Origin of the sequence: Sphingopyxis sp. MG, from assembly GCF_002953155.1 — a bacterium.
Taxonomy (GTDB): Bacteria; Pseudomonadota; Alphaproteobacteria; order Sphingomonadales; family Sphingomonadaceae; genus Sphingopyxis; species Sphingopyxis granuli.
In genome coordinates this window covers 1-54187 of sequence record NZ_CP026382.1, presented here as the reverse complement: position 1 = coordinate 54187, position 54187 = coordinate 1, and the positions used below count along the sequence as shown (strand labels likewise).

Genomic DNA, 54187 nt, shown 5'->3' with positions numbered 1-54187 from the left:
CCGGTGAGCAGAAGTCCGTTCGCTCGCGTGTCGAGCCGCGTCATGATTTCCAGCATTTCGGTCCTGGTCATCGGGGCCTGTCCGTTCTGGTTGTCGGCGCGGTCATTGAAGCAGCGCGCCGTGATCTGCAAAAACGACCGTTTCTGACGATCCGCCAGTCCTGCTCGGCCAGCAACGCCTTTCTGCGGCGCGGTGTTTATCAAAACTGTTATAGAAAGCATCTTCGCAAAAGGCTATGGGTTCGACGAGTTTAGAGAAGGTCGGATGTCCATGCGGGTCGGCTATGCCAGGGTCAGCACAAGCGATCAGTCGCCCGAGCTTCAGCTTGAGGCTCTTCGTCGCGCCGGCTGCGAAAGGATCTTCACCGAAAAGGCGTCGGGCGCGCGCGACGATCGTCCGGAGCTGGCCCGCATCCTGAGCGACGTCCTTCGCGCCGGCGACACGCTCGTGGTCTGGAAGCTCGATCGGCTCGCCCGCTCGCTCAAGAAGCTGATCGCGACGGCCGAGGAACTGGAACGCGGGAAGATGGGCCTCGTGTCGCTGACCGAGAGCATCGACACGACCACGCCTGGCGGGATGCTGACCTTCCACGTCTTCGGCGCCATCGCCCAGTTCGAGCGTGCGTTGATCCGCGAGCGCACGACCGCCGGGTTGATCGAAGCGCGCCGGCAGGGCCGCAAGGGCGGTCGCCCGCCTGCGATGCGCGCAAGCGATGTGACGGCCGCGCGCGCGATGATGCGCGAGGGATCTCTGCCGGTGCGCGACATCGCCAAACGGATGGGCGTGTCGGTCGCCACCCTCTACCGCTACACCGGCAAACGTGGCGGGATCGAGGTGGTGCAGGAACCCGTCGCGGCACATGGCTGACAGCAGGAAGCGACCGCCCGGTGAGGCATTGGTCGATCTTCGCCGTCGATTGTCGCTCCTGTCTCCACGCGATCCTGGTCGCACCGAGATCATCGCCCGCGCGGCCGATGCCTATGGCATCTCGGTATGGACGATGTATCGGGCGCTGCGTGAGCTGAACCGGCCAAAGTCGGTTCGCCGTGCCGATCATGGCACTACGCGGATCGCGCCGCAGGCGGAGATGGAGCGCTACGCCGAGATCGTCGCGGCGCTGAAGATCAGGACGACGAACAAGAAGGGTCGGCACGTATCGACTGCGCGGGCCATCGAGTTTCTGGAGACCGATGGCGTCGAGACGCCCGATGGTCTGGTCAAGGTCGCACCCGGCCTCCTCAAGCGCGCGACCATCGATCGGCTGCTGCGCGCGTCGGGCCTCGATTATGGCCGCGTCGTTAGGCCGAGCGCGGCCGTGCGCTTCCAGGCCCGGCGCGCGAACGAGTTGTGGCATTTCGACATGAGCCCCTCTGACCTCAAACAGGTCGAGGCCCCGCTGTGGATCGAGCAGGGGCGCGGCAAGCCGACTCTGATGCTGTTCTCCGCCGTCGATGACTGCTCGGGCGTGGTGTATCAGGAATATCGCTGCGTCTATGGCGAGGACGCGGAATCCGCGCTGCGCTTCCTGTTCAATGCCTTTGCCGCCAAGCCCGAACCGGAGCTGCCGTTTCAGGGGCTTCCGGTCACGATCTATATGGACAATGGGCCGGTCAGCCGGTCGCGCGTGTTCCAGTCGGTGATGACCAGCCTTGGCATCCGCGCCCTCACGCACATGCCGCCCAAATCCGATGATCGTCACACCGCAGCCCGCGCCAAGGGCAAGGTCGAGCGGCCGTTCCGCACCATCAAGGAGGTGCATGAAACGCTCTACCACTTCCATAAGCCCAGGGATGAGGAGGAGGCCAATCTGTGGATCAGGCGCGCGCTCGTCACCTACAATAATGGCGACCACCGCTCCGAGCCGCACGCGCGCATCGAGCATTGGCTGCGGCATCTGCCCGCAGAGGGCGTGCGCGCCATGTGCTCCTGGGAACGGTTTTGCGCCTTCGCGCGCGAGCCGGAACGGCGCACGGTCGCCGGCGATGCGACCGTCTCGGTCGAAGGCGCCTCCTACGAAGTCGAACCTGAACTCGCCGGCGAGACAGTCACGCTGCTGTGGGGCCTGTTCGACCAACAGCTCTTCGTCGAGCATGACGGCAAGCGATATGGTCCCTTCGAGCCGTCGCGGGGCGCGGTGCCACTCTATCGCTACCGCAAATATCAGAAGAGCCGGGCCGAGGAACGTCTCGACAAGGTGGTGCGCCTCGCCGATCAGCTCGGCCTGCCACGCGCGACCGTGACGGGCGGCGATCGCCCCTTGCCGTCGCTTCCGCCATCCACCGCCAGCCTGATCGTTCGTCAGACGCCGTTCCCGGACCCTGTGGTCGAGACGGCGTTCCCGACCGGACTGTCGGCGCGCCAGGCCATCGCCGAGCAGATCAGGCGACCGCTCGGGTCGCTGCCCGAGCCTGATCGCGTTTTCATAGACACCCTGTTGGGTGAAACGCTCGACAAGACCATCATCGCCGGTCGTATTCGCGAGCGGTTCCAGGCGCGACGGGGGACAAGCTGATGCTCGCCGATGTTCAATCCAGCTATGGGCTGGCCCGGCCATTCCAGGGCGCCGGCAATTTCGAGACCGAGCATCAGCGCACCATCGTGCGCGAGATCTGTGCGGCGGTGCAGACCGGCAGACTGGTCGTCGTCTCGGGTCTTGTGGGATCGGGAAAGACCCACCTGTTGCGGCGTATCGAGGATGAACTGACCAGGGCCGGCAAGGTCGCCGTCGCCAAGTCGCTCGCGGTGGACAAGCGGCGCACGTCGCTTCCCTCGCTGATCGAGGCGCTGTTCTACGATCTGTCCCCCGGCGATCGCGCCCAGGTAAAGATCCCCAAGCAGGCCGAGCGGCGCGAGCGCGACCTTCGCGATCTCATGAAGAAGGGCAAGCGCCCGGTCGTGCTCGTCGTCGATGAGGCGCACGATCTCCACCACAAGACGCTGACCGGCCTCAAACGGCTCATGGAAGTGGTGGCGGACGCCGGCGTGCTGCTGTCGGTTCTGCTGGTCGGGCATCCCCGGTTGCGCAACGAACTGCGCCGCCCGCAGATGGAGGAGATCGGCTATCGCACCACGTCGTTCGACTATGAGGGCATTGGCGCCGATCGCCGAGACTATGTGTCGTGGCTGCTCGGGGCTTGCGCGGATGAAGGGGTCAAGGTCGCCGACCTGATGGAGGACGATGCGATCGACCTGATCGCCGATCGGCTGCGGACGCCGCTCCAGATCGAGATGCACCTGACCCTCGCGTTCGAACACGGCTTCCGGGTCGATGCCAGGCCCGTCACCGTCGAGATTGTCGAACAGGTGCTGTCGCGCGCGATCGACGATCTGGAGCCCACGTTGACGCGCAACGGCTACGACGCCAACGCGCTCGCCAGCCAGCTCAATGCCCGGCCTTCCGATGTCCGCGCATTTCTCGCTGGCACGCTTGACGCCGAACGCACGCAGGAGTTGACCGAACAACTGCGCGCCGCCGGGGTGCCATTGTAGCTTGTGCTTGTGTCGGAACCAGTCACAGGTAAGGCTCGCCGCCCTTTGTTATGGGAGTATCTGCATGAATATCGGTGAACTTGTTAAAGGTGTTGCTGCGGCGACGAGCACGAGCGAAGCCAGCGCCAAGGCGGCGATCACGGCGGTGTTCGACCAGATCGCCGACGCGGCCGCCAAGGGCGAAGAGGTGTCGATCCCCGGCTTCGGCAAGTTCGCCGTCAAGGATCGTCCCGAGCGCCAGGGCCGCAATCCGGCGACTGGCGAGGCGATGACGATCGCGGCGTCTAAAAAAGTGGCGTTCACCGCCGCCAAGGGGCTGAAGGACAAGCTCTGAGCCCAGCGCGCCGGCGAAGTTCCTCGCCGGCGCTGCCTCCTGGGAGCCGTCTCGCTTCATTGGCAGGTAATGTGAGCACGACGCTTCGTTTGCGAGCAGCGCCCGATAAGGGCGAGCACATTGGCAGCTAATTTGAGCAGCAATGCCCGGCCATTGTCAGATAATCCGAGCAGAAATCCGCTCCGTTGGCGAGCAGAGGATGCTACGTTGGCAAGCGCCTACACCTACCTGGCCCAGTCGGCCCGAAGCTGCGATTTTGGCCAGGTTGAAGAACGAACACTGAACGCTTGATTGATTCTACCAGGACCGTTGCTGACCACCGACCTCGTAGATATCGGCTTCCATGGAGCAATTGTAGCTCTCTGCGATGTTGAACATCTCGGAGAGGAGGCTTTGGATTTCCTCATCAAGGGAAATGCCATCCGGATCGGGGTCATAGGCGACGGTCAGTTTGTAATCACAATTGCCGTTTTTTACCATGGCGTAGTCGCGTTCCAGCATCGCCTCAATCCGCTCCCGAGCGGGTTTTCTACCTCTTCCACGCTTGTTGAAGTTCTCGATAATCAGATGCAGGGCGATGCTGGCAGTGGGCGGCTTTTCCGGCAGTTTGGTCTGTGACGGAATAATGTCGAGCGCCCGATAGACGGTCATTCGTGAGACCTTCAGGTCGCGGGCAACGCGGGCCTTGCTGGCGCCGGCGGCAAGGCGACGGCGGATTTCATCGTCATCGACGTTCTTCTTCCGGCCTTTGTAAACGCCTTCGGCGCGCGCCGCTTCGATCCCGGCGCGCTGACGATCCTTGATGAACTTCAGCTCCATATCGGCGACCATGCCGAGTATGGTGATGACCATTCGCCCCATGTCGCCCGCCGTCGTCACCTCTGGCTCAAGGATGCGCAGCGAAGCTCCCTTTTCATCAAGCTCATGCACCAGGTTCAGGACATCGCGCGTGGAGCGGCCGAGCCGGTCGAGCCGCAGCACGACCAGCTCGTCGCCGGTGTGCATAAACTGCATGATCGTTTCCAGTTCCGTGCGCCCGCTCCGCGAGGCCCCCGATCCGGTCTCGGAACGGATAATTTCGCAACCTGCATTCTTGAGGCGGCCAATCTGGATATCCAGATCCTGGTCCGTGGTGCTGACGCGGGCATATCCGATACGAGCCAAGTGCAAAATCCGTCACATTAGGGTGGCTCTTGCAGTGTATCGTCACATTGAGCGCAAACCCACCCTTTTGTGACAGACGAATGGTGTCACTCGGCCCTATCACTCTGGGGTGTACCCAAATGTTATAGGCCGATCAGCCGCCTCACGCTGCAAGCCGTCCAAAATCAATCCGGTCGTTCAGGTCGAGGTCGAAGCGGCCATAAGGGTTCACATGACTGTAGATCAACGGCGTGAGACCACGATAATCTTCCGGCGTCATCCGCCCCGCCCACTTCGGCTCAACCAGTACGGTCTGAAGCATGCGGGTGTTCACATACACCAGCGACGCTTGCAGGAGGTGTAGCGCCAGAACGGAGATTTCCTGCTCATGGATGCGGTTGGTGGCGATCTCGCCGCCCTTGCCGAAGAACACGAAACCATTAGCGCCGTTCCAGTTCTCAACCACATTCAGCCCTTCGTGGATCTCGCGGCGGAATGCCTCCTGACGCAAATACCGGCATAGGAAGATTGTTTTGACCGCGCGGCCGAGTTCACTCAGCGCCTTGTAGGTCGGGTGCATCACTTCGGCTCTGGCAAACCGGAGCAGGATCGCTTCCGGATCGGCGGTGCGCGATTGCATGGCAGCGGCATATTTGACCATTTCGTCATATTGTTGCTCGATCTCGTCCCAGTCGATCGGGCTGGAGAGGATCGGCAGTAAATTGGAAAGCCGCGTGCGCATGCCGGCTTGGGGAAGGGCCAGTTTCTGGCGTGCCACTGCTTTCAGCCGCGGGGCAAGCTCAAATCCAAGGAGTCGGCAGAACGCAAAGCCGACTGCGCTCTGGCCGTGGCTATCGACGTACTGGCGCTGGATTTCCATGTCGGTGCAATGGCGTAGCACGCCTTCGATCATGGAGGCGACCTCCGAGGAAGAGCACCGCTTGAGCTGGGAATAAACGCAGGTCGCGCGCTTCTCCACATGCCAGTAGATCATGACGCCACGGCCGCCATAGCGGGCGTGCCATTCCGTCATCAGGTTGCGGTCCCACGCGCCGAACTTCGTTGAATCGGACGCGCATGCCGTGCCCGCATCTCCCCATACTGCGGCATTGCGGATTGCCAGTGTCGCGTTTGCTACCCGCGCGCACGCCTCCCTCAGCGCTGGCGCGTGGATGAAACGGCGATGGACATGCAGCAATTCCTCGTAACTGACATCGGGTGTTGCGCCAGCGACCCGCTTGAGCCCGGCGTTCGTGCCCAAGCCATAGAGACACAGCAAAAGACGCTGAGCCAAGGCTGCTTTCGACAGGGTAACCCGCGAGGCCGACGTTTCGAAAGCATCCATCAATCCCGTGTCCAGAGCAGCCTCTTTCAACACGTCCAGCAGTCCGGTCATCGGCCAGCGCTGACCGATCTCGCTTTTGATCGAAGCGAGACCCTTCGGTTCGGGCAAGGGCTTGAACGGTGTAATCGATATCCGGTTGTCGCCGCGCCACAGGAGCCGGACCTTGTCGTTTTGTGGAATATTGGCATTGAGGAGCAACAGTTCCCGTTCAAGCTCCTCCCGGATCGAGGCGCAAAACGCCTGCGCATCTGGCGTCAGGCTGAGGCCGGAATAGTACGCATCTCGCCTGATCTCGAAGTCCTTGGGAAGATCGTCATCGGGATTGCGATAGCGATCCGCCCCGACCACCCAGATTTCTTTGGAGCGGATGCGGTCGCGCAGTTGCGTCAGGACGCAAAGCTCATAGCTGATCCGGTTTACCCGCCCATCGTCATCAATGACGGAACTGCGCCATCGCGCTGGAATCACCTCATCGATCGGAACATCCTGCAATGGCACGAAGCGGCATCCGCCATCCACCTTGCTCCTGATCCAGTCGAGGGCCGCCAGGACCGGCCGCCACACCGCGTTGTTCGACCGGAACTCAAGTACGGAAAGCAGGCTTGGCAGCATGCGCCGGTAATGATTGGCCCAGGAACCACGCATCACCTTGTAGATGCGCCGGTCCAGAGCGCCCTTCGCATGGCTCTCCTTGACGATCGCCGCCAGCTTGGCCTTACCGGCGATCGGGAAAATGACATCGCAGATGCGCCCCGATGGTTCATTGATCGAGGCGCTGGCGATCTCGACCAGCAGGCGCTCCTTTCCATAGACCCGCTCGATGTCTTTCGCGATATCGCCCACCACCTTGCGTTTCGAGCGCGTTCCGATCTTGTGAACGGTTTCGATCAGCAGGTCGATCATCGCGTCAGTGAGTTGCGCCTCCCGCGACATTAGATAAATCGCATAAAGGCCGAGCTGTCGCGCCGGCGCATGCCGGCGCATCTCCGAGGCCTTTTCACCGGCAACGCGGCGAACAATCTGATCGACCCATGGCTTGCCCGTAGCCGTCAGGAGATCATGGGGAAGATCAAGTCTCTGGATAAAGGCGAGTTTCTCGGTCACGTCGAGAATGTTGTCGAGCGTTGCCTGTCCGGCGTCACCCTTCATCCTGTTGAATCCGGTCGAGCTGTCCGGATCGGCAAGCGAGGCTTCCAATAACGCCACCGCATCTGACGAAAGCCGATCACTGGCTCCGATCAGCCAGGTGTCCAGATAATCTTGCCGTTGTGAGCGAACGACACGTTCAAGCTCCTTGCGCGACGGCCCATAAATACGCCGGTCCCGGCACCACAGGAAAACATGCTCAAGCATGGCATTGATCGACTGGCCGCCCGGGCACAGCTCGCCAGCAATCCATTCCGTCAATTGCGCGCGATCCACCCGCTTCATGCGGTGATATCCAAGATGGATCAGGATCTCCGCACAATGCCGTCGTGCTGTCCGACTGGAAAAGTCATAACCGGCTATCTCGCCAGCCTCGACACCGAGTTGCTCGGCCAGATACGAGAGGCCATCGGTAGGGATTGAGCCGGGATCGATCGCGAAAAACCCCAGGGAAGCGAAGAATTTCAGCTGCGCGGCGAGGCCAAGGCGCGTCAGGGCCGGCTTCGAATTTACAAAATCAATATCGGCAAAGCTCAGGCTCCATCGTCCGATCAAATCCCCGCCCGGAATACTCCGATCCATCAACCCACTCCCTATGATGGAGCGAACTGTCCTCTTCTATGATTTCCATCGTCAATACCGAATGCCACGTTCCCAAAACGTTCTCCGACTTGGCCAAAATCGCAGCTTGGGGCCGACTGGGCCTATTACGACCGCGATCTTGAATTTGGCAGCGCCGAACCGTGGAATCCCGATGCCACAACCCGCGTGCTCACCATTCTCCTAACCAGTGAATATTGAGGGAGGCCATCATGACCAAATCGCCCCCGGTTATCGAGCTTAGCTGGCGTGATGAGAATTATGGTTCCGTCTGCGCCGTCGCCGCTTTCCGCAACTATGCGGGCACACTGGATTGGAGCGACCGCACCCACCAGCGGTTTCGCGGATGCCTGAAACGTGCAGGCTTCGCGTTCCATTGGGGGCGATGCAGCTATATCGCCACCAGCGGCACCCGCGAAGAGAGGCAGCACGCCCTTTGTGACGAGCTGGCCCGCGCAGGATTCCAGATCGACAGCGGCGACGTGAGGGCAGAGGCATGAACCGCGAACGCCGCAAGCAGATCGCCGCCGCCCGCGTGCTGATCGACAAGGGCAAAGCCCTGTTGGATGAGGCGCGCGACATGCTTGAAACCGTCAAGGATGACGAACAGGCCGCCCGCGAGAATCTACCACCCAGCCTTGAGGACAGCGAACGTGCGCAGGCGATGGACGCCGCAGTTTCCGAACTGGAAAGCGCGATTTCAGCCCTTGAAGACTTCGACGCCGACGAGATCGGCACAAACCTCGACACCGCCAGCGAATAGGAAGGATTGACCATGCAACCCATGCGCCACCTAGATCGAGACACGCGCCGCGCCCGCCTTCTGGCGGCGCGCACGCGCCCCGTCGGCGGCATCAACCGGCGCGGCATCTTCACCGGCCATTGGGACGGCGGCGATGTTGTGCGCCAGTTTCGCGGCGACAACGGATCATGGATCGGCCTTGCCGCCTACAAGGCGAAAGAAGAGCCGGAGCCGCAGCCATGAAAATCAGCAACACGGCGAGCGCCGTTCGCGTCACCCTCTCGCCTACCGAGATCAGCGATTTGCAATTTGTGATCGAGGCGGCCGAGCGCGCGGGGCATTATATGCCCGCGCGCGTCCCCAACATCATGGCGGCGCTGACGCGCAGCGCCGACGATGTTCGGATGAAACAGGCGATGAAGCGGGCGGAAAAAGATCGCGTAACGCGGATCGAGCAGGACCGGCGCGCGCGCGAACGCCAATTCATGCTAGGCGACCGATACAGCGTCATGGCGAGCCGCGCCGACTACGCCGATGCGTCTTCCGATCCGGACGCGCGCCAATGGGTTGACCTAGTGTTTCATGAAATCATGCAGAGGCCGCTTCCCGATCAATACGAACTCCGGCGCGACGTGTGGCGTGTCCACGTTGTCCAACTGGACGGCGGCACGCTCGGCGCTGTTGTAGGCGGCGATTGCACTCAAACCGCCGACCCCGCCGAAATTGCTTCCGTAGCGGAGCAGCTGATCGCCCGCTTCGAGGGCAGAGCTTGACGCGCGTGGAGCGGTGGCAGCTGCCACCGCTCCAGAGAGATCTAGAATTTGGTGATGAGAGGCAGCAGCGCCGCCGCTTGGCTTCCCAGGACCGGCACCCAATAATTCGCGGCGCGGTAATCAGGGCCGTGATCGACCGCCATCACCCCAAAGACATATCCGATCATCGGCAGCGTCCACAGCAGACGCCCGCCCAGGTCCACGCCCATCAACACCAGCGCAACGCCGAGCACGGCCCAAAGCGGAATCAGTCGTTCCATGATTTCGCGATGACGGACTATTCGCCATGCGCTTTCCCGGTCATCGGCGCTAACCTGCGATACGAGGCCCATAGCTTCCCCTTTTCATCAACGGTCGCCGGCGATCATCCAATGGCTTCACGAAAATGTGAAGAGCGTTTCGCGCGCAGTGTCGTCAATCCGTTGTATAGCCTTCATCGAGCGAGGGCGAAGGACTGTGACAGCGGCCTTTCGCAAATCCTCTCGCTCAAAGGAGGTGATGTGATTTGACAGCATATGAAGCAGCTCAATTGACGATCGCAGCCGTCGCGCTCGTGATTGCAATTGTGAAGCTGGGGAAGTCCGATAAGGGCTGATCCAGCGGGGCGGGTGGTCTGACAGGGCCGCCCGCCCTAAAAGTTTGAACCCGCCGTGTGACAGCACGGCGGGTTCAGGTAGGTGCGTGAAATGAATCAGCACACGAAGCATTGCCTATATAGCCCTTTTCCCTTGCCAATCCAATAACCGGCGTGCGCGCGGCGCGTTCCCCTCCTGTTCCGTTTGGCGCATAAGCGCCCAATGGCCGCGAACTACAACCGCCCCAAGCCCATTGATCCTATCTGGTATCGGCAAGGCTGCTATCTGCGCATCCAGTGCGCTTGCGGTCGCCGCGTCGTCGCCCCGCTGGGCGACTTCGCCCGCTCACGCCGCATTTCTTTCGATACCCGCATATACGAACTCATCGCGCGGCTTCGGTGCAGCCAGTGCCGCCGCAAACCTTATGCGGACGTGTCGCGCAACCGCTCGGGCAATTAAACTGACGGAGGATCCGATTACTCGGATGCTTCCGGCGCTATCCGTTGGGCATGTCGCCGGCGACATGCCGCAGCGCCCGCTAGGTCGCCGCTATGCTATGACCTGGCGGGCGCTTTTCCTAGATTGAGGCGGCAATGCCGCCGCGCCCGCTGTTCGACTTCGGGGCCTGTTCCTGCCCCCTGCCGCAAGGGCTGGACCGTCTCGGCCGCTATGCGGCCTCGCTTGGCGATCAGGCGGGTTTCCCCGCCCTTCCTTCGCTTCGCTCCGTGCAGGACGGGTGATTCCCCTCCCCCCTGATCGGCCCTGATTTGCGGCATTCCCCGGCCCTGCTCGCCGCTGGGCAGAATTCGATGACCCGTCATCGCCTTCGGCTCCATTCTAGGCAGGGAAAACAGCACATGACCGACATTCCGCTGGCCACAATTCTTCGGATCAACGCCGCCCGCACCATCCCGCTCACTCGCTATGAGGAAGAGGGCAATTTCGACCGCTTTGGCTACATCAAAGACCTTGCCGAAAATCATGGCGCTGACCTTCCCGCTGTCATCGAGATTGCCGACCTACTAGGGCCGGAGGAAGATTTTGACGGCCTTGTGACCACCATCGAGGACGCCGCCGAGGGCTTCGGCTTTGGTGCTCTTATTGTCGGGGGGGCGTGAACATGGGCCAGGAGCTTATGACGCCCGCGCAGATCGCGGATATTTGCGACGGCCGAGACAAGGCCATAGCCCTTTGGCTCAGCCTCTATGACACCTACCATGCAACCCGCGACGAGGCGGCCCGCCTGGCCGAACTCGACGAGGTCCGCACCCGCATCGACGCGATGCGCCAGGGGCTGGCCGCGCTCGATCCCGCACTCGCCTTCATCGGCCGCCAGAAGGGTATGTTCTCGACCCTGCCGCTCGCCCCCGATCAGGTGAAGGCGATGCGCGAGGATCACGCCATCTACATGGCCGGTTCCGGCCGCATCAACATTGCGGGCCTCACCCCCGCCAAGCTTGCCCCGCTCGCCGCCGCCTTCGCGGCGGTTCGCTGACCGCATCTCACGGAGTTTCCCGATGGCCACCGCCGCGATCAAGACCCCCCTCCGCAACGCGCCCGACGACAATGTCGACTGGAAGCGCGTCGCTTATCTCGTCCATCTGTCGCGCGCGCTCGACAAGATGGAGGAAACCCGCCTCGTCCCCGAGAAGGAGGTGCTCTACCAGTTCTCCGCACGCGGCCATGACATGGGGCAGATCTTGCTCGGTTGCCGGCTCGACAATCCGCAGGACGCAAGTTGCGGCTATTATCGTTCGCGCCCGCTGCTGCTGGCGCTCGGTGTCGACGTCGCCGACGCGCTCGGCTCGGCGATGGGCCGCGCGGGTGGTTATTCGGACGGCCGCGACATCGGCGTGGTGTTCAATTTCCCCAATCCCAACGGCGCCTCGGCCCTGCCGATGTGCGGCGGCGTCGGCGCGCAGTACACGCCGACCGCCGGCTGGGCGCAGGCGATCGAGTATTACCGCACCGTCGTGAAGGACCCGGCCTATGACAAGGCGCTGGCCGTCGTGCTCGGCGGCGACGGATCGGTCGCGTCTAACGGCTTCTGGGCCGCGCTGACGATCGCGACGACGCAGAAGCTGCCGATGCTGTTCTACATCGAGGATAACGGCTTCGGCATCTCGGTCCCGTCGACCTTCCAGACGCCGGGCGGCAACATCGCCGCCAATCTGGCGAGCTGGAAGGGCCTGAAGATCTTCTCCGGCGACGGCACCGATCCGGCCGAGGCTGCGCGCCTCGTCGACGAGGCGACCGCCTATGTTCGCGACGAACGCGCGCCGGCGATGCTGCGCCTGACCGTGCCGCGCCTTCAGGGCCACAGCTTCCAGGACACCCAGACCTACAAGTCGCCCGAGTTCGTCGAGTCCGAATGGGCCCGCGATCCGCTGCCGAAGCTGAAGTCCTACCTCGTCCCCGCCGTGCTGAGCGACGCCGAGTGGGACAAGCTGGAACAGGACGCACAGGGTGCCGCCGAGGCCGCCTGTGTCGAGGCCAAGGCGCGCCCCGTCTCGTTGCCCGAAAGCGTGATGAAGAACGTCTTCTTCGAAGGCGAGATGCAGACCGAAGGCGGCATGGCGCTGCACGGCTATGTCGCGCCGGCCGCGACCGAGGAAGGCAGGCGCGCGCCGCCTTTGGGGCGCGCGCGTGATCGAAGCAATGGCCGAGCAGATCGACGCCGCCGCGCCGCTGATCGTTCTCGCAGGCCGCAACTATCGCGATCCCCTTTGGCCGCAGATCGAACGGCGCGCATCGGTTCCGATGGAGGGGCTTGGAATCGGTCAGCAGCTCGCTTGGTTGAGCGACAACTGAGAGCGAGAATTGTCGCGGTCCATGCGCAACTTCGCACGATGCGCTTGGGGGCATCTGTTTGTCGCGCCGCCCTTTCAATCTATCCAACGCCATTTGGCGTTGTGAGTTTGAGGATTATAGGCCCAGCAACGGCCCAAGCCCCCCGGTAGGGCCGCCCACTCTCGGCAAGCGCAAATGGCGTAGTTTGCGCTTGCCGGGAGACCAGTTGCCCTCTCTATATGGCAAGGTGACTGCCCTCTCACCGACAGCGCCCTTGTGGACCCAAGATCAGGCCATCGCCTATGAGGCGGCCCTTGAGGCCATCAACGACGTTATCGCCGGTTACAGTGAGCAGATCGCGCTCGAGCATGGTTGCGTAGCGCCGAACGCGGCGCGGATCGCTTGGCTCGAAATGCGGACGGATCAGGCATCGGCCACCGGCCATGCGCTCAATGTGGTGGATGATGAGAATGTCCGGCAAACGCTGCTGGAATACAGCGCGATCGTTCGGGCGCGAGACGGCGCAGGGTGAAGGTCCGCTCGATGGGCGGGCGTTAGTTTGTTAAATCCCCCCGTCAGTGTCTTCCTAGCATGAGGGCTGCACCAGGCCGCATCAAGGATCGGCGGTTCCCCCAATTTGCTGCGCAAATCGGCTCCCCCACCGCCCGCTAGCGCGGCCGCTTCGCGGTCCCTGATGCCCGCGCGCTCGAGCAGAAGGCGGAAGGCCGCAAGGTCAAGCTGACCCTCAACGGTCGCCGCAGCACCGTGACCTTCGATGCCGAAAAGGGTTCGATCCTCGAAAATGCGCGCGCCGCCGGCATGCCCGCCCCCTTCGCCTGCAAGGCGGGCGTCGACGTTGGCGCCGAGATCGGTCTACCCGCTGCGCTACGAGCAGGTCAGGAGCGCATCGAGTTAGTAGTCGTAGGGGCTCATTTAGAGGGACTCCCCCTCAACCCTCAGTTGCAAAGCCTCGGCGCCAATCTCGTAGATCGCACGCGCACTGCCGCCGACTACCGCCTCTTTGCCTTGCCCGATACGTCACCCCCCAAGCCCGGCCTTTCACGGGATCCCGGTTTTGTAGGGCCAGGCGTCGAAGTCGAAATCTGGTCTTTGGAGCCCGCCGCCTTCGGACGCTTCGTGGCGGCCATTCCGGCGCCATTGGGGATCGGAAAGATCTGCCTTTCCGATGGACGGCGAGTCAGTGGCTTCTTGTGCGAATCAAATGCCCTGAACGGCGCGAAAGACATCACCAAATGGGGCGGCTGGAGAAACTATCTCGCATCCGCTTCAATTCAGTGAGGATCTCGACGATGCATCCAATCTCTTTCCAGAAGGCCCGCCTCGCCGCTCTGGCTTTAAGCTTGGTCAGTGTGGCCGGCCCTGCTCATTCGGAGGGCATACTTGGCAAGACCACTGTCGCTTACCGGACCGTGAACGGCCACGACATCTTAGTTGATGTGCATCGCCCAAAAGGCGCCGACGTCCGGCCCGTCATTGTCTGGTTTCATGGCGGCGCCCTCATCATGGGCAATAGAGAAGCGATCATCCCGCAAATTGTTACGCTGGCGGAAGAGAAGGGATACGCTCTCGTCTCCTTTGATTACCGCTTGGCTCCGGAAACGAAGCTGCCCGCCATCAGCAGCGACATTGAAGCCGCATTCGCCTGGCTGGGAAGCGATGGTGCAAAACGTTTTCACCTGGACACCAAACGCATGATCGTCGCTGGGAATTCGGCTGGCGGGTATCTTACTTTGACGACAGGTTATCGGGTGAAGCCCAAGCCGCGAGCACTGGTTGCGCTTTACGGCTATGGTCGCTTGAACGCCGCGTGGTACTCTCAGCCAAACCTGTTCCCTGAGTACAATAAGACGAAAATCACCCGAGAAGAAGCTTCCGCTCAATCGGACGGAGGGGTGATTTCCGACAGCAGCAAACGCAAGGGCGATGCCGACACGATTTACCGATACTATCGGCAAAATGGCCTTTGGCCTCAAGAAGTGAGCGGGTTCCCTTCATCATCGATCGCCGAACTCATCGCCCAATATGAACCAGCGAAGAACGTCACGCGCGAATATCCACCGACTCTGCTGATGCACGGCACGGACGATCATGACGTGCCATATGAAGAATCCGCGAACATGGCGCTGCAGTTCGAAAAGCACGGTGTGCCCTACGTCCTCAAGACTATCGACAGGGGTGGCCACGGCTTTGGAGGTGGCAGCCCTGATCAAATTGAAGATGCCTATCGATCGATGCGCGACTTCATCGTTCGGTATCTTGACGGGGAATAGTGGCCGCTGGCTGGAAGGATCCAGATGGCGTCATGACGCCCGCAAGGTCGGTGACAAGAACCGCGCCGGGTTAGTCACAGTGATGCCTGCCAGCGTTTCCTGTGGGACGCCCTTCTCTCGTAGGAATGGGATCACTCTCAGTGGAATGAAGGCCATCCCGTCGGGGTTCACGCGATCCATCACGTCCATGATGTTGGTGACATAGCTCGAAAACCCGAACAGCCAGTCATTCGAAACGAGGATTTGTTTCATGTAGCCTTGGTCGATGAGCGCCTTGATCAAGAGAGCCCGTGTTTGCCACGAACGGATGCCCAGGAGGGCTGATGCACTCGCATTATCTTCTAGACCAATCGCACTGTGCGGGATGTGGTCTAGACCGATGAGGTATCCGCGCGCAGCGAGGGCGGTGAGATAGCTCAAATCGTCAGTATCATCGCTGTGACCAATACAAACCCGTGAGGGGCTCAAGCCTTCGGACTCAAAAATGGCGGCCTGCTGCTCACCATCGCGCTGACTTGCTGCCGTGTGAGTGGTTACCGGAACACCGGTGGCCAAGCTGGCCCGGGCGGCCGCCTTTAACACTAACTCCTGAAAGGGGGTCGCCTTGCCTGTGGTCGCGACCTTGATAATGCCCGCCCTAATTCCGGTGTCTTCGATGCCATATTGAATCTCACGCAGGAAGAACTGTGTGAGTTCCTCTACACTCCTCAATCGCATCGAAAGTGGCGGGTCGAACCACAAGCCGGTCGCCGCCACGATATGAACGTCGGCAGCCCGCGAAACCTCGGCCAATAAACTGACGTCGCGACCGATATCGAAAGTCGACACATCGACAATCGTTCGCACGCCAGCCGCTCTGGCGCGGCGCAATCCTCTCACAGCCTTTTCCGCTAGAGCTTTGCGGCTACCGAAGAACTCTGGCCAAGCACGCAAGAATCCTGCCGAGCTGCCGCAGATGTGCTCGTGAGTCAGTGTGAAACCCGCTTCAGAGATTGTGATAGGACCGCGCACGGTATTGATCCGATCGCCTGTGCCGATCGATCCAGCCACGCTCGCGCACCCAGCCAGGCCGCCGAGCAGAGTTCCTGCGGCGGCCGCAGACTTGAGCACAACCCTTCTCGTTTGCATGCTGCCCCCTTGCGATTGCTTACGACTCTGCTTGCAGCGACTGGTGCCGAGTCAGGCTGCAGATCTGAACCGGTTGTTTCTTTTACTGTTGACGCGTCAGATGTCAATGCCGGGGTAAAATTGTGCAAGATTCCGGTGTAAGAGTGTACCAGTTGGATTGAACAAAAAGCCTCTTGTCGAGGCGGTGCTTTCATCTGCTGTGCTGAACGGTCTGGAGCGTAGCGGAAGGCCGTTCAGCACAGCAGATGAGGGGTTTTCTGATCAGGTCATGGGGGGGGCACCTCCTCTTGCTGTGCGTGGTGGCTGTGCTTTTGCCGTTTCCGGCTGCTGGCAAGCCGATAGCTGCCCCCGTTCATCTCGAGGATATGGACATGGTGGGTCAACCGGTCGAGCAGGGCGCCGGTAAGCCGCTCGGATCCGAACACCGATGTCCATTCATCGAACGGCAGATTGCTGGTGATGAGCGTGCTGCCGCGTTCGTAGCGCTGGCTGAGCACCTCGAACAGCAGTTCACTGCCGACGGCGGTGAACGGGACATAACCCAGTTCATCAAGGATCAGCAGCTTGACTGAGGCGAGATGCTTTTGCAGCTGGCGCAACCGGCGCTCGTCTCTTGCCTCCATCAGCTCATGCACGAGGGCGGCGGCTGTAACGAAGGCGACGCTGTGTCCTTTCTGACAGGCCGCCAGGCCGAGCGCGAGCGCGACATGGGTCTTGCCGGTGCCGGAGGGCCCAAGGGCGATAATGTTGCTGCGCGTCGTAATCCATTCGCATCGCGCAAGCTCAACCACCAGCGGCTTGTTCAGCGAAGGCTGCGCGGCAAAATCGAACGTATCGAAGCTCTTGGTGTGCGGGAACCTGGCGAGCCGGATACGGCGTTCGACCATGCGCCGCTCCCGGTCGATCCGTTCCAACGGGACTGTCAGGATTTCCGTGTGCGGCCGGGCGGTTGATCATCAGGCCGCCATGGCTCTGATGAAACGTTCGCCGAAGATCACGGCAAATTGCGCCTTCGCCATGGTCCACTCACGTGGTGGCATCTTCCACTCTTTCTCCGACCGATTCAAGATCAGGTAGAGCAGCTTGGTGGCGGCCTCGTCGCTGGGGAAGTGTCCCCTGGCCCTGACAGCCCGCCTGAGCTTCGAGTTCAAAGCTTCGATGGCGTTCGTAGTGTAGATGATCCGGCGGACCTCGTCGGGGAACGCAAAAAACGGGATCACCTCGCCCCAGGCGCGCCGCCAGCTCTGGCCGATGGCGGGATAGCGCTGCCCCCAAGGGCCAGCCTCAAATGCTGTCAGCGCCTTTTCGGCGGCATCTGCGTCGGTGGCACGGTAAATCTCCTTGAGCGCGCTGGCGAGGTTCTTTCGGTCCTTCCAGGAGACGAAGTCCATCGAGTTGCGCAGCAGGTGAACGATGCAGGTCTGGACGATCGCATCGGGGAACACTGCGGTGATCGCATCGGGAAAGCCCTTCAGGCCGTCAACGACGGCCAGCAGGATGTCTTCAACGCCACGGTTGCGAAGCTCGTTCATCACCCGAAGCCAGAACTTGGCACCCTCATTCTGCTCGAGCCACAAGCCGAGCACCTCCTTTGCGCCGTCGGCGCGGACGCCCAGCGCAATGTGGATCGCCTTGTTGCGCACCATGCCCTCGTCGCGGATCTTGACCCGGATCGCGTCGAAGAAGACCAGCGGGTAAACCGGATCGAGCGGCCGCTGCTGCCAAGTGGCGACCTCATCGAGCACGGCGTCGGTCACCGTGCTAATCAAATCGGGTGAGACGTCGATGCCGTATAGATCGTGCAGGTGCCTGGTGATCTCGCGGGTGCTCATGCCGCGCGCGTACATCGACACGATCTTGTCGTCGAAGCCGGGAAAGCGGCGTTGATACTTGGCGATCAACTGCGGGTCGAAGCTCGACTGGCGATCGCGCGGCACGTCGATCGCCAACTTGCCGGTGTCGGTCATTACCGTCTTCCGACCGTAGCCGTTGCGCATGTTGCCGGCGCCGTCTTCGCCAGCGAGGTGGTGATCCATCTCCGCATTCAGGGCACGCTCTGTCAGCGCCTTCTTCAGCGAATCGAGCAGACCGCCCTGCTCGAAGGCGGCACTGGCAGCGCCGCCCGCCAAAAGCTGATCGAGAAGCTCATTCGGTATGGCAGGTTCTTTGCGTCGTGACATAGTGGGACTCCTTGTTGCCCATTATGCCCGGCCACACACGGAAATCCTGACAGTCCCCGTTCCAACTCGCACAGGCGCAGCAGATAGCCGGGATAATCGGTGCGGCTGCCCGCCGCTTCCATCGCCACCTTCTCATACTCGCGAGCGAAGGTCGGCAGCTTGAGCGCTTTCAAGTGGTTGCCCAGCAGGATCTGCGGCGGCACGCTGGTGCCCGTCTCCATTATGGCAGGCAGCGGTTGCATCACAGGGTCTGTCATGCTGATGCCCCCTTCATTGTCACGCGGTGGGCATCGGGTATCAGGCCCAGATAGGCGCGGGTATCGGTCACACCGACATTGGCGCGGGGCAGATAGGGATACAGGCTCATATCCAGCCTCGCGGGTCGGTGTTCCAGACGCGCAAGCAGGATCATCTTGACCGCATCAAAGCTGATCGCGCCCAGCTCCAGCGCACGGGCGACCGCCCACTCGACCAGCGACTGCTCATAATGTTCGCACAACCGCAGGACCTGGATGAAGGCACGCCGTCCTTCCTTGCCGCTTCTCGCTTCCATCAGCCGCCGCAGGCGGTGCACCGGTTCGGACAGGTGCCAGCCATCAAGCGGCGCGGCCTGATCCAGTGCGCCGGGCTTATGCTCGAGCAGGGCCAGATAGTGGAGCGGGTTGGCAATAAAATCCTCTCGCTCATAGCTGCGCACATGGCTGGCGATGCACGTGCCCCGACAGACGATGTCGACACGATCGACATAGCCCTTGATGACGACCTGCTGATGCGCGAACGCCGTGGGTACCGAGTAATCGTTGGTGCGATAGCGCACCAGCGCCATCGACGACGCGCAGCCGCTGACGATATGGCACGGATCGAACGCCACCTCCGGCAAGGGCATGAACGCGGCACTATCGGCTTCCATGCGCGCCGTGATGCTCTGGCTTTGTCCCCGCAATACCGCTGCACCGCGACGCCGGCATTGATCGGCAAAGCGGGCGTTCAGTTCTTCGATACTCGCCGCCGCCGGTATCGGCACCATGAAGTTGCGGCGCACATAGCCGACCAGTCCCTCGACCTTGCCCTTGTCGTTCCCCTTGCCGGGGCGACCGAACCGATCGTCGAACAGATAATGGCTCTGCAAGCCCGCAAACATCCGGCTGCGTTCGCGCCGTCCATCGCCAAGAATGCGCGCCACCGCAAGCCGGGTGTTATCGTACAGGAGGCTCTGTTGCAAAAATCGTGAAGCTTGAGCATGCTTGGCGGAGATTGGACGGACGGAACGATGACGGATTTCAAGTGGCGCCATTTCCAGGGTGATGTGATCCTGTGGGCGGTGCGCTGGTATTGTCGCTATCCGATCAGCTATCGCGACCTTGAGGAAATGCTGGCGGAACGCGGCATTTCGGTCGACCATACGACGATCTATCGCTGGGTCCAGTGCTACGCCCCGGAGATGGAGAAGCGGCTGCGCTGGTTCTGGCGGCGTGGCTTTGATCCGAGCTGGCGCCTGGATGAAACCTACGTCAAGGTGCGGGGCAAGTGGACCTACCTGTACCGGGCAGTCGACAAGCGGGGCGACACGATCGATTTCTACCTGTCGCCGACCCGCAGCGCCAAGGCAGCGAAGCGGTTCCTGGGCAAGGCCCTGCGAGGCCTGAAGCACTGGGAAAAGCCTGCCACGCTCAATACCGACAAAGCGCCGAGCTATGGTGCAGCGATCACCGAATTGAAGCGCGAAGGAAAGCTGGACCGGGAGACGGCCCACCGGCAGGTGAAGTATCTCAATAACGTGATCGAGGCCGATCACGGAAAGCTCAAGATACTGATCAAGCCGGTGCGCGGTTTCAAATCGATCCCCACGGCCTATGCCACGATCAAGGGATTCGAAGTCATGCGAGCCCTGCGCAAAGGACAGGCTCGCCCCTGGTGCCTGCAGCCCGGCATCAGGGGCGAGGTGCGCCTTGTGGAGAGAGCTTTTGGCATTGGGCCCTCGGCGCTGACGGAGGCCATGGGCATGCTCAACCACCATTTCGCAGCAGCCGCCTGATCGGCGCAGAGCGACAGCCTACCTCTGACTGCCGCCAATCTTTGCAACAGAGCCGTCGCGGCCATGTCGGCCTGGACGATCCCCATGCCGCGCCAGCCGACCCGGCCGGCAACCTCCGCGCGTTCCCGCATCGGGAAAGGGCTCACTTCGCTGAGATCGCCGGGAAAGGTGTTGCCCGCGATCGTCCAGTAGGAAGCGCAGAGTTCGATGTCGTCGATCGTCATGTACAAAGGTCTCCGTAAAAGGGAGCGCGAAGCGCCAATGAGAATGGGCAGCCGGTCAGCGCGCCGGCGCGAGGACGAAGTCCCAGTCGACCAGCAGGAAAGGGCAGGGCATGCCATAGTCCTGTGCGAGCGCGGGATCGTCGATCGTCCTGAATTCCGCGACCAGCTCACGCTTGACGCCGAACACCGCGTCCTCGGGCAGATAGGGGCAGTCGGGCGTGAAGATGTGCGTGATCACCTGCTCGAATCCCGGCGCGGTGACGATGAAATGCAGGTGCGCGGCGCGGTTGGGGTGTCGGTCGACGGCTTTGAGCAGCTTGCCGACCGGGCCGTCATAGGGGATCGGATAAAAGCGCGGCTTGACGGTCTGGAACCAGTAGCGTCCGTCCGCTTCGGCCGCGAACAGGCCCCGAAGATTATAGTCCGGCTGGATGCCCTTCTGCTGGACATCGTAGAAGCCGTCGTTATTCGTCTGCCAGACGTCGAGCGTGGCGCCGGCGATCGGGTTGCCCGCAATGTCGAGCACGCGGCCCCGCACCAGGGTCGGCGCCCCCTTGGCGTCGAGGCAGATGTTGGTGCCGTTGGCATAGTGCGGCGCACCTTCGACATAGAAGGGGCCAAGGATGGTGTTGGGGGTCGCGCCACTGGGGCGGCGATGGTTGATCGCATCGACCAGCATGGTCACGCCGAGCACATCGGAGAGAAGGATATATTCCTGCCGCCAGTCCGAGCAGATCTGCCCGGTCTCTGTCAGGAACCGGATCGCCGCGAACCATTCCTCGTGGGTGGGTTCGATTTCCTTGACCGCGGCATGAAGATGTTTGGTGATGACGGCCAGAACATCCTTCAGCCTGGGTTCGCCCGCCTCGCCCATGCGGGAGTTGACGACGTCGACCGATCTCTCTTCTTCGAAGTAAGCGCCATCGAAGGATTGATTTTCATTCATTCAAGCGTCTCTCCAATTTAGGTTGAGCGACTCTTCTGGTGGAGCGTCTTCGATCCACACTATATATTCCTGAAAAGTGATGAGAAGATCCGGAACGGGGAAACTCATTTGCAAATATCGGGAGAATGGCGCTGCCGAAATCGGTGCCATACCCAGCTCCTGCAAAGGCATGTTCCGGCGCAATTTCAGATACTAACGGGACTTCGTACAGGGACATGACGCTATCTTACCCCCTGCAAACCGAGTTCGACGGAAATTTGCTGCAGTGCGGGAAGATAATGATCGAGAAGCTGTTCAGGCGATACGCGCACCGACTGGGCGCCGACATTCAAGGCGCCCAAAAGCGTGCGGTCCCGGCCGAACACCGGCACGGCGATCGAGCGTAGCCCGATCTCGAGTTCCTGATCGACCAGCGCATAGCCCTGCTCCCGGACGGTCCGCAGAAGCGCCAGCAGCGCTTCGGGGTCGGTCACCGTGTCCGCTGTCCTGGCTGTCAGGACGGTGCGGTCGAGATAGGCCTTCTGCTCGGCGGGCGAGGCATGCGCCAGGAGCACGCGCCCCATCGATGTGCAGTAGAGCGGCAGCCGGCTGCCGACTCTGAGCGCGATCGACATGATCCGTGAGGCTTCGGCGCGCGCGAGATAACAGACCTCGTCGCCATCGCGGATGCCGAGTGAACAGGATTCGCCAAGATCAGCAGCGGCGCGGGCGAGAAGCGGCTGCGCCACCGTCGCCAGTGCGTCCGAGGACAGAAACGCATAGCCCAGCCGAAGTACGCGCGGCAGCAGCATGAAATGAGAGCCCCTGGCCTCGGCAAAGCCGAGACATTGCAGCGTGTGCAGGCAGCGGCGCACCGATCCCCGGCTGAGCCCTGTCAACTGGCTCGCGCGCGCGATCGACAGCGGGCCTTGCTCCTCAGCGAAGCATTGAAGGACCGTGAGCCCGCGCGACAGCGAGGTCATGAACTCGGGATCGGCCTTCGCGCCGATATCGTCCAATTTCGAGAGACCTTCCAAAGTCTCCAGTGACGCGTCCATGCAACCTCCTGTTCGATTATCGGATCAACTGGACAATAATCGACGTTGACAGGAATCGGAAGTGGAGAGCACAATGGTCGATATTCGTATCAATATCCGATAATCGGACATGTCTCTCATCCAGGCGAAAGGGAGGATCAGGTGATCGACAAGAGTTTTGCCACGCCGGCTTTGGCGGTAGGCGACATTTTCGATGGCGCGTCGGTCATGATCGGCGGGTTCGGGACCGCGGGCATGCCGGACCAGCTCATCGATGCGCTGATCGCCCATGGCGCGCGCGACCTTACCGTCATCAACAACAATGCCGGTAACGGCGAGACCGGGCTTGCCGCGCTGCTCAAGGCGGGGCGGGTGAAGAAGATCATCTGCTCGTTTCCGCGTCAGGCGGATTCGCACCATTTCGACGCGCTCTACCGCGCCGGCGAGATCGAGCTTGAGCTGGTGCCGCAGGGCAACCTGGCCGCGCGCATCCATGCCGCGGGCTCGGGTCTCGGCGCGATCTTCACGCCGACCGGCTATGGCACGCAACTTGCCGAGGGCAAGGAAACCCGCGAGATCGACGGCAAGCACTATGTGCTCGAATATCCGATCCACGCCGACTTCGCCCTGATCAAGGCGCAGGCCGGCGACCGCTGGGGCAACCTCGTCTACCGCAAGACCGCCCGCAACTTCGGCCCCATCATGGCGATGGCCGCCAAATGCACGATCGCCCAGGTGAACGAGATCGCGGCGCTCGGCGCTCTCGATCCCGAGGCGGTCGTCACCCCCGGCATCTTCGTGCAGCGGGTCGTGCAGGCGGCCATGCCCACCGTCCTTGCCGATGCAGCCTGAAGGGAACCGCCGATGAACCGCATGAATCGTGAGGACATGGCCCGGCGGGTCGCCCGTGACATAGCCGAGGGCGCCTATGTCAATCTGGGCATCGGCCTGCCGACCCGGGTCGCCGACTATCTCCCCGCCGACAAGGAGATATTCCTGCAGAGCGAGAACGGGCTGCTTGGCATGGGTCCGGCGCCTGCACCGGGAGACGAAGATCCGGAGCTGATCAACGCGGGCAAGCAGCCGGTGACGCTGCTGCCGGGAGGCTGTTTCTTCCACCATGCCGACAGCTTTGCGATGATGCGCGGCGGCCATCTCGACATCTGCGTGCTGGGTGCCTTTCAGGTCGGCGTGAATGGCGATCTCGCCAACTGGCACACCGGTGCGCCCGATGCCGTCCCGGCGGTCGGCGGGGCGATGGATCTCGCTATCGGCGCCAAGCAGGTGTTCGTGATGATGGAGCTGCTCACCAAGTCGGGCACGAGCAAGCTGGTGAACGCCTGTACCTATCCGCTCACCGGGCTTGGCTGCGTATCGCGCGTCTACACCGATCTCGCCGTCTTCGACGTGGGCCCCTCGGGGGCGGCCGTAGTCGAGATGGTAGATGGGCTCACGCTCGAGGCGTTGCGCGGTCTGACAGGCCTCCAGATAGATATGGCCGCGACGCCGGCCGCCGTCTGACAGAATAGGATAATCGACATGACTGACGCTTTCATCTGCGATGCCGTTCGCACGCCGATCGGCCGCTATGGCGGGATACTTGCCGGTGTTCGGGCCGACGATCTGGGAGCGCTGCCGATCGCGCAACTGCTGGCGCGCAATCCCGGCCTCGATCCGGCCGCGATCGAAGAGGTGTTCTACGGTTGCGCCAACCAGTCGGGCGAGGACAATCGCAATGTCGCTCGGATGAGCCTGCTGCTCGCCGGGCTGCCGTCATCCGTGCCCGGGGTGACGCTAAACCGGCTATGTGCCTCCGGCCTGGAGGCGGTCGGCGCCGCGGCGCGCGCGATCCGCACGGGTGAGATGTCTCTGGCGATCGCAGGCGGCGTCGAATCGATGACGCGCGCGCCCTATGTCATGGGTAAGGCTGGCGCCGCCTTCGGGCGGGGGCAGACGCTTGAGGACACCACCATGGGGTGGCGTTTCGTCAATCCAAGGCTGGCGAAGCTTTACGGTGTCGAGGCAATGCCCCGGACCGGCGAGAATGTGGCCGAAGATTACAAGATATCCCGCCTCGACCAGGATGCTTTTGCCGCGCGCAGCCAGCACCGCGCTGTGGTCGCGCAAGGCAATGGCTTCTTCTCTTCGGAGATCATTCCCGTCACCGTGCCAGGTCGCAAGAAAGGCGAGACGATGGAGGTGTCGGTGGATGAGCATCCCCGCGCCGACACGACGGCAGATCTGCTCGCGACCCTGAAACCCTTGTTCGGGCCCGAGGGTACGGTCACCGCCGGCAATGCGTCGGGGATCAATGATGGCGCCGCCGCCATGATCATCGCCAGCGAGGCGGCAGCGAAATATTACGGCCTTGTCCCGCGCGCCCGCATCCTCGGCATGGCGGCGGCGGGCGTGGAACCGAGGGTGATGGGGATCGGCCCGGTAGCGGCAACGCGCAAACTGATGACACGCCTCGGACTGGAGATCGTTGATTTTGACGCGATCGAGCTCAACGAGGCGTTCGCCAGCCAGTCGCTTGCGGTGTTGCGTGAACTCGGTCTCCCCGATGACGCTCCGCATGTGAACGCCAATGGCGGCGCGATCGCGCTGGGCCATCCGCTCGGCATGAGCGGTGCGCGCCTGGCTCTCACGCTCACCCATCAATTGGAGAAGCACGGCGGCAAACTCGGTCTCGCCACCCTGTGCATCGGAGTGGGGATGGGGCTGGCTCTGGCTGTCGAGCGCGTATGATGCATCACCGTCCGTGTTGGCTGGCTAAACCACTCTCAGATGATGACCGGCGCAGCCGTTCTGGGTGGCGTTCTTCTCGTTCGACATGCGGCAGTCGCTACGAGCAATGCGTTCGATCCCTCTATCATTAACAAGGCGGCATTCGGGATCGTGCCCCGCGGGGTGGTGTAACGGCGCGGTTCATCGGTAGAGAATCGGCCTGATTAGGCGGACACGACGGACAGCTAAAATAGCGGACTGTCGCTAACAGGGGCGAGACTTTCGAGCCTCGTGTATCTTCGGGATATGGCGCATTCGTCGTGCTCTTCAGCTTCTCTCTCAGGCGTTGAAGCTTCCGGAAAATCCGGGGCGGTTCACGCCTAGGATGTCTTTATGCCGCGCGACGCCATCACGGTCCAGGTCGAGAAGGGATGGATCACGTTGACCGGCGAAGTCGACTGGCACTATCAGAAGGATAACTCGAGGTATGCGCTCCTGCGGCTGCACGGAGTTATCGGGATATCCGATAGGTCGCTATCAAGCGCAAGGTCGACGCCAGCAATATCGATGACGAGATCATGCATGCGCTGCATCGATCGTGGTTCTTCGATCCAAAGACGGTCTCGGTGAGCGCCCACGATGGCAAGGTCGTTCTGGCGGGTACGGTCACATCGCCCCATGACAGGCAGGTGGCTGCTGCAACCGCCTGGGCCGCGCCTGGCGTGACCGATGTGCGCAACGAAATCACGGTCGCTTAAATTCCTCAAAGCGGCCCGGTCGTCCGCGAGTGGGCGATCACGGGTAGCCGGGCCGGCCGGGATCCGGCCCGGGCACGCTATGGGACGAGGACGGCGGCGCCCTCGAACCGTCCTGCTCTAAGGTCGCTCAGCGCCTGATTGGCCTGATCGAGTCGATAGCGGTTCGTATGCGTGACGATGCCGATTCTCGGCGCCAGCCCGAGGAAGTCGAGACCATCCTGGCGCGTCAGGTTCGCGACCGACATGATCTGCCGCTCTCCCCATAGCAGATCATAGGGGAAGCCTGGAATTTCGCTCATGTGGATGCCGGCGCAGACGACGCGCCCTCCTTTGCGGAGGGCTCGTAGGGCAGCGGGGACGAGTTCGCCCGAGGTTGCATAGATGATGGCCGCATCGAGCGGCTGGGGCGGCTGTTCGTCTGAGCCGCCAGCCCAGGTGACGCCGAGGGATCGGGCGAAGCCCTGCGTGGTGACATCGCCGGGGCGGGTGAACGCAAAAACGGATCGGCCTTGCCATCCTGCCACCTGTGCGACGATGTGCGCGGCAGCGCCAAAGCCGTAGAGCCCGACACGATGACCTTCGCCGGCCATGACCAGCGAGCGCCAGCCGATCAGGCCGGCGCAGAGAAGAGGGGCCAATGACACATCGTCGCCGTTCTCGCCGAGTGGAAACGCGTAGCGCGCGTCGGCGATCGCGGCCGTCGCAAAGCCGCCATCGCGCGTGAAACCGGTGAAGAGGGGGTGGTCGCAAAGGTTTTCGCGCCCCGCCGCACAATAGGAACAGGCTCCGCAACTATGGCCAAGCCAGGGGATACCGACCCGCTCTCCCAACTGCAAACCCTCCACGCCCTCACCGAGCGCATCGATCCGGCCGACAATTTCGTGACCAGGAATGACGGGAAGGACGGGGTTGGGTAGATCGCCGTCGACTACGTGGAGATCGGTCCGGCAGACGGCGCATGCCGACACTTTGACACGAATCTCTCCCGGTCCCGGCGAGCGGTCCGGAAGGTCCGTCCAGACAAGGGGGCGGCCGAGCTCTTTCAGCACCATTGCCTGCATGGCGATGTCAGACCTTTGCAAGCTTTGTCATCAATGGGCGAGGAGCGCGCACCGGTTGGAAGCGAGAAGGAGATCGGCGGTCACTCCGCCCAACACCCATTCGCGCAGCCGGCTATGGCCGTAGGCGCCGGCTACGATCACGTCGGCGGACTGCTCCCGCGCAACTGCTTCGATCGCGGACGCATCATCACCTGTGGCACGCACCACGAACGGTTCGGCCGCGATACCATGGCGCTTGAGCCAGCTGGAGACATCATCGAGCCGCTTGCCCGCCCCCGCCATCTCATCTTCCGCGGCGATCTCGACGAGCGTGACACGCGATGCCATTTCAAGGAAGGGCAGGGCGTCGAGCGTAGCCCGCCTCGCCTCGCGGCTATCTTTCCATGCGATCATAACGCGGTCAGGCGTCAGTCTGGTCGCGCCGGCAGGGACGAGAAGAACGGGCCGGCCGGCGCGGATGATCAGATCGCCCATGTCGACGTTGCGCGTACGGTCGAGCATCGAGCCGCCCCGATCCGGTTTGGTGATCAGAAGATCCGCGCTGCGGGCCTCTTCGCCGATATAGTCGGCAATCGATGCCCCGGTGATCGCAAATCGCCAGTCGAGACCGGAGACTCTGCCGCCGAGCACCGCCCGGAATTCCGTTTCGGCGGCGTCGGCCTCCCGTTGAATCTCATCGCGATTCTGTTCCATCACCTGGCCGGAAATGAAGCCGTCGCCATAGACATACTGGATTGGCTGGCATGCCGCGATGCCGATCACGCTCGCTTGAAATCGCTGGGCGAGGTTGGCCGTAATCTGGAGTAGATCGGCGTTCGGCTTGCCGAGTTCGAGGTGGACCATCAGCGTAGCATAGGTCATCGGATCATCTCCTGTAGCTGCCCACGTTCGAGCATCTGGCGGTTCGGCATCAGCATTGGATGCGCACTAGATCTACGGCGCTCCTCCGCGGCCAAATATCGGGTGATATACTTATCTGCGCGCCAGCCACCCGATCGCCAGCGCGGCGTTCAAAGCGCTCTCCGCCCTCCCGGGAAGATCCGTAACCTTACCGATTTGAAGGGTGCCTGCGCGAGCATAGGAGAGAGAATCACAAGGTATAATTTTCCAGCTCGGGAAAGTGCGCGTGAGAAAGCTGCATGGTCGACCACAATCTGGACGTAGCGGCAGCGATCGTGTCCGTGGTGATACTGTGGGTCGTGATACTTCTCACCGTAAGGGAGAAGATGTGAGTGTTTCGAGGATTGCTCGGTGCGCCGTATTGGGGATCTTCACTGTAGGATTGTGTAGCATACCGGGTGCGCTTCTTGCTCTAATCCCCGAGACCGCTACAACTATTCCTACAGAAGTACCTCTCGGCTTCACACCCGATGCCGACGTGCTGATCCACACGGCCAGTGGGTTTCGCTTTCCAGCACAGGTTGCAGGGTTCACACGGATGAAGGAACGCGGGTCAGATCCGAGCGGCGAATATGTCGCGATCGGATATGAACGACAGATCGGCCAGGACGACCAGATCATCGTTCGGATAGCGATCGTCCATCTGGTGGATATGACGGCTGCAGAGCATTACACCATCATGAAGTCGGTCGCCATGTCACATTTTTCTGCGGTTTCGGTCTTGTCGGAGACCAGGTTTTCGATCGGTGGACAGCCGGATATTCCGGGATACCGCGGAGTATTTGCGGGCGAGCGAGGGGATCATTCCTGGCGCTTCAGCCTGACAACCGTGGACTTCGGCTTCTGGGACGGGCGCTTGGCGTCAGCCTATCCCGCAGGTCGGGCGCGGGAGGCGGAGAGCGCATTGGACGGGCTCCTTTCCGCGTTCCGCTGGCAGCGTCCTGTCACGCGCGTTGAGTGAGGCGCGCCCCGCGACCTAGTGCGGCCGAATTTACCGCTCGGTGATGAATTTTGGGCTTTTCGGGTTGGGAAGGGCGGCGCCGGCATGAACACTCAGATAGTCGCCATCGTCGACACGAGTGAGCGGGACGATCAGTTCAACATCAACGCCATCAAACTTAAGATATAAAGCAGATCCCTTGCGTCGAAAGCCGGGTCGCACCTCGGGTTTCGTTCCGTTGGTTAGCGTGCAAAATCACCTGGCCGCAATTTGGACATTGAAGCCGGCGTAGATCTGCCATTTGGGCGCGGCTATTCCCTTGTGGATCACAGAATATTGCGGCTCGACGAAGGTGTTGAGCCGGACCTTCTTCGAGAGGGCTCTGTTGCAAAGATTGGCGGCAGTCAGAGGTAGGCTGTCGCTCTGCGCCGATCAGGCGGCTGCTGCGAAATGGTGGTTGAGCATGCCCATGGCCTCCGTCAGCGCCGAGGGCCCAATGCCAAAAGCTCTCTCCACAAGGCGCACCTCGCCCCTGATGCCGGGCTGCAGGCACCAGGGGCGAGCCTGTCCTTTGCGCAGGGCTCGCATGACTTCGAATCCCTTGATCGTGGCATAGGCCGTGGGGATCGATTTGAAACCGCGCACCGGCTTGATCAGTATCTTGAGCTTTCCGTGATCGGCCTCGATCACGTTATTGAGATACTTCACCTGCCGGTGGGCCGTCTCCCGGTCCAGCTTTCCTTCGCGCTTCAATTCGGTGATCGCTGCACCATAGCTCGGCGCTTTGTCGGTATTGAGCGTGGCAGGCTTTTCCCAGTGCTTCAGGCCTCGCAGGGCCTTGCCCAGGAACCGCTTCGCTGCCTTGGCGCTGCGGGTCGGCGACAGGTAGAAATCGATCGTGTCGCCCCGCTTGTCGACTGCCCGGTACAGGTAGGTCCACTTGCCCCGCACCTTGACGTAGGTTTCATCCAGGCGCCAGCTCGGATCAAAGCCACGCCGCCAGAACCAGCGCAGCCGCTTCTCCATCTCCGGGGCGTAGCACTGGACCCAGCGATAGATCGTCGTATGGTCGACCGAAATGCCGCGTTCCGCCAGCATTTCCTCAAGGTCGCGATAGCTGATCGGATAGCGACAATACCAGCGCACCGCCCACAGGATCACATCACCCTGGAAATGGCGCCACTTGAAATCCGTCATCGTTCCGTCCGTCCAATCTCCGCCAAGCATGCTCAAGCTTCACGATTTTTGCAACAGAGCCCTTGCGGACATTCTGTGCAGACTGTAGCATCGTCGACATGCGCTGGCTGATCATCATCGCTTCGTTCGGTTACGTGATGACAGACGCATCCGTCTCAGCACAGCCGATGCGGCAGCCTAGCTGGGATGAGGTGAAGGAGACGGCCAAGGCCTGCTCTCTGGTGGTTCACCGCATTGATGTTCCTGCGAGCCCGGTCGGTTCGGGAGAATGGGCTTACTACATCGACCGGCAATCGACCTCGACGCAGCGGACGTGTTTCTACAAGCGACTGGGCATCGGAGAAGTCGAGAAGACGATGCGGGAGTTTGACTTCGCTGGCGCGAGGCAGTCTGGCAGCTAACCACCCACAATCGCCGATCAGCGACGAGTCCGGACTCGCCCCATTGCGGACAAAGATCGTTTGAAGCACCATCTAGCGGATAGCTTCCGGATCATGGACGACAAGCGCAAATGAAAATCCCGCGATGGTATTTGTGGCAGTTCGCGGCATGGCTCGTGACCGGACTTCCCTTCCAATGGTTTTTTACCGCTTTCAACGGCCTGCCATTTCTCTCATTGCCCGATGCGCCGGGGCCTAATGGCCCGTCGCTGCCACTTTGGGTTTTGGTGATGATCTTTCTCTATCACCCAATTTTGACCGCTCCGGTTGCGGTTTGGTCTGCCTTTTCTCATCGCAAGCGGAGCCTGCCACGTCCTTAGGGCTGCTGCGCTGCTGCCCGGCGATGAACGTCCGCTAACCACCACTTTTTGCCATTCCGGAATGGCCCGCGGCCTTGAGGCGTGCTGCCTTATGTAGGTTTTCTGTTCCGTTGCTACTCAACCCCCAACCACCGATCCGTGTCGTTCGCTGTTCGTTCGGGCCTGGCGTACGCAAAGCGCACTTTCGTGCAGTGACCCCTTCCTGCTCTACCTCGTCTGACGTGCCGTTCACGATCATGAAGAACGGCAACGCTGCAACGTCGTTCTTCTTCAACTCGGTGAACTTCGGAAGCGGCTGCAACTACAACGCCAATCTCAACACGGGCGCTGCTTTGACCGTCACGCCCTAATCCGGGCTAACAGGGGGGCGGGGCAACCCGCCCCTTTTTGCCGCCCGCGCCGATCGCGGCGGATATTCGGTTCAAAAGGCCATGCGAACCGATCCTGCATAGCCGGCGCGCGCGATGGAGCGCGCCACCCAGCTATAGGACTGACAGTGGATTCCGTCGCGCCGCGCGCGCGCCCACGCCAGATCAATCACGAGATCACCCCACCGTTTGGCGACGTTTTCGATCGCGGCCGTGGCGCGCCGATCATAGGGCAAAAGCCACACGACCTTGCCGACCTGGAGCTTGCCCCGGATCGCGTTGAGATTGTCGGCGAGGTGCGGATTGCCGGCGTCATTCGCGCCGGCCGAGATCACGGCGCTACCATAGGAGCCCGCAGGCGTTCGATCGAGGATCGCGGCCGAGCCGATCCCGGCCCTTGCTACAACTGTGCAGCGGTTGCCGAGCGCAGCGCGCACCGCAGCGGCCGTGCCGTCCGCGTGGCTATCCCCAAGGATCAGGCAGGATGCGAGCACCATCACCGTAATTTTCCTCTATCGCAGCCGCGAGCATATCTTGCGCGGCCAACTCAGCCGTCGCCGCTTCCAGATCGATTTGGAAATATTCAGTGGGGAGCGGCATCGTTCGCGCGATCAGAAAATAGCGCAGGACCGTGTTTGCTTCCGGCGTCCGCGCCCAGCGCCGGAGTGCCGGCGTATCCTTGAATCCGCCCGTCGAGAGCATTTCCAAGATCGCGCGATTCCGATCGTGAACATCGAGCACGAGCGGCACGTCGGCCGCAGTTGCGTTCGGAGGCCAAGAGCCGCCCACGGTCATTCCTCGACGGCCGCGATCGAGCGCGGGACGTACCCGGACGGATTGTAGGAAACCACCCGGATCGGCGACGAATAGGGGTTCACGCCCCCGGCCTTCGCAGAGGCCCGAGGAGCGCGCTTCGCTACGGCCGCCACCCGAACAGGCGAGGCTTGGGGAGTCGGCCTCGCAGCGATGACAGGGGCGGTTGTGACCGGCGCATTGTTCACCGTCGCGATCGTCTGAGGCGTCACGGTCAGAGTGTCATAGGTATGGAAGCGCGACGACAGCCAGCTACCCCATTGGCGTGCATAGACCATGATCGCCGCCCGATAGGGGGCGTTGTGGACCGGCGTTCGCGAGTGGTAATTCGCCACCCGCGTCCAGATATCGCCGCGATCGTTTTTGATGTGCCCGCGCAGCCGCCACGCCGCCAGATCGTAGGAATAGCAGCCCGGTTGAGCCACGTCCGCCGTCCCAATCCCATAGCGTGCCAGCGTGCGAATATAGGCGGTGTTGAATTGCATCGAGCCGATATCATAGGTCGCGTTGGTGTTGCGGACCCATTGCCCCGGCTTGCCGCCTTCCTTCTGCGCGACGGCAAGGATGATGTTGGCAGGGACGCCATATTTGGCCGCCGCGCCGATCGAGCACACGACCCTTTCATGGATCGCGGGCGGGATATCCGCAGGCATCATGGATTGTTCCCCCGGTTCACGAACTCAGACACTTCATTGCTGGCGTCCACACGGGTTGACGGGTTGCTACCGCGCTGACTTCCCGAGATTGCGTCCCCGCCGAAGCCGCCGGGGTCCGCGCCGATCGCTTCCGAGGGGCCGCCGTCGCCATCGAGCGCGCCGCCATCGGAGCCGCCGCCACCAAACGAGCCCGACCCCGAGCTACTATAGGAATAGGAATCGAAGCCTCCCGTGGAGGTTGTCGATCCCGGCGACCCGAAGCCGCCTCCCGAGCTACCGCCGCCGCGCGAGCCGCCCCGCGATCCCCCTGCCCCGGTTGCCGGCGTCAGGGTTTCGCTTCCGCCACCCGCTTGCCGCCTCGCAGCCGCAGCGCCGGGGTTGCGGATTTCCGATGCGATTTGCCCGCCGACCGTGCCGGCGACCCGCGCGCGCGCCGCGTCAGCTACAGCGCCCATTTTGTTTGAAGCTGTTCGCGCGATCCCACCGCCGAGGTTAGATGCCATATCGGCCGCGAACAAAGCGCCCGTCGCCAACGCGCTACGGCCTCCCGATCCGCCGCCTTCACCAGCGCCGGCCCCGCCGGGTTCCTCGCCAAGTGCAGCGGACGCTTGCGCGGCCGAGCCGGCTTCCGCCGTCGCCGCTACGACTTCTTCGGCAGAGCCGGCCGCCGCGCCATCGGGCTCCCCGACCGCCCCGGCGATCCCGCCGCCGGTAGTGCCAGCGGGAGAGCCAGCGCCAGAGGTCGCAGTCTCAGCGCCGCCGCCTTCCCCCGTCGCGGCGCTACGTCCGCCGCCAGCGTTATCGTTCGCGCCGCCAGCACGGCCGCCGCTGTCAGCGCCACCCATCGCAGAGGAGAGAGGCGAAGCCCCGCCACCCCCGCCGCTACCACCGCCACCGCCGCCGCCGTCAGGACCGAGGCTCCCGCTCACGCTGGACCCGCCGCCCGACGACGAGCCCCCGCCCGAGCCCGAAAACATGCCGCCCCCGCTTGCCATGTTTTCCTGCGCCGACTTGAACGCGGCGCTTATCGCGCTCGCGCCGCCAGCGGCGTTCGCCGCACCGGCAGCGAGCGCAGCGCCACCAGTAGCCGCAGCCGCTACAGCCATGCCGCCCGCAGTCATGGCCGCGCCCGCGCCCAATGAGCCGACATTGGCAGCACCGCCGACGCTAGCGCCGGTTATGATGCCAGCCACAATGCCCGGAATCTTGTTGACCAGCGCCAAGAGGATCACACAGGCGACCATCATCGCCGCAAGCTCTTTGATCGTCGTCACAGACGACATGCTGGCGTGATACTGATCTACGAAGGTCTTGCCGATCCCGACGAGCAGAACCATCGCCATCAGCGACGCGGCAACACCGAGCACCGTCTTGAAATAGTTGATCGCCATGTCCGAGGTCCACCGGGAACCGCCGAACCCGAGGAAGAAAATGCCGCCAAAGGCGAGAATCCATGCGGAGACGAGCAGGAGCAGCATGTTGACCGCCACGAGGGCGAGGACAACGAGGATGATGCACGCGATGATGATCCCCACCGCAGAGTCCACCGGCTCCCAAATCGAGGACTGATCGACCGTTGTTGAGACGATATCAAAGCCGATATCGACAATGCTTCCGGGTGTGACCGGGCCGATGCTTGCCGCATTTGATCCTAGCTGTTGCAGGGACCGAATGATGGCGTCTGCGATCGAGGGACCGTTCGTCAGCAGGAAAAAATAGAAGCCGGTGAAAACGACGAAGCGGATAAACTCAGAGAAGAACTCTCCGAGATCGGCCCGGCGAAGGGCCATAAGGCCCATCGTCCAAACCAAGCTGATAGCCGCCAGACCCCAAAACAGGAACGAGGCTGCACTTGTCATCGCCGAGGACCAGCCACGGGCCGCCGCCGCGTAGCGATTCTGGATATCGGTGAACATGCCGCCGCCCTCAGTCTGGGCTAGGGCTGGCGTCGCCACCGTCAATGCTACCAACGTGCAGAGCCCTATGAGGGCCAGCTTATTGCGAGATACAACCATCGTTCCGGCCCTCAGTTATCCGAGCTTCACCCGCTCACTTTGGCGTCGTGTATTCGTACTTGCCCGGCGGCGTTTTTTTGTAGGAGCCCCCGCGAGGGTTGGGTTTCGGCTGTTCGATTGGGGGCGGTGCAGTGACGGCGACCGGCGCAGGGGCTTCCGGCGTCGCCCGCAGCATCATCACGAGCAGGCCAAGGAGGATGACGACCACCGCCACCAAAAGTCCCACGAGCTTGATGTTCATTTCGTCATCCTCCTGTCGGCGCGATCAGTTTGGCGTCGTATAGCCATAGGTGCCGGTCGCATCCTTTGTGTAAGAGCCAGACCGTGCCTTTTCCGATGCGGCGACGCGCAGGGCCTTTTCGTCCATTGCGGCTTGCTGGACGGCCAGCGTGGCGGCCTGCTGTGCCATTAGCTGCTGGCGCAGCGCGAGAAGCTGGTTGGCCTGATTTGCGGCGAACTGGTTGGCATAGCCGAGGGCCTGTGCCTGCCCGTCCGCCGATTGAGCGTTGCGCTGCATCTGTTCGAGCGTCGCCGCTTCCTGCTGCAACTGCGTCTGCTGGTTGCTGATACCGCGTAGCACTTCATCATTCGACGCCATGAGAAGCTGTTGCTTGGCCCGCTGGTTCGATTGGAGCGCCGCGCGCTGTGATGGAGTGCAGCCCGTCGCCGAGAAGCAGGCCGAGTTCCTATAATAGTTCGGATTCTGGAACTGGCTCAGATAGGCGTCGATCCCGCCTGTCTGGCGCGTCAATGAGTTGAGCGAGTTGACCGAGTTTTGCAGCCCGTCGATCGTGCTTTGCGCTTGGCTCCACACGAAGGCGGCAGGGGCCAGCGTGTTTTTGAGCATGTTCTGATATTGTTGAAGCTGGGTTTGGTACTGCTGAACCTGCTTCGCGACCTGAGCGACGCTCTGGACCGCCGTAATGGTGTTTTGCTTCACGCTCGCAACGTCGATGACCGCGAATTGAGCGTTAGCCGGCGTCGTCATCGGGGCGGCGATGATCGCCAGCCCGAGGCCAATTTTAGCGGCTAAAATTACCTTTCGCATTGGACTCACTCCTTGGGGTTAATAGTCGAACGCACGATAGGGCTTTGAAAACGCGAGGTCTTTCGTGACCACGACGTTGAACCGGAAGCCGGGCCGGATCATCAACGTAGGCGAGATATTGAGGTTCTTTTGGATCATCATGGCGGTAGCCTGCCCAAGCTGTTGCCCGAGAGCTTCGCTCAGCGCCGAGCCGGCGCTTTGCCGGTTGTTGCCGTTGCTATCGAAGTTGGACCGGGGCTGACTGAGTGTTGCGCCCGCCGTCACGCCAGACATGAACAAGGCCGATCCGAAGATGCGGAGATAGTGGTTATTCACCTTGTCCTTAAAGCCGCCATAGCCGGCGCTGTCCGAGCCGGGCATTGCGCCAATGTCCATCGCCTTGCCGTCCGGAAAGACGATCCGCTGCCATGCGATCAGCACCCGCGACTGACCATATTGAACGTCAGCCGAGTAGGAGCCCACCAGTCGCGCGCCTTGCGGGATCAGGAGGTATTTGCCGGTCGCGCTGTCATAGACGTTCTGTGAGACTTGAGCGACGATTTGGCCGGGCAGTTCCGAATTGATGCCAGAGATCAGCGTCCCCGGAATCACGAAACCGGCGGTTAGCTGATAGCGCGTGCGCGGAGCCGCAGGCTGCGAATCCAGTTGCCACCGATCGCGGCCTTGCCTGTTGCCGAACTGGCCTAAATCTCTGCCCTGCCCCGTGGCGTTCCCACCGCCGCCATTGGCGGCCATCTGGCCTTGCAGAGCCGCGAGCGTTTGCAGATCGGTGGAGGAAGGGCCGTTGCCTTCCGCAGCCGCCGCCGCGATTTGCTGGCGCAGAGCTTCAAGGCGTTGCGCCGTGTCGCCGTTGGGGCTTCCACCGCCGGGCGAGCCCGCGCTACGCGCCGCAGCCATTTTGATGTTCGTCGGCGCGCGAACTGCGTCTGTGAACATTTGCGCCTTGGCGGCGCGCATTGCTTCGATACGTTGCCGCCTCGACAGCACTTCGGGCGGGACTTGGGGCGGCTGTCCGTTGCCGGCATAGCCCCCCGGAGGCACGGGCGGCATGTCAGGGTTCACCGGGGCGATCGGAACGCCGTTGGCGTCGAGAGCGACCGGGCCGGGAACCATCGTCGGCGCCGTTGGCACGGTCGGAGCGCCGCTCGCGGACGGGACTTCCCCGCCTTCCGCATTGCCGGCGACCTGTCGCGCCATGTCCATTGAGGTTTGGCCCTTGTTGGGCTGTTGGAGATCGTCAGGCTTGACCGTCTGCATTTGGCCGCGTTCGATCACGACCATGATAACGATGAGCAGGAAGACGACGACCAGCGCGCCAACAATATAGATCGGCCAGTTGTTGACCCGGCGAACGCCGGTAATCAGGCGGGATTGAGACGTGGAGCCACCCGGCGAGGATTCGGGCGACATTGGATCAGCAGTTGCCATCGTATTTACTCCAATCCGCCGATCAGGCTTTGACCACGATGCAGGCGCTGGCGTTCAGCCCGCCGCACACGCGCTTTGCAAAGGCCACGGTTCGATAGGGGCCAGCCTGCACGAACACGACGCCGCGCGAGGACCGGGGGAAGCGCGGCTTGAGGGCGGCCAGCGCCGGCTTTTTCTGGACCAGCGAGCGCCAGTAGCTCCGCGCCGTTTTATCGGTGCGGAACGCGGCGAACTGGACGCGCCACCCCGCAGGGGACGCCGCCGGCCGTGCAGGCTTGGCCGCCGGGGGGATGGCGATCGTCACCCGGCTTGCCGGGGCGCTACGCTGATAGACGGGCGCAGGGCTATCGACCACGGCCACGACCGCCGGCCCGACGAGGCCGGCGTTGACGGCCGCGACTTCGGCTTGAACCTGTTCCGCGTCCCCCGGCAGATCGGGCCGGGTTGCGCGCTCGACAAGCTGTTCCGACGCACCCGAGAGGTTCAGCGCCCAGCCGGCCGAGGGAGCCACGCCCCCTTCCGTCGTATAGCCACGAGCGAGGGACTGTTCGCCCACCCGCAACATGACGCGGTAATAGCCCGCCATAGGCTGATCTACGACGTAGCGGAGCGGAAGGGCCGATGGATCGGCCTTGGCCTTCCGCGACCCCTCTACGACCGCGTAGCCGCGCTTGCGGAGCCCGTCCGTCAAAGCCTGTCCGAATACGTCGTCAGACGCGCTCGCATCGATCGCCAGCCGGGAGATCGCCGGGGGGTATAGCTTGACCAGCTCGGCGAGGGAATCGGCCGCCATCGCTTGCGCTTCGGAGGCCGATGCGACAGCGGCATTGCTGCCAAGGCGTGCCGTCGTCATGGCGCATCCGGTCAGGACAAGCGCCAGAGCAGCGATAGGGGCCGCGCGCATGACTATTGCTCCCTAACAATCTGGACGCGAGTTTGCCGCTTCCCGACCCCAGCAATCATCACGGCTTCATCGAACACCTGATCGACAATGTATCGGTCCCCTTGGACGCGATAATTGACCAGCGATGTATCCTCCGTTTTCTTGATGCTGCCACCGGCACGCACCACGAGCAGCGACGGAGCTTCCGTTTGACTCATGGCTTCGGGCATTTCGATGATGGTCTTTACGCCATCATTGAAAACGCGAACCGGCTTCCACCTGGCTCTGCCCTTCACGCTGTAATTGAAGCTCAGGTTGGACAGATATTCGGCCGCAGGGCGACCAGCGCCGCCGGCCGAGGCCGCGCCGCCACCGGGCACGGCGATCGTGCGTTCGTTCCGCACAACGTCGTTATGCGCCTTGAGGGCCGCCCACTTGGCGTTCACGTCGTCAGGATATTGGAACGCCACGCGAGCCATGAAGTCGGTTCGGTGCGAGGTGAGTTTCATGTGATAGGTGCGGCGATCCGTCGTCACCACCAGCGAGGTAGACAGCCCCACGTCCATCGGCTTGATGATGAGGTGTTGCGTCTCGTTCGGTCCCGAGTTTGATACCGCCGGTTCGATCAGCCAGCGGGCGCTGTCGCCGACGTTGATCGAGTTGACCTGTTCGCCGGCCTGCAACTGCACGTCGCAGATTTGCAGCACGGCGCAGACGATCGACGGTTCGGTTGCCCCGAACAGGAAAACCACCGCGCCCTCTGCCCCAGCGACAGGCCGCATCCCGGTTGCGCTTCTCTCCTGCCACTCTTGGGAAATCCGCAGCGCGTCGCGCTCCGCTGGCGTCAGGGTCGGGTTGTTCGGATTGAAGTAAGTAGGCACGGACTCTTGCGCCATCGCCAAGGTAGGGATCGAGCAAAGCAGTGCCGCGAGAATGATATTCCGTTTCATGTGCCAATCCCTCCCTTAGAGTGTGCGCGACCACGAGTAATCGCTGACATAAATGCCGAGCGGATTATCGTGGACTTGCTGTTCAGTGGTGCCGGTGTTCGGGGCCAAGACCTTGATCGTGACAAGAGCCCGCCATTTCATCGGCGGTTGAATGAGGCCGCCTTGCCGATCGCGTTCGGTTTCGGTCCAATCGACCTGCCACGTCTGCGATGTTTGCGGGATCACCGACGCAATTTCGATGCTGACAGTCTTTGTCTCAGCCCGCTTGAAGGGCGTCGTTTCCTGATTGCCGTTCAGCCAATCGTTCATTTTCTGCGTCGCAGGATCGTTCGGCAGCAGCATCGAATAGACCCGGAAAATGCCTTGCCGTTGCAGGGCAATGTCCGAGGTCACGAAGCGGGCGCTTTGAATGAACGACCCGAGTTGAGCTTGAATGACCCGAGCATCGACCGGAGCCGCCCGATCCGCGCGCGTGGTCGCAACGGCCGTGCCGAGGCTATCCACCTTCACGACGTAGGGGACGAACTTCGATTGGCTTCCGATCGCGATAATCCCGCCCACCGAGGCGAGGACGATCAGGAGCGACAGGATCGCCACCAACTGCCACATGCGCCGCGACGCCGCGAGCCCGCCAACATGGTCGTTCCATGTCCGCCGGGCCGCGAGGTAGGGGTTGGTTTCCTCGACAGGCAAGGAGGCGGCCTCGCGCCGCCGGAACTTGTCCATAAAGCTCACGCCGCTTCTCCAATCATTGGTGTGACACCGCGCAGGGACAGCCATTCATCGACCCAGCGCGGGCCTAGACGAGCTTCCAGCCCCTTGATCGTGGCGATAGATTCCTTGTCGGTCGCACCGACGAAGGCGAGTGCAACCGGGCCGAGGGCCAGTTCAAAGAGCCGGCGGCCGTTTTCCGAAACATAGTAGTATTGGCGCTTGGGGATCGCGGTTGCGAGGATATCAATCTGGCGCGGATTGAGCCCCATGCGCTTGTAAAGCTGCGACGTGTCTTCATCCCGCGCATAGACATTCGGGAGGAAGATTTTCGTCGCGGTCGATTCCACGATCACATCGAGAATGCCCGAATTGGCGGCGTCCGAAAGGCTTTGCGTCGCCATCAGCACAAGGCAGTTCGACTTGCGAAGCACCTTGAGCCATTCCCTGATCTTGGCGCGGAAAGCCGGGTGCCCCAGCATGATCCACGCCTCGTCCAGAATGATCGCCGCCGGCTGACCCCGCAGCGAGCGTTCGATGCGACGGAACAGGTAGAGCAGCACGGGGAGCGCGTATTTCTCCCCGAGGTTCATAAGCTCCTCAATCTCGAAAACCGTGAAGTCGGAGAGCGAGAGCCCGTCCTGTTCGGCATCGAGCAAGTGACCCATCGCGCCGTCCACCGTGTATTGGCGGATCGCATCGCGGATCGCTTCATCTTGAATGATGATCGAGAACTCGGAGAGCGTGCGCCCGCCGCTTTCGTACATATTGACGATCGCGTTGCCGATTTCGTTGCGCTGTGCCGGCGTCGTGATGACCCCATTGAGCGCAAGGATCGTATCGATCCAATCCATCGCCCACGCCCGATCGCCCTTGGTTTCGAGGAACGCCAGCGGGCAGAAGGCGAGCGTCTCATCATCGCCGGCAACGGTAAAATGCTTGCCCCCGACAGCCTTCGCGAGCGGGTAGAGCGACATGCCCTTATCGAACGCGAAGATCGACATGCCGGGATAGCGCCGCAGTTGGGCCGCGATCAGGCCGAGGGCCGTGGACTTGCCCGCGCCGGTAGGACCGAACATGAAGCTATGCCCCACGTCCCGAACGTGGAGGTTGAGGCGGAACGGCGTAGAGCCGTTCGTGACGCCCTGCATCAGCGGGGGAGAGAGCGGCGGATACATCGGACAGGGCGCGAAATTGAGGCCGGTCCAGATCGAGCTAGTCGGCATCAGATCGGCGAGGTTCATCGTGTTGATGATCGGCCGCCGCACGTTTTCGACGCCATGGCCGGGAAGGCTCCCAAAGAAGGCTTCCAGATTGTTGATCGTCTCGATACGCGCGCCGAAGCCGATCGCTGTAATCGCCTTCTCCAACTGGCGTGCAGACAATTCTACCTTGTCGCGATCCTCATCCATGAGAACGACGACGGACGTATAGTAGCCTTGAGCGACAAGGCCGCTGTTGACCTCTGCCATGGCATGATCGGCGTCCTCGACCATCGAGAGGGCGTCCTGATCGATCTTGCCGCTATTGGTCTGGAAAACCTGATCGAAGAAGCCACGGACCTTTTGCCGCCACTTCTTCCGGAATTTTTCGAGGTGCTTTACCGCCTCGTGCGTGTCCATGAAGATGAAGCGGGTTGACCAGCGATATTCGGTCGGAAGCTCCGACAGCGCCGAGAGGACGCCGGGCGTGCTTTCCAGCGGGAACCCGTCGATCGAGACGGTTTGAACGAACTTCCGGCCGATGCGCGGCACCACGCCTGTCCACATTTCCTGCCCGCCGATGATCGAGTCCAGATACATCGGGTTTGAGGGCAGGATGACGGGTTGGTTGACGCCCGTGGCGCAGAACTGGAGCCACCGCAGGAAGTCGCATTGCGTGACGCTAGAGCCGTCCTCATTCATCACCGAATGACCGTTGAGGCGCGTGAGCTTCAACGCGGCACCGAGCCGGCTTTCAAAGCTAACGATGTCGCGCTTGAATTTTTCGATCAGGTCGGTTGTGCGCGCCTTTTGGGTCGGGCTTGGCCGATCGTCATCGAACATCAATTCCACGAACTTCTGTTCCGCCAGCATCGGCGGGAAGTAGGTCGCGGTAATGACGAAATAGCCCTCGTACATCGTCCCCAGCCCTTCAAATAGCTGGCGGCGTTCCTCATCGATCATTTCGGTGATCGGGTCGGGGAAGTGCGAGAGGCCGCGTTCCGAGTAGTTCGGGGCAGGCCGGCGCGGCGCATCGACATGGATCATCCATCCATTGCCGAGGCCGGCGAGCGCCTGATTGATGCGGAAGGACACCATTTCGCGCTGTTGGTCGGTACTGCTGGCGTTATCGTCGCCGGAGTAGAGCCAAGCGGCCATGAAGGAGCCGTTTTTGCCGACAATCACGCCATCATCCACCATGGCGGCGTAGTTGAGCAGATCGGCCATTCCGGCGTCTTTTGAGCGGAAGCGATCCAGCTTGTTGGATTTGGCGTTTTTGTAGACCAGCGCGAACAGGGCGACGATCAAGATCGCGCCCATGATCGCGATGACGATCGCGAGTGTCTGGATCATTTCTTCTTCCCCGGTTCGCTGTACCGCTTCCGCTGGCTTCGCTGATTGTTTCGGAAGGGCGTCGAGCGGGCCGCGTAGTAAGCGCGATATGCCCGGTGACGCAGATAGACACCCCGGAGGAGCGGGTCGGACTTCGCCATGAGGCGAGCCGCCCACAGGCCCCCGAACCAGATGAAAAGACCGGCGATCCACGCTTTGGGTTCGTTGATCGCCGGGCCGATCAGCCCGGCCGCCGCCACACCCGCGAGCATCACAAGCTCCCGGTCCCCACCCATGAACAGGTTGTTGCGGACACCGGAGCGACGGATGGGGACTGAGCGCAGGGCCATGTTAGGCGAGCCCCACCATGCTTGCCCCAGCCGGAACAACGGCCGCGATGGTAGCACCGCCGCCGGAGATCGAGGAGAGGACCGCGTTCGCGCCGACGAGCAGCGAGGCCACCAGCACGAGCAGGAGCAGCGCACGGGCAAAGCCGTTTAGATCGCCGCCCATCACGAGCGCGCCACCGGCAACGACGATCCCGACGACGGCGAAGGCATAGGCGATCGGACCCGTCGCCGACTGGCGGATATTCGTCAGGTAGCTTTCGTAAGGCAGGCCGCCGCCGCTTTCCGACGCCCAAGCGGCGTGAGGCCACATGAACAGGACGAGGATAGCGAGAGCCAGAAAGGCAAAGGTAGCGCGCTTTCGCGCAATCTCATTCCAGTATAGTTGCACGTCAGTTCTCCTTTACAGTGAACGAAGCCGGTAATTCCCATCCACAAAGCCCCCGACTTCGAGGATGCTTTCAATCCTCCGCCCCTCGGGCGTGCGGGCGATGTGGACGATCAAATGCACCGCATCCCCAATCAACGGTTCGATTGGCCGGGGCGAGTCAGGGTGCATACTGATAAGAAGCGCGAGGCGACTTAGGCCGGCCTCCGCGTTATTTGCGTGGAGCGTCGCCGCCCCGCCTTCATGGCCCGTATTCCAAGCCATCAGCAGATCGAGGGCTTCCGGCCCACGGACCTCGCCCACAAGGATGCGATCGGGCCGCATCCGCAGCGTCGTCTTGAGCAGCGCCGTCATCGAAACTTGCGGCGACGTGTGGAACTGGACGAAGTTTTCGGCGGCGCATTGGATCTCGCCCGTATCTTCGATGATGACCAGCCGTTCGGTTGGATCAGTCTCGACCATGCCGTTGATAATGGCGTTGACCAGCGTAGTCTTGCCCGAGCCAGTACCGCCGATGACGAGAATGTTGCGATGCCGGTTGATGGCGTCGGTAATCAGCGCGCATTGGTCCGCCGACATAATCCCGGCTTCCACATACTGCGCCAAGGTGAAGATCGCGACCGCACGCTTACGAATGGCGAACGTCGGAGCCGGCACGATGGGCGGCATCTGACCCGCGAAGCGCGAGCCGTCGATCGGGAACTCGCCTTCAAGCGTGGGTTGCAGGCGTGTCGCCTCTTTGCCGTGATAGCCGGCGACCGCCTTGACGATCGTTTCCGCCCGATTGGCAGTGACGTGGCCTATGCACGTCATCTTCTCGCCTAGCCGTTCCTGCCAGAGCTTCCCGTCAGCGTTCAGAATGATTTCAACGGTTTTGGGATCGGCCAGCGCATCGATCATCAGCGAGCCCATGGCGCGCCGGAGCGTTTCTCTCGCGCGTTCCTTGACGGTTGCGGGCTCCGCTTCTCCGGTCATTATCGCTCCTGTCACGCCACACTACAAAATCGGCTGACAAACGATATACCGGATGATTCAGAAGCTCAACCCGCTAACCGACAAGATTTGCGAATGATTCGCATAGAGATTTTCGTCACAAAAATGCAGCTATTGCTTGATCTTGAGCCTGTCGTGGGCCGCCTTGTGCCACTTCGCGATCTGGAAAGCCTGATGCTCGTTAACTATGGCTGAGACGCGGCGATAGCCGGGGGGAAGACCGACCTTGCAGTCATCCTTGAGTAGCGAATCCGCTAAACTCCCATCCCAGCCATCGGTTCCGACAGGGGGTGGTTGGAGCAACGCCACAAGGGGCACTTCCAGCGCATCGGCGATAGCAACCATCGTATCAAGCGAGGGGTTGCCTTTGGCATTGGTAACGTCGGATATATAGGAAATCGACACGCCCGCTTTCGTGGCGAGGTCAGATTTCTTGAGCCCACGCAAGGCGAGGTATCGCATGATGTTGATGCAGAGAATCTTCCTATGCACCACCGGCTCCCCTCCCCTCGCACGTCATCGCGATTTTAGCGGCTAAAATTTTCCTTGGCGTTTCTCGACTCTCAATTTCACCCGCAGCGACGAAGGAGTAGCGTATCATGGGCCTCAACAAATTCCTATTCACCGGCAACCTCACACGGGATGCCGAGATTGCTTCAACAACGGGCGATCGTGCAAGAGCGCATATACGCATCGCCGTGAATGATGCATGGACAGATGAACAGGGCCAACGCCACGAGCGCGCGAATTTCTTCAACATCACCGTTTGGGGAAGCGACGCAGAGAATGCGGCCAAGTATCTCGGCAAAGGATCGCTGATATTTGTTGAAGGCAGGCTTGCGTCAACAGAATGGGAAAAGGACGGCGAGAAGCGATACGGTACAGACTTTGTCGCGACCCATATTCAGTACGTCGATACCAAAAAGCCCGGTTCGGATAACGCCTAGATCGTCGCGGCAGCGGGTCGAGAACTTGGACCCGCTGCCCTCCCCTTGCGCTTTTAGGCGCTCTACTTTAGCACAACCTCACACTCGACTTGCCGGGCCTTTTCCAACTTAGTTGCCAGAGCACTAAGTTGCGCGTAAACCCCTCGACTCATGGCAAGAACCGCCCCCAGCGAATCGGCGACAGGCAAAAAAGCCAAGTCGCCAAACGCCGCTTCCGCCAAGGTCGCGATGCGGAATCGCGCGGCTCGCGAAAAGGCCGCAGGGTACAAGCACATCACCATCGCTTTGTCGCCAAAGGCCGTCGAGTTGATCGACGGCTACATGGCGCGCACCGAGTTCACGTCGCGGCAAGCGGCGCTGAACGCGATCCTTGAGCGGATCGCAGACGATATGTTCATGAGACAGGAGTTCGCGGCCGTGAGCACATAAACGAAAGCCGGGCACGAAGGCCCGGCTCCCTGAAATGCTGTTTGGGCAGGGTCGCCAAACCCTGACCGTCCACCGTCTGGACTTCCCACTTAGCAATTCGCGATCCCCGGATCAAGAGAGCGCGCTTCGCGCCACGGAAAAGTTTTGCCTGCTCGCCGGCCCTTTTGACCAAAAAGGGGACGACGATGACGCTTACTATGACCTATCCGACGACGCCCAGCGTCGGCGACCTGGCTACGCGGCTGATGGCCGACGCAGCCAAGGGAAAGAAACAACGGGGCGGCCGACACATTACCGAGGTGCCGGTTCATGGCGGCAGTAAGGAGGCCGGCAGCAGGATCGAGGAGGCGTTCTATCGCCGGCTCAGCGCCGAGGATCGAGACGACGCCAAGAGGGCGATCATGGAGGCTTTTGCCCAGCGCACGAAGCTGCGGCGGGAAATACGGGCTGGCGAGCGCACCGAGCTTAGCGCGTTCGATCAGCTATGCTTGAAGATCACGCGTAGCGTGCGCGACGTGTTTCTGGCGCTTCTCAACATGGAGCGGGCGTTCAGGGGCCGCGTGTTCCCTTCCTATGAGCAGATCGGGCAGGAAGCCAATTGCGGCCGCACGACCGTTTGGGAGGCGCTGGCGGCCCTTGAGGCGATCGGGCTGATAGAACGGCTCAGGCGCTATGTGTTTACCCGTAAGGGGGGGCGCTGCACGTCCGAGCAGACTTCCAACGCCTATCGCTTCCGCGTGCCCGAATTGTTGCGGAAGCTCTTTCCATTTTGGCGTCGCCCCTCCCCTGTCCCGGCCGACGAGATCAGCCGCCAGCAGCAGCGCGCGGAGGATTACGAGGCGATGCGCGCCACGTTGACCGAGGACGAGCGGATCATGCTGGATACGGCCGATCCCGGCCTTGGCCGGGCTTTGATCGCGCTTCGGAAAAGCGTCGCAGCCAAGGGTGGCGGCTCTTTGGATTCATGAGTCCGGAAATGGGATTGAACCTCCCCATAAGTTTATTCTCTTAAGTCTATGAGGAGTTGCCCTAGTCGGGCAACACGCTTTGAAGACTGTTTAAACGCCAAAAGGGGGTCGGGCTTTGGGCTTCCTATTGACCGGCACCACTTGCGGTTGCCGTCGCGATCCCGGCTGTTCAAGGGCTGCAGCATAGACGCGCCTGTCTATGTTGCCGGCGACTTCGATTTTAGCGGCTAAAATCTTATCCACCCCAAATCGGATCAATTTGGCGTTGCATTTCAAAACCGTTTGGTAACTTTTAGGGTCGAAACAACTTTACAGAGCTTGACATTTGCGGCGTATCATCCGATATATCCGTTGTGGCCGGGCGATTTTGCCAAGGTCCGAACCGGAGAATTTCCGATGAAGCTCCCGCCCAAAATCGAGGCGACCCTTGTTCCCGAGGATCAGCGCCTTTCCGTTCTTCCCCATTTCTTCGGCTTCGCGCAGATGCTTCGCGCCGAGGCGCTTACGTTCGCCTACATGACCAAGTTGTCGATCGATTATACCGGCGGCTATTGGCACTATTACAAGCTCGACAACGGCGGCTTCTACATGGCCCCGGCCATCGATACCCCGATGCGCGTGGAATGGTTCGGCAACGGCTATCAAGGCACCATGAGCAGCGACGCCGCCGGGATCGTGGCGACGCTCTTTGCGATCAACCAGCTTGCCGATGAGCTTCGCACCGACGCCATGGTGGAACTCTATCATGCTCTCCTCGACTTCGGGACCGAGCACGCCGAGCAGGCCGCAATCCTCAGCGCCATCGACTGATAGACCGGGGCCGGGGCTTGCCCCCGGCCTCACCGGATGAGGAGGCCCCTATGGCCCGCAACGCCGTCCGCGCACCGCGCTATATCCATACCCCGAAGATCATCGGGCACCAGCCCGACCTATTCGACGGCCCGACCATTACCCATGAGGTTCCGCGCCGTCAGATCGGCAAGGACGCCGCGCGTCAGATTCGCGCATGGGGACGAGCTGATACCCTTGGCGACTTGGAGGATTGACCATGAAGCCGATCCGTCCCGTCGAGAACGTCGATCCCATCACTCCGGAAGAATTTGAGGAGTTGATGGCGGTTGTGCGCGCGCCCCCGGCCGAGCCGGTTCTGTCCGAGGCCGGCCGCTGGCGTAAGGAGTATCGAGAGGCGCAGTTCCGGTCGCGGATCGTCGGGGTGCAGCATGACCTGTTCGGGGGCGCATCAGTCACCCACTACCGCCGTCACGATCCGCAGGCGTCATTCGAGCGGCCTCCGGTCGAGGATATCGACGCCAAGCTAAAGCGGATTGCCGGCAATCGTGCAGCGACCTTTGGACCCGAGCGCGCCGATCGACCGGCGTTCCTATCTCCCGAGGAGAGAGAGGCCGTCATTCGCGGCGCTGCCAACTGGCTGCACTTGGGCCAGCGCGTGCGGATAGTGGACGGCCCCGGCCCGGTTGATCCTGCCTTTGGTGGATATCGCTACATTGGCCGTGAGGGCGTCGTCTATCGCCTGTGCAGCCCGGTTTTCGCCGAGCGGGTCTATATCTTCCTTGATCCCGTAGGGGCGGAACGCGCCGAGAAGATCGCCTTTGTCGAATTGCGCGACGTTGAGCCGATCGCCGAATGACCCGGCCTGTCCATCTTGTCGCCTGCGTAGGCCAGAAGCTCCCCCAGCCCGCGCGTGCGGGCAACCTGTATCAGTCGGATTGGTTCAGGAAGGCCCGAGCCTACGTGACGGCGCAGGGCGGCCGTTGGTTCATCCTGTCGGCGCTACATGGGGTTGTCCCCCCTTCCCGCCTGATCGAGCCCTACAACGTCACTCTAGGCGATATGACAGCCGCAGAGCGCCGCGCATGGGGCGAGCGCGTCAGCGCCCAGCTTGCCGAGCAGATCGGGCCGAGAACCCCTGTCGTGATCCTTGCCGGGCGGCTCTACCGCGATCCTATCGCGCATTGGGCCGGCTCGCGCGCGACCGTGCCGATGGAGGGCTTGGGGATCGGGCAGCAAAAGGCTTGGCTTGCACGCCAGATCAGCGAAGCACGGGAACGAGAGGCGAGCGCCGCCCAGCTAGACCTATTTCGAGACGTATAGTGGCAGCGCACCAGACAGGAGGATTGATGCAGAGCACCCGACATATCGAGCCGAAATTGCGCCGCGCGCGACTTCTGGCAGCGCGAAAGCATCCTTTTTGGGCTATACCGCGCCGCGCGATCCTTGCCGGCTACTATGATGGTGGCTCAAAGGTGCGGGATCACCTGAACACCGACGAGGCCCGCCAGTGGGCGGCCTCAAAGGGATTGGTAGAGGATTAGAACGCCATGAGAGAGTTGCTTGCCTAACGTCCGCCGTGAGTGCCTTCGGCCAGCCGATGACGGTTGGGAGCCGCCCACGGCCGCAGAGGTCCGCGAGATCATCGCCGAAACCGGGCTTTCCGGCAGTGGCGTGGCGCGATTTTTGGGGATCAGCAGCAAGGGCTCGCGTGTCATCCGCCGATGGGCGGGAGGCGAGGATCAAATTCCCTATTCGGCATGGGCGCTGCTATGTGACCGGGCAGGCTATCGTCGGATTTGGGAGCCGCGCGAGGAATGATTTTAGCGGCTAAAATTCAGCGACCGGACTTGACAGGGCTTGACAAAGCTGTGTTATCATCCGATATATCAGTTGTGGCCGGGCAGTTCGCCAAGGTCCGAACCGGAGAATTTTCCGATGACCAATGTTATCCCCTTTCCGATCCGCCGCAGGATCGCCCGCATTGCGGACCCTCCCCCGAGCCTTTCAATGCCGATCGCCGAGGCATCCGCCTTGGATAAGATCATCGCCGTGGTTTGGGGCATCACCGCCTTTTGCTGGACCTTCATGCGGTTCATCATCCCGCTTGTCGTGTTCTGGCAGTTCCTTCGCATGATGTGGTTCTGGAACACCCCCGGCGCACATGCAGGCTGGAATTTCCTCGCCTATTTCGCCGGCTATACCGCGCTCTACTATTTCGTGGCGTTCTACCGCCCGAAGGCGTTGCGCGACCGGGACGTGAACCGTGGAGGTCGCAATGCCCGCAAATAAGCGCCTTACGGCAGCCGAGTTCGCGCGTGCGATCGACGGCATCAACATCAGCGAGCGGCCGATCGCCATGGCCCGCGCCGTCCTAGTCGATGGCGAGAGTCAGTCGGATTGTGCCCGCGCCAATGGCGTCTCGCGAAATGCGGTTTGCATCGCCGTGAACAGGATTTGGGAGGCCCATAGCGCCGTTCCAGCCGGGTTCGAGCGCGTTACGGCCGTTCTCCCCAAACATCAGGCGTCCGTTGTCAGAGCATGGCACGAGCGCGCCCCGTTGAAATCGGAATCCGCATCATGAAAACGCTAGTAATAGCCAATCAGAAGGGCGGCGTCGGGAAGACTTCCACGCTTGTCCATCTGGCCTTCGACTTCGCCGAGCGTGGTCTAAAGGTTGCCGTGATCGACTTGGACACACAGGGCAACGCGAGCTTCACCCTTGGCGTCCACAAGAGCGAGATCGCCGCCAGTAGCTTGTTTGGCGACGTGGCAGGGTTTGACCTGGCACCCATCGACAACATCGCCGTGATCGCCGCAGACGGCCGCCTTGCCGACCTTGAGAAGCTGGCCTTGGAGGACGCCGCGACAGCCTTTCGCGCCAGCATCGCGCAGATCGCGGCGCAGGGGTTTGACGTTTGCCTGATCGACACCGCCCCTTCCCTTGGCAACGCCATGGCATCGGCATTGCTGGCGGCTGATTTCGTGGCGTCCCCGATCGAGCTTGAGGCTTATGCGTTGCAGGGCATCAAGAAAATGAACTCCACGATCGCGGCGATCAAGAAGGCGAACGCCAAGCTGCAATTCCTTGGCATGATCCCGAGCAAGGTTGACGGTCGCAACCCGCGTCACACCCGCCACCTTGCCGAGCTACTGGCCGCCTACCCTGCCCTGATTATGCCGACGCCGATCGGCTACCGCAGCAGCATCGCCGACGCCCTCGCGTCGCACTGCCCCGTTTGGGAAATCCGCAAGACTTCCGCCCGAGCGGCGACCAAGGAAGTCCGAGCCATGACCCAGCACATACATGACAAGATGGAGATCGCGTGATGGCCGACCACACCGAGGAGAAGAAGCCGGCCGCGAAGACCGCCAAGGCCCGCAGGAAGCCCGAGGACGCCGCACACGGCTCCGGGTTGGGGATTGGGGCCATGGGCGACCTTTCGGGCCTCCTAGCCGATCCTACGCCCCCTAGCGGCGCGCAGGCCGGCGACGGCAAGGCATCCGAGATCGCCATGGAGTTGATCGAGGAAGACCCGCACCAGCCACGCACCTATTTCGATCAGGCATCGCTTGAGGAACTGGCGGCAACGATTGCCATCCGTGGCGTGAAGACCCCGATATCGATCCGGCCCAACCCGGAGCGTGAGGGCTATTTCATCATCAACCACGGCGCGCGTCGCTACCGCGCATCGGGCATCGCCGGCAAGACGACGATCCCGGCGTTCGTGGACGGCGATTACACCGAGTCCGATCAGGTAATCGAGAACCTACAGCGCGACGCACTGACGGCCCGCGAGATCGCCGAATATATCGGCCGCGAACTGGCGAAGAAGGTCAAGAAGGGCGACATTGCCAAGGCAATCGGCAAGTCCCCGGCCTATGTCACCCAGCACGCCACGTTGCTCGACTTGCCCGACCCGATCGCCGAGATTTTCCAGTCCGAGCGGTGCCGCGACGTGACGCTGATTAACGAGCTTGTCGGGCTCTACAAGAAGCACCCGGAAGGCGTGACGGATTGGCTTGCCGATGACGAGCAGGAGATCACGCGCGGGACCGTCCGACTGCTAAAGGAATTTCTCAATTCCGGAAGCGGGGAAGGGGAGGGCGAAGGCGGCGATGATGACACTCCCCCCGCCGAGCCGGCAGCGCCGAAGGAGAAGGAGGAGAAAGAGGCCGATCCGGACAAGCTGAAAAAGGCGATCGTCACCGTCGAGCACGACGGACGCCCCGGCCGCTTGATGCTCAATCGTCGCCCGTCACGCGAAGGCGCGTCGTGGATGAAATATGACGACGATGGCAGCGAGTTCGAGGCAGAGCTTGCCGATGTTCGGCTTATCTCCGTCATAGAGGGCTGACCATCGACACAGCCCCGGCCGACGACAGGAGGCCCCGCGAAAGCGGGGCCTTTTTTCTTGGCGCGCATCGGATATAGTCGGAGGACGATTTTAGCCGCTAAAATTCCGAGGAGGTTTCCATGGCCGGGCTGATCGATAGCAACAAGCAAAGCCTGTCCAACGGGACAGGCGATCCGATCGCGGACGCGGACGGGCTGCTAGGGCAGGCACGAGGGATCGAGGCGCAGGAAGCGGGAGAGATCGCAGCGCCCGCCACCGTCGAGGAGGAATACGCCGCCGCGATGGTGCAGATGGTCGAGGAGAAGCAGGATCAGGCCAGCCAGATCGAGGACCGGCTTGAGAACATGATCGAGTCTCAGAGCGCCCGACTGACACAGGTGCAGGGGCACCCGCCGGGGATACTGGCGAGCGCGACGACGCGCGCAAGGTGGCAGGCTCAGGTGGCACAGGCGCAGGCGACCGTTCAGCTATTACAGGCCCGCCTTGAGACGGTTCGCGAGATCAGGGACGGCATCACCGTTCACGGATCGAAGATCGAGGCGCTTGCGGCCGAGAAGCTGGAATATCGGCAACCCAAGCTCGCAGACGACTTCGCCGAGCTACAGGAGGCCCGCCGGCTGCACGAGATACACACCCGGCAGCAGCAGGAGAAGAAACGCGAGGACCGGCAAGGGCTGGTGCAGGACGCCGCGCCATCGAGCGGGCTCAGCCTGACCCGAGGCTTGTCCCAAAATCGCGGATCGAGCGGCGCTTAGGGCTGGCGGCCCTAGTGAATGAGGACCGCCAGTAGGGCGATGATCGCCGCGCCGATCGTCAGGCACGAGGCGATGAGGTTCCGGTTGGCGATCCGCACGCCATCTTCCAGCGGCTTCCCAAGCCCCTTGCTCACTTCGGCAGCGACTTCCGCCACGAGCGTTTTAGCCCCGTCCGCCATCCGCTGTTTCATGGCCGCTTCCGCCGCGACAAGCGCGGCGTTCAAGATCGATTCCGCCTTGTCGTTTATCGCGACGGCCCAGCGGTTCGACATTTCCTCTAGCTCGCTCTTGAACGCCTCTAGCTGCGCCTGTTGAGCGTCCGCGCTTTCGGCCAGCAGCATCGTGTTGATGGTTTGGAGGATCAACAGCGGATCATCCGGTGAAAGGGCGACACCATGTGTCGCCGCAATCTCAGCGATCAGCGCGCGAATCTTTGCGTGATCGGCCATCAGATGATCGCCGCCTTGGATAGTTCGCCGAACACGGCGTCACGCACCCGGCCGAGGCGATGGCGCTGCATCAGGGGCAGCGCCGCGTTCGCCATCGCTTCATCCAGCGTTTTGCGCTCCGCAAGCATCTCCTGCACATCAGCGCCGAACGTCTCCCGCTTGAGATCGGGGAGCGTGACGATCGCCGCGACGCGATCCTTCAAATCCTTATATGCCTTTAGCTGCTCGAACGACTTGCCCTCATGTTCGATCGGCCCGTGATAGGGGTTGAGCCAAACCACGATCGCCGCCGGGGCCGGGAAGGCTTCTGCCACAGAAGCAAAGCCGGCAAGCGTATCCACGAGCGCCTGTCCCCCGACGACGATCGTATGCAGCACGAGCTTATGTCCGAGGTCCGCGATCACTTCGGGAACCGCATTGTCGAACATATAGGCCGACAGCGGATTGTAGGTGCTCGCCCCGCTATCGACCACGACCGCTTCCTTGGAGCCCGCGATCAATTCCATCATCGCGTCGAAGTTTCGCGGATTGATATCGCCATCTTCCAGCAGGGCGAGCTTGCGGACGTTCAGCGCCTTGAAGCCGGCGAAGGTGGCGTTGGTAGGATCGGTATCGATGCAGAGCGGGGCTTCCCCGCGCGAGGTCAGGAATTGTGCCAGCATCGAGGCGGCGAGCGACTTGCCGACCCCGCCCTTACCTTGGAGGACGATATGGACGTTGCTCATAGGTAATCTTCCTTCTTGGGGGAGTCGGGGTGATGGAACCGGGCTGGACGAGGCCGGGGCTCAGCCGGCGTCGCGTCGGGAGGTGTGTCGGCGATCGGGGCCTCGACAGGCGCAGCGATCGGAGCCGGAGGAGCCGCAATCGAGACGGCCGACGAAAGGACGGGGTTGGCAGTGCCGGGTTTGCGGATCAGATCGCGGACGAACTTCGCGAACCACACATAGCTGAAATCGATCCGCTTCTCAGCGACCAGCGCATCCCATATCTGACTGACAGGCCAGCCATCGGCCAATGCGGCTTCCACGTCAGGTTTGACCGCGAGGAAGGCGGCCCGGTTGCGTCCACCAGCCCCAACCTTCGATTGGGATGCACGCTCCCGAAGGCGCTCCACGAAAGGCTTTGAGGGTGTGTCCGTCATTCAGGGCGTTGCCTTTGTCCGTCAGTGTAGGAACCGTTTAGAAACACGATAACATCAGAGCAGAACCGTTTAGAAACGAGATAACGGGGAGAGAATAGCCCTCAACCGCCCGCTAAA

63 protein-coding genes and 5 pseudogenes (1 of these 68 cut by a window edge) are annotated in these 54187 nt (G+C 61.9%); 36 read left to right on the top strand and 32 right to left on the bottom strand.

Features of this window, described 5'->3' with window-relative positions; translation table 11 throughout:
• Positions 1–131 carry the start of an arylsulfatase regulator gene (locus C3E99_RS19505; protein WP_234002708.1) on the bottom strand. Its footprint begins 190 nt before the window's first position, so 131 of the gene's 321 nt are visible here — the first part of the coding sequence; it begins with the start codon at positions 129–131; its stop codon lies beyond the left edge, outside the window.
• Between the two features lie 139 nt (positions 132–270).
• On the opposite strand from C3E99_RS19505, the gene C3E99_RS19500 reads away from it, so the two are divergent.
• The 4 genes from C3E99_RS19500 (at position 271) to C3E99_RS19485 (ending at position 3823) form a co-directional block, all read left to right on the top strand.
• Positions 271–867, top strand: coding sequence for a recombinase family protein (locus C3E99_RS19500; protein WP_104960474.1), 597 nt, complete (start codon positions 271–273; stop codon positions 865–867).
• Positions 860–2512: a DDE-type integrase/transposase/recombinase gene (locus tag C3E99_RS19495; protein ID WP_104960473.1), complete on the top strand. Its 1653-nt coding sequence runs from the start codon at positions 860–862 to the stop codon at positions 2510–2512. Before C3E99_RS19500 ends, C3E99_RS19495 begins: the two co-directional genes overlap by 8 nt.
• A complete protein-coding gene (locus C3E99_RS19490) occupies positions 2512–3489 on the top strand; it encodes an ExeA family protein (protein WP_104960472.1) in 978 nt (325 codons plus the stop codon). The genes C3E99_RS19495 and C3E99_RS19490 overlap by 1 nt, the downstream gene beginning before the upstream one ends.
• 64 nt (positions 3490–3553) lie before the next feature.
• The gene (locus tag C3E99_RS19485; protein ID WP_104960471.1) at positions 3554–3823 is read left to right on the top strand and encodes an HU family DNA-binding protein; all 270 of its coding nucleotides are present in this window, start codon (positions 3554–3556) and stop codon (positions 3821–3823) included.
• A gap of 297 nt (positions 3824–4120) precedes the next feature.
• On the opposite strand, the gene C3E99_RS19480 is transcribed toward C3E99_RS19485, so the two are convergent.
• Together C3E99_RS19480 and C3E99_RS19475 are read right to left on the bottom strand one after the other, a co-directional pair.
• Positions 4121–4987 carry a recombinase family protein gene (locus tag C3E99_RS19480; protein WP_006953933.1) on the bottom strand — a complete coding sequence of 289 codons (867 nt, stop codon included), beginning with the start codon at positions 4985–4987 and terminating at the stop codon, positions 4121–4123.
• A gap of 142 nt (positions 4988–5129) precedes the next feature.
• Positions 5130–8039, bottom strand: a complete 2910-nt coding sequence (locus C3E99_RS19475) for a Tn3 family transposase (protein ID WP_021224283.1) — start codon at positions 8037–8039, stop codon at positions 5130–5132.
• 123 nt (positions 8040–8162) lie between these two features.
• On the opposite strand from C3E99_RS19475, the pseudogene C3E99_RS19935 reads away from it, so the two are divergent.
• From C3E99_RS19935 to C3E99_RS19450, 5 genes and pseudogenes are all read left to right on the top strand, one after another.
• Positions 8163–8258, top strand: a pseudogene (locus tag C3E99_RS19935) (DUF3768 domain-containing protein); the annotation flags it as partial.
• An 11-nt stretch (positions 8259–8269) separates the two neighbouring features.
• Complete coding sequence (locus tag C3E99_RS19465) at positions 8270–8557, top strand: hypothetical protein (protein ID WP_030541545.1); 288 nt, start codon at positions 8270–8272, stop codon at positions 8555–8557.
• The gene (locus C3E99_RS19460; RefSeq protein WP_008831641.1) at positions 8554–8820 is read left to right on the top strand and encodes a hypothetical protein; all 267 of its coding nucleotides are present in this window, start codon (positions 8554–8556) and stop codon (positions 8818–8820) included. Before C3E99_RS19465 ends, C3E99_RS19460 begins: the two co-directional genes overlap by 4 nt.
• A 12-nt stretch (positions 8821–8832) precedes the next feature.
• Positions 8833–9042: a hypothetical protein gene (locus C3E99_RS19455; protein ID WP_004213310.1), complete on the top strand. Its 210-nt coding sequence runs from the start codon at positions 8833–8835 to the stop codon at positions 9040–9042.
• A complete protein-coding gene (locus tag C3E99_RS19450) occupies positions 9039–9572 on the top strand; it encodes a hypothetical protein (RefSeq protein ID WP_037520606.1) in 534 nt (177 codons plus the stop codon). Before C3E99_RS19455 ends, C3E99_RS19450 begins: the two co-directional genes overlap by 4 nt.
• A gap of 41 nt (positions 9573–9613) precedes the next feature.
• Here the strand turns inward: C3E99_RS19450 and C3E99_RS19445 are convergent, their stop codons facing one another.
• Positions 9614–9904 (bottom strand): hypothetical protein, encoded by a 291-nt coding sequence (locus C3E99_RS19445; RefSeq protein ID WP_008831821.1) that lies wholly within the window; start codon positions 9902–9904, stop codon positions 9614–9616.
• Between the two features lie 465 nt (positions 9905–10369).
• Here C3E99_RS19445 and C3E99_RS19440 point away from each other — a divergent pair, with 465 nt between their 5' ends.
• The 8 genes and pseudogenes from C3E99_RS19440 to C3E99_RS19405 all read left to right on the top strand — a co-directional run bounded on the left by C3E99_RS19440 (position 10370) and on the right by C3E99_RS19405 (position 15228).
• The gene (locus tag C3E99_RS19440) at positions 10370–10606 is read left to right on the top strand and encodes a hypothetical protein (protein WP_008831822.1); all 237 of its coding nucleotides are present in this window, start codon (positions 10370–10372) and stop codon (positions 10604–10606) included.
• A gap of 398 nt (positions 10607–11004) precedes the next feature.
• On the top strand, positions 11005–11265 hold the full coding sequence (locus C3E99_RS19435; protein WP_008831823.1) for a hypothetical protein: 261 nt from the start codon (positions 11005–11007) through the stop codon (positions 11263–11265).
• A 2-nt stretch (positions 11266–11267) separates the two neighbouring features.
• The gene (locus C3E99_RS19430) at positions 11268–11642 is read left to right on the top strand and encodes an aminotransferase class I/II-fold pyridoxal phosphate-dependent enzyme (RefSeq protein WP_234002707.1); all 375 of its coding nucleotides are present in this window, start codon (positions 11268–11270) and stop codon (positions 11640–11642) included.
• 22 nt (positions 11643–11664) lie between these two features.
• Positions 11665–12762: pseudogene (locus C3E99_RS19425) on the top strand (thiamine pyrophosphate-dependent dehydrogenase E1 component subunit alpha); the annotation flags it as partial.
• Positions 12761–12958, top strand: a pseudogene (locus C3E99_RS20210) (DUF6884 domain-containing protein); the annotation flags it as partial. The pseudogenes C3E99_RS19425 and C3E99_RS20210, both read left to right, overlap by 2 nt.
• 253 nt (positions 12959–13211) lie before the next feature.
• The gene (locus C3E99_RS19415) at positions 13212–13469 is read left to right on the top strand and encodes a hypothetical protein (protein WP_008831892.1); all 258 of its coding nucleotides are present in this window, start codon (positions 13212–13214) and stop codon (positions 13467–13469) included.
• Between the two features lie 233 nt (positions 13470–13702).
• The gene (locus tag C3E99_RS19410) at positions 13703–14236 is read left to right on the top strand and encodes an allophanate hydrolase-related protein (RefSeq protein WP_442800485.1); all 534 of its coding nucleotides are present in this window, start codon (positions 13703–13705) and stop codon (positions 14234–14236) included.
• 11 nt (positions 14237–14247) lie between these two features.
• On the top strand, positions 14248–15228 hold the full coding sequence (locus tag C3E99_RS19405; protein WP_158682384.1) for an alpha/beta hydrolase: 981 nt from the start codon (positions 14248–14250) through the stop codon (positions 15226–15228).
• A 30-nt stretch (positions 15229–15258) separates the two neighbouring features.
• Here the strand turns inward: C3E99_RS19405 and opdA are convergent, their stop codons facing one another.
• The 5 genes and pseudogenes from opdA to istA all read right to left on the bottom strand — a co-directional run.
• Positions 15259–16356: an organophosphate hydrolase OPH gene (gene opdA, locus C3E99_RS19400; protein WP_015063462.1), complete on the bottom strand. Its 1098-nt coding sequence runs from the start codon at positions 16354–16356 to the stop codon at positions 15259–15261.
• Between the two features lie 266 nt (positions 16357–16622).
• Positions 16623–17270: pseudogene (istB, locus tag C3E99_RS19395) on the bottom strand (IS21-like element helper ATPase IstB); the annotation flags it as partial.
• 42 nt (positions 17271–17312) lie between these two features.
• Positions 17313–18536 (bottom strand): IS256-like element ISSpwi2 family transposase, encoded by a 1224-nt coding sequence (locus tag C3E99_RS19390; protein ID WP_014082638.1) that lies wholly within the window; start codon positions 18534–18536, stop codon positions 17313–17315.
• A complete protein-coding gene (locus C3E99_RS20305; RefSeq protein WP_324787750.1) occupies positions 18428–18793 on the bottom strand; it encodes a hypothetical protein in 366 nt (121 codons plus the stop codon). Before C3E99_RS20305 ends, C3E99_RS19390 begins: the two co-directional genes overlap by 109 nt.
• Positions 18790–19746, bottom strand: a pseudogene (gene istA, locus C3E99_RS19380) (IS21-like element ISFlsp1 family transposase); the annotation flags it as partial. The gene C3E99_RS20305 and the pseudogene istA, both read right to left, overlap by 4 nt.
• 60 nt (positions 19747–19806) lie before the next feature.
• On the opposite strand from istA, the gene C3E99_RS19370 reads away from it, so the two are divergent.
• The gene (locus C3E99_RS19370) at positions 19807–20571 is read left to right on the top strand and encodes an IS6-like element IS6100 family transposase (RefSeq protein WP_001389365.1); all 765 of its coding nucleotides are present in this window, start codon (positions 19807–19809) and stop codon (positions 20569–20571) included.
• A gap of 279 nt (positions 20572–20850) precedes the next feature.
• Here the strand turns inward: C3E99_RS19370 and C3E99_RS19360 are convergent, their stop codons facing one another.
• On the bottom strand, positions 20851–21741 hold the full coding sequence (locus C3E99_RS19360; protein WP_104960469.1) for an intradiol ring-cleavage dioxygenase: 891 nt from the start codon (positions 21739–21741) through the stop codon (positions 20851–20853).
• A 221-nt stretch (positions 21742–21962) separates the two neighbouring features.
• Positions 21963–22778, bottom strand: a complete 816-nt coding sequence (locus C3E99_RS19355; RefSeq protein WP_104960468.1) for an IclR family transcriptional regulator domain-containing protein — start codon at positions 22776–22778, stop codon at positions 21963–21965.
• A gap of 141 nt (positions 22779–22919) precedes the next feature.
• On the opposite strand from C3E99_RS19355, the gene C3E99_RS19350 reads away from it, so the two are divergent.
• The 4 genes from C3E99_RS19350 to C3E99_RS20205 all read left to right on the top strand — a co-directional run bounded on the left by C3E99_RS19350 (position 22920) and on the right by C3E99_RS20205 (position 26242).
• A complete protein-coding gene (locus C3E99_RS19350; RefSeq protein WP_104960467.1) occupies positions 22920–23609 on the top strand; it encodes a 3-oxoacid CoA-transferase subunit A in 690 nt (229 codons plus the stop codon).
• A gap of 12 nt (positions 23610–23621) precedes the next feature.
• Positions 23622–24278: a 3-oxoacid CoA-transferase subunit B gene (locus tag C3E99_RS19345; protein WP_104960466.1), complete on the top strand. Its 657-nt coding sequence runs from the start codon at positions 23622–23624 to the stop codon at positions 24276–24278.
• 18 nt (positions 24279–24296) lie between these two features.
• Positions 24297–25505: a 3-oxoadipyl-CoA thiolase gene (pcaF, locus tag C3E99_RS19340; RefSeq protein WP_104960465.1), complete on the top strand. Its 1209-nt coding sequence runs from the start codon at positions 24297–24299 to the stop codon at positions 25503–25505.
• Between the two features lie 557 nt (positions 25506–26062).
• Entirely contained in the window at positions 26063–26242 is a 180-nt protein-coding gene (locus C3E99_RS20205) for a BON domain-containing protein (RefSeq protein WP_217408401.1), read from the top strand.
• Between the two features lie 77 nt (positions 26243–26319).
• Here the strand turns inward: C3E99_RS20205 and C3E99_RS19330 are convergent, their stop codons facing one another.
• Positions 26320–27303, bottom strand: coding sequence for a zinc-dependent alcohol dehydrogenase family protein (locus tag C3E99_RS19330; protein WP_104960464.1), 984 nt, complete (start codon positions 27301–27303; stop codon positions 26320–26322).
• Positions 27304–27333: 30 nt separating this feature from the next.
• Positions 27334–28164, bottom strand: a complete 831-nt coding sequence (locus tag C3E99_RS19325; protein WP_104960463.1) for a universal stress protein — start codon at positions 28162–28164, stop codon at positions 27334–27336.
• A 517-nt stretch (positions 28165–28681) separates the two neighbouring features.
• Between C3E99_RS19325 and C3E99_RS19320 the strand changes: the two genes are divergently transcribed.
• Positions 28682–29164: a hypothetical protein gene (locus tag C3E99_RS19320; RefSeq protein ID WP_234002716.1), complete on the top strand. Its 483-nt coding sequence runs from the start codon at positions 28682–28684 to the stop codon at positions 29162–29164.
• A 411-nt stretch (positions 29165–29575) separates the two neighbouring features.
• Here C3E99_RS19320 and C3E99_RS19310 read toward each other — a convergent pair whose 3' ends face one another.
• The gene (locus C3E99_RS19310) at positions 29576–30340 is read right to left on the bottom strand and encodes an IS6-like element IS6100 family transposase (RefSeq protein WP_001389365.1); all 765 of its coding nucleotides are present in this window, start codon (positions 30338–30340) and stop codon (positions 29576–29578) included.
• Positions 30341–30438: 98 nt separating this feature from the next.
• Between C3E99_RS19310 and C3E99_RS19300 the strand changes: the two genes are divergently transcribed.
• Positions 30439–30741: a hypothetical protein gene (locus C3E99_RS19300; RefSeq protein ID WP_234002715.1), complete on the top strand. Its 303-nt coding sequence runs from the start codon at positions 30439–30441 to the stop codon at positions 30739–30741.
• Positions 30742–31521: 780 nt separating this feature from the next.
• On the opposite strand, the gene C3E99_RS19930 is transcribed toward C3E99_RS19300, so the two are convergent.
• From C3E99_RS19930 to C3E99_RS19225, 15 genes are all read right to left on the bottom strand, one after another.
• Positions 31522–31968, bottom strand: a complete 447-nt coding sequence (locus C3E99_RS19930; RefSeq protein WP_158682382.1) for a hypothetical protein — start codon at positions 31966–31968, stop codon at positions 31522–31524.
• A complete protein-coding gene (locus C3E99_RS19290; protein WP_158682381.1) occupies positions 31931–32263 on the bottom strand; it encodes a hypothetical protein in 333 nt (110 codons plus the stop codon). The genes C3E99_RS19930 and C3E99_RS19290 overlap by 38 nt, the downstream gene beginning before the upstream one ends.
• Positions 32260–32937 carry a transglycosylase SLT domain-containing protein gene (locus C3E99_RS19285; RefSeq protein ID WP_442800486.1) on the bottom strand — a complete coding sequence of 226 codons (678 nt, stop codon included), beginning with the start codon at positions 32935–32937 and terminating at the stop codon, positions 32260–32262. Before C3E99_RS19285 ends, C3E99_RS19290 begins: the two co-directional genes overlap by 4 nt.
• A complete protein-coding gene (gene trbL / locus C3E99_RS19280) occupies positions 32934–34853 on the bottom strand; it encodes a P-type conjugative transfer protein TrbL (RefSeq protein WP_158682380.1) in 1920 nt (639 codons plus the stop codon). Before trbL ends, C3E99_RS19285 begins: the two co-directional genes overlap by 4 nt.
• A 133-nt stretch (positions 34854–34986) precedes the next feature.
• Positions 34987–35193 carry a hypothetical protein gene (locus tag C3E99_RS19275; protein ID WP_104960459.1) on the bottom strand — a complete coding sequence of 69 codons (207 nt, stop codon included), beginning with the start codon at positions 35191–35193 and terminating at the stop codon, positions 34987–34989.
• A gap of 24 nt (positions 35194–35217) precedes the next feature.
• Positions 35218–36000, bottom strand: coding sequence for a P-type conjugative transfer protein TrbJ (gene trbJ / locus C3E99_RS19270; protein WP_104960458.1), 783 nt, complete (start codon positions 35998–36000; stop codon positions 35218–35220).
• Between the two features lie 18 nt (positions 36001–36018).
• Positions 36019–37428, bottom strand: a complete 1410-nt coding sequence (locus tag C3E99_RS19265; RefSeq protein WP_234002714.1) for a TrbI/VirB10 family protein — start codon at positions 37426–37428, stop codon at positions 36019–36021.
• Positions 37429–37450: 22 nt separating this feature from the next.
• Positions 37451–38281, bottom strand: coding sequence for an SPOR domain-containing protein (locus tag C3E99_RS19260; RefSeq protein WP_158682379.1), 831 nt, complete (start codon positions 38279–38281; stop codon positions 37451–37453).
• A 53-nt stretch (positions 38282–38334) separates the two neighbouring features.
• Positions 38335–39261, bottom strand: a complete 927-nt coding sequence (gene trbG, locus C3E99_RS19255) for a P-type conjugative transfer protein TrbG (protein ID WP_104960455.1) — start codon at positions 39259–39261, stop codon at positions 38335–38337.
• Positions 39262–39276: 15 nt separating this feature from the next.
• The gene (locus tag C3E99_RS19250; protein ID WP_104960454.1) at positions 39277–39987 is read right to left on the bottom strand and encodes a VirB8/TrbF family protein; all 711 of its coding nucleotides are present in this window, start codon (positions 39985–39987) and stop codon (positions 39277–39279) included.
• 5 nt (positions 39988–39992) lie between these two features.
• Positions 39993–42527 carry a VirB4 family type IV secretion/conjugal transfer ATPase gene (locus C3E99_RS19245; RefSeq protein WP_104960453.1) on the bottom strand — a complete coding sequence of 845 codons (2535 nt, stop codon included), beginning with the start codon at positions 42525–42527 and terminating at the stop codon, positions 39993–39995.
• A complete protein-coding gene (gene trbD, locus C3E99_RS19240; RefSeq protein ID WP_021243398.1) occupies positions 42524–42856 on the bottom strand; it encodes a conjugal transfer protein TrbD in 333 nt (110 codons plus the stop codon). The genes C3E99_RS19245 and trbD overlap by 4 nt, the downstream gene beginning before the upstream one ends.
• A 1-nt stretch (position 42857) precedes the next feature.
• Positions 42858–43244 carry a TrbC/VirB2 family protein gene (locus C3E99_RS19235; RefSeq protein WP_021243399.1) on the bottom strand — a complete coding sequence of 129 codons (387 nt, stop codon included), beginning with the start codon at positions 43242–43244 and terminating at the stop codon, positions 42858–42860.
• Between the two features lie 12 nt (positions 43245–43256).
• Positions 43257–44216, bottom strand: a complete 960-nt coding sequence (trbB, locus tag C3E99_RS19230) for a P-type conjugative transfer ATPase TrbB (protein WP_104960452.1) — start codon at positions 44214–44216, stop codon at positions 43257–43259.
• A 129-nt stretch (positions 44217–44345) separates the two neighbouring features.
• Complete coding sequence (locus tag C3E99_RS19225; protein ID WP_234002713.1) at positions 44346–44726, bottom strand: helix-turn-helix domain-containing protein; 381 nt, start codon at positions 44724–44726, stop codon at positions 44346–44348.
• Positions 44727–44833: 107 nt separating this feature from the next.
• Here C3E99_RS19225 and C3E99_RS19220 point away from each other — a divergent pair, with 107 nt between their 5' ends.
• The 12 genes from C3E99_RS19220 to C3E99_RS19155 all read left to right on the top strand — a co-directional run bounded on the left by C3E99_RS19220 (position 44834) and on the right by C3E99_RS19155 (position 52480).
• Positions 44834–45181 carry a single-stranded DNA-binding protein gene (locus C3E99_RS19220; protein WP_104960451.1) on the top strand — a complete coding sequence of 116 codons (348 nt, stop codon included), beginning with the start codon at positions 44834–44836 and terminating at the stop codon, positions 45179–45181.
• Positions 45182–45331: 150 nt separating this feature from the next.
• Complete coding sequence (locus tag C3E99_RS19215) at positions 45332–45610, top strand: hypothetical protein (RefSeq protein WP_104960450.1); 279 nt, start codon at positions 45332–45334, stop codon at positions 45608–45610.
• Between the two features lie 197 nt (positions 45611–45807).
• Positions 45808–46578: a GntR family transcriptional regulator gene (locus tag C3E99_RS19210; RefSeq protein ID WP_158682378.1), complete on the top strand. Its 771-nt coding sequence runs from the start codon at positions 45808–45810 to the stop codon at positions 46576–46578.
• A gap of 351 nt (positions 46579–46929) precedes the next feature.
• A complete protein-coding gene (locus tag C3E99_RS19205) occupies positions 46930–47388 on the top strand; it encodes an antirestriction protein (RefSeq protein ID WP_234002712.1) in 459 nt (152 codons plus the stop codon).
• A 50-nt stretch (positions 47389–47438) separates the two neighbouring features.
• A complete protein-coding gene (locus C3E99_RS19200) occupies positions 47439–47624 on the top strand; it encodes a hypothetical protein (protein WP_104960448.1) in 186 nt (61 codons plus the stop codon).
• Positions 47625–47626: 2 nt separating this feature from the next.
• Positions 47627–48226: a hypothetical protein gene (locus C3E99_RS19195; protein ID WP_234002711.1), complete on the top strand. Its 600-nt coding sequence runs from the start codon at positions 47627–47629 to the stop codon at positions 48224–48226.
• Entirely contained in the window at positions 48223–48690 is a 468-nt protein-coding gene (locus C3E99_RS19190) for a DUF6884 domain-containing protein (protein ID WP_104960446.1), read from the top strand. Before C3E99_RS19195 ends, C3E99_RS19190 begins: the two co-directional genes overlap by 4 nt.
• Positions 48691–49305: 615 nt before the next feature.
• Positions 49306–49659: a KleE stable inheritance protein gene (gene kleE, locus C3E99_RS19175; protein ID WP_158682377.1), complete on the top strand. Its 354-nt coding sequence runs from the start codon at positions 49306–49308 to the stop codon at positions 49657–49659.
• Positions 49646–49951: a TrfB-related DNA-binding protein gene (locus C3E99_RS19170; protein ID WP_104960442.1), complete on the top strand. Its 306-nt coding sequence runs from the start codon at positions 49646–49648 to the stop codon at positions 49949–49951. The genes kleE and C3E99_RS19170 overlap by 14 nt, the downstream gene beginning before the upstream one ends.
• On the top strand, positions 49948–50697 hold the full coding sequence (locus C3E99_RS19165; protein WP_104960441.1) for a ParA family protein: 750 nt from the start codon (positions 49948–49950) through the stop codon (positions 50695–50697). The genes C3E99_RS19170 and C3E99_RS19165 overlap by 4 nt, the downstream gene beginning before the upstream one ends.
• Complete coding sequence (locus C3E99_RS19160; RefSeq protein WP_104960440.1) at positions 50697–51725, top strand: ParB/RepB/Spo0J family partition protein; 1029 nt, start codon at positions 50697–50699, stop codon at positions 51723–51725. The genes C3E99_RS19165 and C3E99_RS19160 overlap by 1 nt, the downstream gene beginning before the upstream one ends.
• A 119-nt stretch (positions 51726–51844) precedes the next feature.
• Positions 51845–52480: an IncP plasmid survival protein KfrC family protein gene (locus C3E99_RS19155; RefSeq protein ID WP_104960439.1), complete on the top strand. Its 636-nt coding sequence runs from the start codon at positions 51845–51847 to the stop codon at positions 52478–52480.
• Positions 52481–52491: 11 nt separating this feature from the next.
• Here the strand turns inward: C3E99_RS19155 and C3E99_RS19150 are convergent, their stop codons facing one another.
• Genes C3E99_RS19150 through C3E99_RS19140 form a run of 3 tightly spaced genes read right to left on the bottom strand, consistent with a single transcriptional unit; the run spans position 52492 to position 54070 of the window.
• Positions 52492–52929, bottom strand: coding sequence for a hypothetical protein (locus tag C3E99_RS19150; protein WP_021243375.1), 438 nt, complete (start codon positions 52927–52929; stop codon positions 52492–52494).
• Positions 52929–53654, bottom strand: coding sequence for a nucleotide-binding protein (locus C3E99_RS19145; protein ID WP_104960438.1), 726 nt, complete (start codon positions 53652–53654; stop codon positions 52929–52931). The genes C3E99_RS19150 and C3E99_RS19145 overlap by 1 nt, the downstream gene beginning before the upstream one ends.
• Positions 53651–54070: a TraK family protein gene (locus C3E99_RS19140; RefSeq protein ID WP_104960437.1), complete on the bottom strand. Its 420-nt coding sequence runs from the start codon at positions 54068–54070 to the stop codon at positions 53651–53653. Before C3E99_RS19140 ends, C3E99_RS19145 begins: the two co-directional genes overlap by 4 nt.
• Positions 54071–54187: the final 117 nt, after the last annotated feature.

Excerpts from the sequence above, each read along its gene's own strand:
- kleE (WP_158682377.1), top strand. The coding sequence starts at position 49,306 with ATGACCAATGTTATCCCCTTTCCGATCCGCCGCAGGATCGCCCGCATT.
- C3E99_RS19265 (WP_234002714.1), bottom strand. The coding sequence starts at position 37,428 with ATGGCAACTGCTGATCCAATGTCGCCCGAATCCTCGCCGGGTGGCTCC.
- C3E99_RS19190 (WP_104960446.1), top strand. The coding sequence starts at position 48,223 with ATGACCCGGCCTGTCCATCTTGTCGCCTGCGTAGGCCAGAAGCTCCCC.
- C3E99_RS19245 (WP_104960453.1), bottom strand. The coding sequence starts at position 42,527 with ATGATCCAGACACTCGCGATCGTCATCGCGATCATGGGCGCGATCTTG.
- C3E99_RS19145 (WP_104960438.1), bottom strand. The coding sequence starts at position 53,654 with ATGAGCAACGTCCATATCGTCCTCCAAGGTAAGGGCGGGGTCGGCAAG.
- C3E99_RS19435 (WP_008831823.1), top strand. The coding sequence starts at position 11,005 with ATGACCGACATTCCGCTGGCCACAATTCTTCGGATCAACGCCGCCCGC.
- C3E99_RS19440 (WP_008831822.1), top strand. The coding sequence starts at position 10,370 with ATGGCCGCGAACTACAACCGCCCCAAGCCCATTGATCCTATCTGGTAT.
- C3E99_RS19200 (WP_104960448.1), top strand. The coding sequence starts at position 47,439 with ATGGCCCGCAACGCCGTCCGCGCACCGCGCTATATCCATACCCCGAAG.
- C3E99_RS19390 (WP_014082638.1), bottom strand. The coding sequence starts at position 18,536 with ATGTCACGACGCAAAGAACCTGCCATACCGAATGAGCTTCTCGATCAG.
- C3E99_RS19290 (WP_158682381.1), bottom strand. The coding sequence starts at position 32,263 with ATGACCGTGGGCGGCTCTTGGCCTCCGAACGCAACTGCGGCCGACGTG.
- C3E99_RS19405 (WP_158682384.1), top strand. The coding sequence starts at position 14,248 with ATGCATCCAATCTCTTTCCAGAAGGCCCGCCTCGCCGCTCTGGCTTTA.
- C3E99_RS19330 (WP_104960464.1), bottom strand. The coding sequence starts at position 27,303 with ATGCAGGCAATGGTGCTGAAAGAGCTCGGCCGCCCCCTTGTCTGGACG.
- C3E99_RS19220 (WP_104960451.1), top strand. The coding sequence starts at position 44,834 with ATGGGCCTCAACAAATTCCTATTCACCGGCAACCTCACACGGGATGCC.
- C3E99_RS19170 (WP_104960442.1), top strand. The coding sequence starts at position 49,646 with ATGCCCGCAAATAAGCGCCTTACGGCAGCCGAGTTCGCGCGTGCGATC.
- C3E99_RS19250 (WP_104960454.1), bottom strand. The coding sequence starts at position 39,987 with ATGGACAAGTTCCGGCGGCGCGAGGCCGCCTCCTTGCCTGTCGAGGAA.
- C3E99_RS19370 (WP_001389365.1), top strand. The coding sequence starts at position 19,807 with ATGACGGATTTCAAGTGGCGCCATTTCCAGGGTGATGTGATCCTGTGG.
- C3E99_RS19300 (WP_234002715.1), top strand. The coding sequence starts at position 30,439 with ATGCGCTGGCTGATCATCATCGCTTCGTTCGGTTACGTGATGACAGAC.
- C3E99_RS19495 (WP_104960473.1), top strand. The coding sequence starts at position 860 with ATGGCTGACAGCAGGAAGCGACCGCCCGGTGAGGCATTGGTCGATCTT.
- pcaF (WP_104960465.1), top strand. The coding sequence starts at position 24,297 with ATGACTGACGCTTTCATCTGCGATGCCGTTCGCACGCCGATCGGCCGC.
- C3E99_RS19275 (WP_104960459.1), bottom strand. The coding sequence starts at position 35,193 with ATGAACATCAAGCTCGTGGGACTTTTGGTGGCGGTGGTCGTCATCCTC.
- trbL (WP_158682380.1), bottom strand. The coding sequence starts at position 34,853 with ATGTTCACCGATATCCAGAATCGCTACGCGGCGGCGGCCCGTGGCTGG.
- C3E99_RS19345 (WP_104960466.1), top strand. The coding sequence starts at position 23,622 with ATGAACCGCATGAATCGTGAGGACATGGCCCGGCGGGTCGCCCGTGAC.
- C3E99_RS19140 (WP_104960437.1), bottom strand. The coding sequence starts at position 54,070 with ATGACGGACACACCCTCAAAGCCTTTCGTGGAGCGCCTTCGGGAGCGT.
- C3E99_RS19445 (WP_008831821.1), bottom strand. The coding sequence starts at position 9,904 with ATGGGCCTCGTATCGCAGGTTAGCGCCGATGACCGGGAAAGCGCATGG.
- C3E99_RS19460 (WP_008831641.1), top strand. The coding sequence starts at position 8,554 with ATGAACCGCGAACGCCGCAAGCAGATCGCCGCCGCCCGCGTGCTGATC.
- C3E99_RS19355 (WP_104960468.1), bottom strand. The coding sequence starts at position 22,778 with ATGGACGCGTCACTGGAGACTTTGGAAGGTCTCTCGAAATTGGACGAT.
- C3E99_RS19475 (WP_021224283.1), bottom strand. The coding sequence starts at position 8,039 with ATGGATCGGAGTATTCCGGGCGGGGATTTGATCGGACGATGGAGCCTG.
- C3E99_RS19150 (WP_021243375.1), bottom strand. The coding sequence starts at position 52,929 with ATGGCCGATCACGCAAAGATTCGCGCGCTGATCGCTGAGATTGCGGCG.
- C3E99_RS19455 (WP_004213310.1), top strand. The coding sequence starts at position 8,833 with ATGCAACCCATGCGCCACCTAGATCGAGACACGCGCCGCGCCCGCCTT.
- C3E99_RS19450 (WP_037520606.1), top strand. The coding sequence starts at position 9,039 with ATGAAAATCAGCAACACGGCGAGCGCCGTTCGCGTCACCCTCTCGCCT.
- C3E99_RS19165 (WP_104960441.1), top strand. The coding sequence starts at position 49,948 with ATGAAAACGCTAGTAATAGCCAATCAGAAGGGCGGCGTCGGGAAGACT.
- C3E99_RS19215 (WP_104960450.1), top strand. The coding sequence starts at position 45,332 with ATGGCAAGAACCGCCCCCAGCGAATCGGCGACAGGCAAAAAAGCCAAG.
- opdA (WP_015063462.1), bottom strand. The coding sequence starts at position 16,356 with ATGCAAACGAGAAGGGTTGTGCTCAAGTCTGCGGCCGCCGCAGGAACT.
- C3E99_RS19490 (WP_104960472.1), top strand. The coding sequence starts at position 2,512 with ATGCTCGCCGATGTTCAATCCAGCTATGGGCTGGCCCGGCCATTCCAG.
- C3E99_RS19285 (WP_442800486.1), bottom strand. The coding sequence starts at position 32,937 with ATGATGCCTGCGGATATCCCGCCCGCGATCCATGAAAGGGTCGTGTGC.
- C3E99_RS19500 (WP_104960474.1), top strand. The coding sequence starts at position 271 with ATGCGGGTCGGCTATGCCAGGGTCAGCACAAGCGATCAGTCGCCCGAG.
- C3E99_RS19210 (WP_158682378.1), top strand. The coding sequence starts at position 45,808 with ATGACCTATCCGACGACGCCCAGCGTCGGCGACCTGGCTACGCGGCTG.
- trbD (WP_021243398.1), bottom strand. The coding sequence starts at position 42,856 with ATGGCCCTGCGCTCAGTCCCCATCCGTCGCTCCGGTGTCCGCAACAAC.
- trbG (WP_104960455.1), bottom strand. The coding sequence starts at position 39,261 with ATGAAACGGAATATCATTCTCGCGGCACTGCTTTGCTCGATCCCTACC.
- C3E99_RS19310 (WP_001389365.1), bottom strand. The coding sequence starts at position 30,340 with ATGACGGATTTCAAGTGGCGCCATTTCCAGGGTGATGTGATCCTGTGG.
- trbB (WP_104960452.1), bottom strand. The coding sequence starts at position 44,216 with ATGACCGGAGAAGCGGAGCCCGCAACCGTCAAGGAACGCGCGAGAGAA.
- trbJ (WP_104960458.1), bottom strand. The coding sequence starts at position 36,000 with ATGCGAAAGGTAATTTTAGCCGCTAAAATTGGCCTCGGGCTGGCGATC.
- C3E99_RS19195 (WP_234002711.1), top strand. The coding sequence starts at position 47,627 with ATGAAGCCGATCCGTCCCGTCGAGAACGTCGATCCCATCACTCCGGAA.
- C3E99_RS19260 (WP_158682379.1), bottom strand. The coding sequence starts at position 38,281 with ATGACGACGGCACGCCTTGGCAGCAATGCCGCTGTCGCATCGGCCTCC.
- C3E99_RS19325 (WP_104960463.1), bottom strand. The coding sequence starts at position 28,164 with ATGACCTATGCTACGCTGATGGTCCACCTCGAACTCGGCAAGCCGAAC.
- C3E99_RS20205 (WP_217408401.1), top strand. The coding sequence starts at position 26,063 with ATGCATGCGCTGCATCGATCGTGGTTCTTCGATCCAAAGACGGTCTCG.
- C3E99_RS19155 (WP_104960439.1), top strand. The coding sequence starts at position 51,845 with ATGGCCGGGCTGATCGATAGCAACAAGCAAAGCCTGTCCAACGGGACA.
- C3E99_RS19465 (WP_030541545.1), top strand. The coding sequence starts at position 8,270 with ATGACCAAATCGCCCCCGGTTATCGAGCTTAGCTGGCGTGATGAGAAT.
- C3E99_RS19430 (WP_234002707.1), top strand. The coding sequence starts at position 11,268 with ATGGGCCAGGAGCTTATGACGCCCGCGCAGATCGCGGATATTTGCGAC.
- C3E99_RS20305 (WP_324787750.1), bottom strand. The coding sequence starts at position 18,793 with ATGACAGACCCTGTGATGCAACCGCTGCCTGCCATAATGGAGACGGGC.
- C3E99_RS19160 (WP_104960440.1), top strand. The coding sequence starts at position 50,697 with ATGGCCGACCACACCGAGGAGAAGAAGCCGGCCGCGAAGACCGCCAAG.
- C3E99_RS19485 (WP_104960471.1), top strand. The coding sequence starts at position 3,554 with ATGAATATCGGTGAACTTGTTAAAGGTGTTGCTGCGGCGACGAGCACG.
- C3E99_RS19360 (WP_104960469.1), bottom strand. The coding sequence starts at position 21,741 with ATGAATGAAAATCAATCCTTCGATGGCGCTTACTTCGAAGAAGAGAGA.